Raw genomic sequence first — 57203 nt, forward strand, 5'->3', positions numbered from 1 at the left:
CCTGTTTTTTTTCAGGATCAAAAGCGAGTTGCATCTGGTCAACTACTTTTTCCATTGCTTGTTGGACCGTGCGGATCGTATCATCTTCAAAATAACTTCTAGCAGAGATTGGTTCAAAATAAGGCAATAAGAAAAATTGAGTATTTTGATAGTCGATAGGTTGGAAAGCTTCAGCAAATCGGGTGTGTAAAAAGAATTTTGTTTGGCTGAACCATTCAGTTCCAGCAGATAATCGAACACTGCTATCATGGTTTCCTGAGATAGCGAAAATCGGGAATTTTTCGTTCAGGTTCCAGTCGATCATCAATCGATTGAATATCTCTACGGCTTCTACGGCCGGAATACTTCGATCATAGAGATCACCTGCAATAACGATCGCATCCACTTTTTCCTTTTTCGCAATCGTTAAAATCTCAGATAGTACATGTTCTTGCTCTTTAAGTAAATCGTAGCCCTGCAATTTTTTCCCTATATGCCAATCAGCTGTATGTAAAAAACGCATCTCATCACCTCAAAAAAATATCCTTCTTACTATTATAACACTTCCATCAAGGACATGACAGCTAGAATCAATTACAAAAAGGGGATTTTATAACAAAAAAAGCGATAAAGAAGCGGTGTCTTAGACAATCCGTTTCTTTTATCGCTCATCGAATAAAGAACAATTATTCTGTTTCATTCTTTTTTATGATCTCATATTTAAAATCAGGATTTACTTCCTTGTCTAGTTTATCAAATGCGGCTTGTGTGCGTCGCTCGATTTCTGCCATTCCTTCCTTGTCAGTTTTTTTGATATCTGACAAGTCGATCGGTTCACCAAAGCGAACAATCACTCGTTTGCGTTTGAATAGATCACCTAACGTGAGAGGTCCTTGATACACAGCTGGAACGATTTTTACTTTGGCCATTTTGGCAATTAACGCCATTCCACCTTTCAACTCAGTCGCATGTCTTGTCCCACTTGGAAACATGATCAATCCTAGATCGGTTGATTTTAGAATCTTGACAGGTGTCTTGATCACACTTGGTCCCGGATTGTCTCTTTTGACTGGAAAAGCATTCGAGCGTGTTAAGATAAATCGTAAAACAGGGTTTTTGAACAATTCTTCTTTCGCCATAAAACTAAACGATTTAGGTGATGCAGCAACAGCGAGATACAACGGGTCCCACCAAGTGCGGTGTGGTGCAACAAGTATGTAATTCTCGTCTTTTGGTAAGACTTCTTTATTTTCATAACGGGCATTGCCATTGATGACAGCTAAAATCACTTTAACGAGCCCGCGCATAAATCGATAGAACATATCCTCTTCCTTTCTTTACTTCTCGTTCCTATAGTATGCCTAAAAAAGACCGATTTGACAAGTTCTCTTGGTTCTTTTGAACAAAAATAGTATACTACATACGATTAGTTTTTTCATTTGGAGGGAATTAGATGCTTCACGAACATGAACGTATTGACCAATTATATGCAAAAGATATTAAGATTATCCAAAGTTCCCAAGTTTTTTCCTTTTCTTTAGATGCTGTATTGCTTGCTCATTTTGCTCGTGCGCCAAAAACCGGTCAAATCGTTGACCTTTGTTCAGGGAATGGTGCTGTCGGACTATTTTTAAGCAAACAAACACAGGCAAAGATCGATGCAATCGAACTACAGCCACGCTTAGCTGACATGGCTCGACGGAGCATTTCCTTGAATCATTTAGAACAACAAGTGACCGTGCATACGATTGACTTAAAAGAAAGTTTATCGGTTGTCAGACACAACTCTTGTGACTTAGTCGTCTGTAACCCCCCTTACTTTAAAGGCTTACCTACAAACAAAAAAAATCCAAATGAGCATCTAGCAATTGCCCGACATGAGATCCATACAACGTTGGAAGAAGTGATCCAAATCTCCGGCAAGTTATTAAAAACAAATGGTCGCTTAGCTCTTGTACATCGCCCAGAACGTTTCTTAGAGATTTTGACCCTTATGCAAACCTATCAGATTGCACCGAAACGTGTTCAGTTTGTTTATCCTAAAGTAGGCAAAGAAGCAAATATTTTATTGATTGAAGGAATCAAGCAAGGAAAAGCCGATGGTTTCAAAGTGTCTCCACCTTTGTTCACCTACGATACGCAAGGTGAGTATACCCCTGAACTCCGTGAGATGCTTTATGGAGAATAACCATTACTTTTATGTGTTGCACTGCCAAGATAATACGTTCTATGGAGGATATACCACCGATTTGGCTCGTCGTTTACAAGAACATAATAATGGCACAGGTGCGAAATACACACGTTTGCAAAAAAGACGTCCTGTAAAAATGATCCATGCAGAAGGATACGCTACAAGAAGTGAAGCCACAAAAGCCGAAGCCGCGTTCAAAAAACAAACACGTCGGCAAAAAGAAACCTATTTGAAGACACACCCTTCTCTTTCTTTACCTGATCAAACGGAGTAAAAAAATTTTAGAGAAAAAGAATGCCTCAACGAAAGATCGGAGAACGATTTTCGTTGAGGCACTTTTTTATAAGAGTTATCCTACTGCTCAGGTCAAAACATTGCTGTCACAACCCCAGTTTTTATTCACTTACTTGAGTACTATCAGATAGAGTGTCGCTCGTACTAGTCGAAGCAGTCTCACTCGTTTTACTTGTCTCTGATTCTTTTGTTCCACCTAATAGTGCTTCACTGACTAGATGGATATAATTCAACATACCATCTGGATTTGGATGGACTTGATCGTCATAGAACCATTCACTGTGACCGTTACTATAACCGTACCAATCAATCACTGTCATGTTATCATATTTCTTTTCCATTTCTGTGAGCATGGCGTTGACTTCATTTTGCCAGCGCTTCGTTGGTACGCGAACATTGACCCAGTAAACTTTGCGATCCCCGATCGCGTTCATCAAGCTATCAAATTGCGCCTCAGAAAAAGAGCCATTTGTTCCTAACCCAATTAATACCGTATCTTTCAATAGATCCCTATTTTTCAATTCTTCGATATAAGGAAGGCTTGTGTAGAGTTGACGACCGACATCGCCATCTACGACTACTTGCGGATATAGTTCTTTTAAATCTGCCGCAGCATCTAACATGACTGAATCACCAAATGCAGTCAGCTCTAGTTGTTGGGCTTTTTCCCCTTGCGCTTTGGTCAAATCATATTTATCCAAAATCGCTTGGTCAATAGGTGCTACATTATTGCCTTGATTATTCTGACTTTTTTCAGCTAGTTTTTTACTTTCAGCAATATTCTTTTGTAATTGCTCTTGGTCCGCTGTCACAGCATTTTTAGGTGCAGTGACGAACCCGACTAAGGCAATCGCTACGACTAAGGTTCCAGGGACCACCCATGGCTTTTTCCAACTGAAAATAGGTTTGGTGAACCAGCCTTTGACGACGCGAAACGTTTGGCTATAATCAAAGCGTGCCAATGGACGTTCGATAAAGCGGTACGACAGTTCACTGATCAATAAAATCAATGTGATTTCAATGACCGTGTGTAACAACACATGATCAGCGATACCTGATACTTTCGCTTCGTAAAAAATCATTACCGGAAATTGGTACAAGTAGATCCCATAACTTCGTTTACCGATCCAACTAAAGACCGGATTCGTCAACCAGCGATTCAAGCTCGCACCGGGATGCGCTGTGACTGCCACAAGAACCATACATAAAAGACTGACTAAAAAGAACCCGCCATAATAGATAAAGCTCAAATGGTCATCTAAGAAAAAGAAAAAGAGGATCAAAATGATCAACGAACTAAAACCCGCTAAATTCAATACTTTCTTTGCTTGTTTAGGGATATTTTTCTTCAATCGCGTACTTGGCCAAACAAAAGCCAATGCACTCCCCATCCAAATCGAGAACAAGCGAGTATCTGTCCCATAATACACACGGGTAGGATCGCCATTTGGCGAGTACAACACCATCATCAAAATCGCTGAAGCAATGGCTGTGCCCATAATGACATAAAAAATATTTTTTTTCTTACGGACAAATACCATGAGTAATACAAAAATGATCGGCCAGATCAGATAGTTCTGCGCCTCTACTGCTAAGGACCAAATATGGGTAAATGGCGACTCATTTGCAAAACGATCAAAATAGGATAATCCATTATTGATCTGCCACCAGTTATTGACATAGAATAAACTGCTGAGTACAACGCCCCGAAGATTATTCAACAATCCTCGCTGGAATAGCGTAATATATGCTGATGCAGTAATAAGCAAGAAAACGAGCCCAGGATACAGTCGTTTCATTCGCCGAACGTAAAATTGCCAAATATTGATTTTTCCATTTTGTTCCCACTCTTGTCGTAAGAGATCGGTAATAAGATAACCTGAAACGACAAAAAATATCGGAACTCCGAGGTAACCACCCTTCATACTTGTTGGCAACAAGTGGTATAAAATAACCCCGATGACCGCTAATGAACGAATCCCATCGAAGCCCGTGATATACCGGCTATTTTTTAATCTTTTTTGTTTTTCCATTCAATATTCCAACTTTTCATAAACTTTTTTCATTCGTAATATACGTGCATTACCAAAAAATAGCAAGCAAAAACTTCATAAAAGTTGCCACTTTATACTATAATCCCATAGTTCATCAAAAAAGAACACATTTTTAAGTAACTTTAACAAAATTTCAAATATAACAAGTTGGCTAATTGTTGCTTGGATAGGGTTTCATTATTTTCTATTATTTTTCGTTGATGGGCGAGAAATAATTGAATGATATCTACTCTTAACAAGGATAAACATCTATACTCCTTGGTTGCAAGCACTCTGTCACTCCTTTTCTATGATCACTTTAATAACTCATTCCTAATTATTACAAAAAAACATCACCTGTCCTTTAGCAGACAGATGATCGTTCTCTTTCGTATCATATATTTAATTTTTGAACCAAAGCTTCAGACATTGTTTTTGAAAAATTTATCCCTTCATTTGTTGCGCGCACATTTAACCAATGAGGAATTTTTATTGTCTTTTTATCTAGTTGGACATCTTTTAAGTAATCATTTAGATCCACAGAAATCAAAGTAGCAAATTCACGCTCAGAATCAATCGAAAGATCATTGATATTAGTTGGCTTTGGCAAAGGTTTATTATTCTCAACTAAATCACCGAGCATGATCCCTAAAGCATCCGATGCAACTTCTAACCCCTCGATAATATCTTTTGATTGTGTCACTGCTCCTTCGATATCAGGAAAATAAATTCCATATCCAACAGGATCCTTTTCAAAAATAGCTGGATAAACTTTTTTCATTCATCTCCCCTTCTTTCGTAACAGCACAGCGGGCTTAAATGCCCACTGCTTTTCGAACAGAATCTTCTACTCTTCTAGATAACTCTTTTGAATGGCTAGTAAGGATAACAGGTCTAGGATGATCCTTTTTAGTGAATTTCCTATGTGAGCCCTTCCCACCTTTCACTTCAACAAAGCCAGCATCTTTCAGTAGCTTTTCTGCTTCTCTGATTGTCATGGGCATTGCACATACCTCTTGACTATTATATAATAATACGTACTGGGCGTACTGTAAAGTTGCAAACTATAGCTTCAACGAAAATAAAAATTCTCTTAAATTATTTTTAAAGTGAGCACATCCTATTATGTAATACTAGTCAATATCTATAATTTCAACTTGTTATTTCCCATGTCGTCTTCTTCAAAGTTACGAAAAACGCCAGAAATTTTTTTAATAATAATTCTTATGACATTCTGCATTCCTAATCGCAGCACACGAATAAAAATACTTTGTGTTTAATTGTATATTTAAAATAAGTGGGGTGGGAGAATCAGCAATGTTAAAATGAAAAATAAACTAGATTGCATAGTAGTTTGTTTATGCACTATTCATATTAGCAGATCGAATCACATTTTTTTGGTTTCCAATTAATATGAAAGGCTAGTTATTCATTGAAATTAATATTATTTATGATATAATTTAGCTACAAAGAAGAATTCTCATAGCTATAATCAAAAACCACTAGCGTGCAGGCTAGTGGTTTTCTTTTACGTTTCTATACGAATTAACGGGTAGGCTTACTGTCTTTTTTGGCAATTTTACAATCAAGCCATTGACAGAAGTAGTGTGCAGCTACCTCTGCTATGATTGCAAAAGTAAAATCAAGAAGAAACTTCATAGCTATAACCTCCTCCCCTTGCCAGAATAGGCCGGGGTAGCAGACAGCACAATTATTATACCATAACTGAAAATACAAATTTTAGTGTTGCCACTGATAGTTTTAGTGTCATTATTCTACAAGTGGCTACCGAAGTAAGAGAAAAAAACTACACTTTTTAACTTTTTTCAAAATAAGTGTTGCCATTTCAATTTTATGAACTCCAGGTTGTAGCATTTCCTCTGAAAATCCATCCCTTTCAAATGTAGTACCGGCTTTTGATTAAAAGGCTAGAGAAATTAATTCGAAGATATCCTCTTTAATGATTTGATCAATTTCCAAGTATTTAATAAGTATCTCTCCTTGTTTTGGAGGTTCGTTCGCCGGCTTCAAGACAATTCAATTGCACAGACAGATTGCTAACGGAACTGTCGTTAGATGCGCCGATTCTATTATTATGTGTTGAGACAAAAACAGGAATACGTTTAGAAATATCTTGTAGGACAGTATTTATTCTGTTGTTTAAAAACATATTATCAAAAGAAGACTCAGGCTCATCAATAAGAAGTAGATCCTATTTGAGTGAATCTTCTATTTTTCTGTGAAAATTATATTCTGCTCGTTGCTCCCCAGAAACGGGATTCAGCTCTTTGTTTAATATGTCAATTTGCATTTTAACAAAGTATTTTACAAAGTCAGCATGCTCTAAAATATCTTTATTTTTTAAGCTTGTAGGTAGTCAAATGGTTGATCATAAAATTTAAAGACTTCAATAAAGGAAGTTCGCTTTTTGATTTTCTAATTGTAAAATCGTAAACTTCGGTTTCGTTCAATATCTTATCTTTTTGTAGTTCTTTGGTTATGTTATTGCACTCATTTATCATTTTTGTATCAATCAATTATTGTCACTTGTTTTAAGATATCTTCTTGCATATGTTTAGCAACCAAGCTAGGAGGAATTTTTTCTAACCCGTCTTGAACAGGTACATAGTCAAGGAAATTACCAATCGTCGTTAGGCCTACATCATCACTAGCCAATTCTACTAATCCAATTTGAATTGCATTGTGGCTATCTAAGATCAGGTAAGTGCTTCATATGATCATACTTCATAAATCTTATGAAAGAAGACGCCTTTTGTCTGTTGAAATATCGATAGCATAAATGATTATTTTCAATTCCTTAATCGCAACAATCATTTCTGGTATTCTAGCGACAAGAAGATCAAAAAAACACAGCGATAACCATTCAGTTATCCACTGTGTTTTATCTAACTAGTTTACTAAAATCTAAATCCCATCTTCATAAAAACGTCCGAGAATTTGAACATTTTCCGCAATACTGACAAATGCTTGCGGGTCAGAAGATTTCATTGCTTCACGTAACAAAGGAAGCTCATAGCGAGTAACGATCGTCATTAAGACTGTTTGTTTATCGTGCTTGTACGCACCTTCTGCTTCATTGATGATCGTGATCCCACGACGCATACATTTTTGGATGGCTTCGATCACTGCTTCAGGATGTTTAGTCACGATCATGACTTGCATCTTTTTTTGTTTCGTATAGACGACATCCGTCACTTTACCACTCACAAAAATCGACAAAGCACTATAAAACATATACTGCCAGCCGAAGAGCAAGCCCGCTACGAAAACAATCAGTGCATTGAAATAAATGGAAATCGAACCGATGGATCGACCTGTTTTTTTACGGATCGTAATACTCACGATATCTAATCCGCCAGAAGACAAACCATTTTTTAATGCTAAACCAATACCAACCCCATTGACGGCACCACCGAATATCGCACAAATGATCGGATCAGTCGAAAGAATCGTTTGTGGCAAAAGATGGATACTAAGCGAGGTTAATGTCACAGTGATAAATGTAAAAATCGTAAATTTCTTTCCAAGTTTAAACCAAGCTAAAAAAAATAACGGGATATTCAATAAATATAATGTGGTTGAAACAGGGATTTCAAAACCAATCACTGATTTAGAAAGGGTCGTTAAGATTTGTGCAAGACCGGTTATCCCACTTGAATAGATGTTTCCTGGTTGATAAAAAAAGTTCAATGCAACTGAAGCAATCAGAGCATAGACGATCGACACCGAAAGTTTGGTCGTATAATCATGATACGCCCAATTTTCGAAAGTTTTTTTCATGAAAAAAGCCTCGCTTTATCTGGTATGCCCTTATTATATGATCTTTTAGAATATAATCAAGAGACTTCTTTGAAAAAAAGATTGGAAATTCCAATATAAGAGAAAAAAAGGTTGCTCCAGTGTCACTAGCACGAATCAATCGCGACTTATCAGTGACTCCTTCACAACCTTGGTATTCCTATGAAAATAACTTCTCTTTCTTATTTGTTATTCAACATCTGTAACATCGATGTTCAATTCAAATAATTGAAGATCAGAAACAGTACTTGGCGCATCACTCATGACATCAGCTGCTTTACCATTTTTAGGGAAAGCAATCACTTCACGAATGTTTTCTTCACCTGCAAGCAACATCACAAAGCGATCAAGTCCCAAGGCAATTCCTCCATGTGGTGGGAAGCCATAGTCTAATGCACTTAATAAGAAACCAAATTGCTCTTCCATTTCTTCTTCAGAAAAGCCTAGTGTTTTTAATACTTTTTCTTGTAATTCTCTTGTATGGATACGTAACGATCCCCCACCTAATTCATAGCCGTTCAAGACGATGTCATACGCTTCTGCGTAGACTTTTGCCGGATCAGTTTCCAATAACTCGACATCGGATGCTTTAGGCATCGTAAACGGATGATGCGCGGAAACATAGCGGCCTTCTTCTGCTGAATATTCAAATTGTGGCCATTCTGTCACCCATAAGAAATTGAATTTTGATTCGTCGATCAAGTCTAATTCTTTTCCTAAGCGAGAACGAATCGCTCCAAGAGTGGCTGCAACGATTTCTTCTTTGTCTGCACCAAACAATAAAATATCTCCAACTTCAGCGTTTGTTGCTTGGATCAATGCTTCAGATGCCTCGCCCATAAATTTCGCAATAGGCCCTTTCAAGCCATCTTCTTCTACTTTTAACCAAGCTAGTCCTTTTGCGCCAAACTGAGTGGCATATTGTCCAAGATTATCTAAATCTTTACGTGAATACTTGCTTGCTGCATTTTTCGCATTCAGCGCTTTGACCACTCCGCCATTTTCAAGTGCCATTTGGAAGACTTTAAATTCAACGTCTTTCACAACCGTGCTCAAGTCGATCAATTCCATGTCAAAACGTGTATCAGGTTTGTCACTTCCATAACGGCTCATTGCTTCATCATATGACATACGAGGGAATGGTAAAGTGACTTCGATACCACGCACCTCTTTCATCACTTTAGCAATCAATCCTTCTGTATAGGTTTGGATTTCTTCAGCGGTCAAGAAAGTCGTTTCAATATCGACTTGTGTAAATTCTGGTTGACGGTCGCCACGTAAATCTTCATCACGGAAACAACGAACGATTTGATAGTAACGATCAAATCCAGCATTCATCAATAATTGTTTGAACAACTGTGGTGACTGTGGTAAAGCATAGAAATGCCCTGCATGGATACGAGAAGGTACTAAGTAATCTCTCGCGCCTTCTGGTGTTGATTTGCCCAAATAAGGTGTTTCAATATCCAAGAAATCATGGTCATCCAAGTACTGACGGATTGCTTTCGTTGTGTCGTTGCGCAATTTGATATTGTTCGTCATTTTTGGACGACGTAAATCAAGATAACGATACTTCAAACGAATCTCATCACTGATCGTTTGTTCATCCTCAATCAAGAAAGGTGGTGTTTTGGCTTGATTCAAGATAATGATTTCATCCGCGATGATCTCAAATTCACCCGTTGCCATTTTAGGATTGATTGCCAATTCATCCCGATTTTTTACTGTACCTGTCACTTCAATGACATATTCACTACGGCATTTATCTGCGATTTCCCATGCTTCTTTATTGATTTCTGGATTAAAGACAAGTTGAACGATCCCTTCACGATCACGTAAATCGATAAAGATCACACCACCTAAGTCACGTCTTTTTTGTACCCAACCTTTTAATGTAACTGTTTGTCCTAACTGCTTTTCTGAAACCAGTCCACAGTAAACTGTTCGTTGTGCCATCATTTTTCCTCCTGTTCAGTAGATAATGTCATTTCATCATAGACTTTATCAAAGTGTTCATAAATATCTTCTAGTGCAAAGCTTTTCTCTGTACGATTAGCCATTGATTTGACGTTGATCGTTTGATTTGCTAGTTCATCCGCACCAATCACCAAGACCAACTTCGCATCGGCTTTGTCTGCTGTCTTAAATTGTGCTTTGGCTTTACGTCCCATAAAATCACGATCTGCGGAAAAACCAAAATCACGGATTGCTTGAACGATTTTCAACGCTTCGATATTTGTTTCTTCGCCTAGTGCCACCACATAGGCATCTAATGTATTCATTACAGGGACAGCTACTTCTTCTGCCTCCATCGTTAATAAAATACGTTCGATCCCCATCGCAAAACCAAATCCTGGTGTCGCTGGTCCGCCTAGTTCTTCGACCAAGTTGTCATAACGGCCACCCGCACAAATCGTTGCTTGTGCGCCCATTTTAGGTGCGTCACTCATCACTTCAAAAATCGTATGCGTATAATAATCTAACCCACGAACCATATTGCTGTCGATTTCATAAGGTACATCTAACGCATCCAACATGGCAATCACTGTATCAAAATGTGCTTTTGCTGTTTCACTTAAATAATCTAAGATTGAAGGCGCTTCTGCTACGAATTTTTGATCACGTTTGTCTTTACTATCCAATACACGCAATGGATTTTCATGTAAACGACGTTGTGAATCTTCGCTTAATTCTGCTTCAAACGGTACAAGGTAATCGATCAACGCTTGACGATACGCTTGTCGCGTTTCTTGATCGCCTAAAGAGTTGATCACTAAACGGATTTGACTGATTCCTAATTGTTTGAAGAAGTCTAATGCCATCACCATGCTTTCAACATCCGTCGCAGGATTGTCTGAGCCAAATGCTTCGACACCGATTTGATGGAATTGACGTAAACGACCTTTTTGCGGGCGCTCATAACGAAACATTGGTCCCATATAAAATGTTTTGTAAGGTTTTGTATATTCTGGTCCAAATAATTTATTCTCAACAAATGAACGAACGATTGGTGCAGTTCCTTCTGGACGAAGCGTAACATGACGCTCGCCTTTGTCATAAAAATCATACATTTCTTTTGAAACGATATCAGTCGTATCCCCTACACTACGAGCAATCACTTCATAATGCTCAAAAATCGGCGTGCGGATCTCATTATATTGATAATCTTTAAATAATAAACGGGCAGTTTCTTCAACAAATTGCCATTTTTCAGATTCTCCAGGTAAAATATCATTTGTTCCTTTTGGTCTTTGGAAGCTCATCTTTTTCTCTCCTTTTCTTCACGCTATGTAATCAATGCAAACAAAAAACACCCTTGTTCGCCATGAACAAGGGTGAATGATTATTTCATACACGGTACCACCTATATTTGAAAGATTGCTCTTTCCTCTCACGATTAACGCTCGTTTACGGGACGGCTTTGCACGCGTCCATCTCCAGAGTGTCTTTCAGAAACTACTTGTTTTAGATCGCTCTCAGCCACGACGATCCTCTCTTATAAAGCATTTAGTTACTTACTCGCTCTTTCATCGATATTTAGATATTAATTATAACCTACTAAAAACACAGCGCAAAGTCAAGTAGATTCTTATTGATTTCTTTTTCAAAGTCATTTTGATTTAGCTTTTTTTCTTTTTGATTTAGACTAAATAAAAAAGGAGGTAAAAAAATGTCAGAAGTAAAAATTGGTCATTCTCAAGTATATGCCGAAGCAATCGGCTTAGGTGCAAATGCCGTCGGAGGGCACAATCTTTTTTCAGGATTAGCGGATGAAACTGGAAAAGGAGTCGTCAGAGCTGCCTTAGATAATGGCTTGAACCTTATTGATACTGCTTATATTTATGGCGAAGGTCGTTCGGAACAATTGATTGGAGAAGTCTTGCAAGAACCGGCTTATGATCGTTCCCGTATTATTATTGCCACCAAAGCAGCACATCTTCCAGATCAACCGAAAAAATTTGATAACTCTCCTGAATTTTTGAAGAAATCAGTCGATGAAGCGTTAGAACGTCTGCAAACAGATTATATCGATATTTTTTATATCCATTTTCCAGATGAAGCAACACCTAAAAATGAAGCAGTTGCCGCTTTACACGAACTAAAAGAAGCAGGGAAGATCCGTGCTATCGGTGTGTCTAATTTCACTTTAGAGCAATTGAAAGAAGCCAACCAAGACGGCTATGTCGATATCGTACAAGATCAATTCAGTTTGATCCATCGCACAGCGGAAAAAGAATTATTCCCTTACCTCGAAGCTAACGAGATTGGTTTTGTGCCTTATTTCCCACTTGCTTCAGGTTTATTGACTGGCAAGTATGATCTAGAAAGTCCAAAACATTTTTCTGAAGATGATCCTAGAAAGAACAAACCAAACTTTCAAGGTGAACGATATGAACAAATCATCACAGCGGTCGATCAACTCAAACCGCTTGCTGAAAAGTACCAAGCAACTACTGCTCAATTAGTCTTAGCTTGGTATATCGCGCACCCGCGGATTTCATTTGTCATTCCTGGCGCAAAGAAACCCGAACAAGTCGCAGACAATGCCAAAGCTTTGGATATTCATTTATCTTTAGAAGATGCCCAAACAATCGATCAGTTATTCCGAGAGTTTAAATAATACTCAAAAACAGCCACATCAAGAAAATGATGTAGCTGTTTTTTTATAAATGATACAGTAAGCCTCGACTATTTGAATAGGGCTAAAATTGGTTGAAAGAAGTTAATTTTTGGTTGAATAACTTCCATTCAAATTAATCAAATCTATACATAAAACACTATTTATAGATGTCATTTCGATGACCAATTTGTACGATCAAAATCGTTATCACTTCATCATCTATATCTGCAATGATCCGATAATTCCCCACTCTATAACGCCATTCGCCACTCCTATTCGCTACTAACCCTTTACCATATTGTCTGGGGTTATCTGTATTGATAAGATTTTTTTCTATCCATGATAGTATCAAAGAAGCTTGAAATTTATCCATTTTTTTCAATGCTTTTTGTGCACCTTTTTCATAACGGACAAGATATTGCTTCCTCATAATCCTAGTTCTCTTTTCATTTCTTCATGCGAGATACTTTCATCAAGACTCTTATGATCTTTCATCGCTTTATTATAGATATCCATATCAATCTGATCTTCTAGCGTTTCTAATAAAGTTGTCCTTGCCAATTCTGAAACGGTCATTCCATTCAAATCAGCCATTGCTAACATAAATGCTTTTTCTTCGTCTGATACACGAAACGTAATATTACTCATACCTTGACACCTCCTGTATACATTTGTATTACATATCTATATCGTAATACAAATGTATACAACTGTCAATAAAATACTGTATTGCCCCCACGTTACTCTTTATATAACAATCCTCGACTATTTGGATAAGTCGGAAATTGATTGAATGGAATCGTCCAGTCTTGTTCTGGCACAGAAAAGGTAAAACGATTCACTAATTGATCGGAAAAAACGCGTAAACTATGCAACGTGATCCATTCACCTGCGCATCGGTGCATTTTTCGGAAGTCACCGCCACCTTGTGCAATCATCTCATACTCTTCTTCATAAGAGATTTTTTTCGTTTTACCAATATACCGTTTGATCAAAAATGCCTCTGGTGAATCCACTGTCCGTTCATCATGATTTGTTCCATACAAATCTAAGATCACCCAACTGTCTTTAGGGATGCGATAGCCATCTACTTCTACATCTTGCAAAGCAAAGGCGGGTAACATTGGGAAAAATGGGTAATACCGACGCATCTCCTGAATAAAAGGATCTTGCAGTTCCTTAAAATCGTTTTTTAGTTGTTGATAGAGATCTGGTCGGCTGAAAAGAGCATGCCCCATCAACGCCGCCCATACGGTCAATGCCACGGTCGGCCGAATGATATTCAATAATTCTACCGACGCAATATCCAAAGGCAAAAGATTACCTTTAAGGTCAGTCGCATTCGCAAAAGCATAAAGCGCTACATTTTCTTTTCCGGCTACTGGATTTTCTCGTGCTTCTTCCAACAACTCTTGTGCCCATTTTTCTGATTTTTTCCGATTTTCTACACCTTTAAAATGATCGAGTGGCGAAGTGACTGTCCCACTGATCATAGAGATCTGATAATCTGCCAGTTGGTTGATCTCTTCTTCTGAATAATCCGCTAAGTTGATTCCTGACCATTCACAGATGGCGGTAAAAAGTACTTTTTTACTCAGGTCAAATAACTCAAAAGTACCATGTTGTTGTTCCAATTCATGTGCCAATACTCGATCCAATATTTGATGATAGTCATCCATTCGCTCTGGTGTCATCAAATCCATAAAAATTGCTTTACGGTGATGATGCTCCGCGCCATCTAAAGACTGCACACCGTCCTTTCCAAATAATGTTTTTTGGACCATTTTAGGCATTGCGCCTTCTCGTTTGAAATTTCTTGGATCATAAAAATGTTTCGCTGCCTCTTCTCCATAGATGATCACAGCTTCCTTATTGAATATCTTTGCTTTCACAACAGGTGATTGGGCTTCTTCTCTTAGCTTTCCAAGCATTTTGTAGCCCTCTTTATAGTATTTTTTGATTTCGGTCATTTTGATATCGACCACGGGAATTTCTTGCATATTTTTTGCTCCTCCTAATAAATAACTTTAGATATTATTAGGATACTCCTTGTACAATAAAACTGACAAAAGAAGTGTTTGAGACAAAGCCATACCATTTATTTCTCTTGAGCTGCCTAACCTCGAATAAAAGGCTTCCTCATCACTAATAAGATTTCATTATAACGTTCTGTGACTCTGTCATTCGCCTCATTCCTTCGTCTAGCTTTGTAGTCAACTCGTGAAATGCCTCTTTGAACCGCACGTCTTTTCTAGCATGTTTGTAAAAAGACAAAACATAGACATCATAAAATAAATTATAGCTTCTAAAGGAATATTTTACTTGCAACTAAAAGATATAATGGCATTCTAAAGTAGTGAAAGGGGCTTCTTTGATCAATTTTTTGTCTGGTATTGCCCAGTAATCAAAGCCATTATCATAGCGGTGGGAAAGTATCTCGTCTATCGTTGTCTGATTTCTCTCATCTCAGTAATACTAACGAACAAAAAATAAAAATGGCTGCCAAAATGAGGGAGAATAAAAAAAGTCTGATTTTGAGAAACTTCATCAAAATCAGACTGATCTTTTTTATTCATTTATCATTTATTTTGAGAATCAATAATGATCGTCACTGGGCCATCATTCACAAGAGAAACCGCCATATCTGCACCAAATTCTCCTGTTTCAACTGTGATTCCTCGTTGTCTTAGCCCTTCGTTAAATGCTTCATATAAAGGAATCGCTGTTTCCGGACGTGCTGCTGCGATAAAACTTGGTCGATTGCCTTTTTTTGTGTCTGCAAAAAGAGTGAATTGAGAAATACTCAACAGCGCTCCTTTGACATCTTCAATACTTAAATTCATTTTTCCTTGTTCATCTTCAAAGATACGCATCTGGGCAATTTTTTTGATCAAATAATCGACGTCTTTTTGCGTATCTGTATCATGAACACCTAGCAAAATCAACAAGCCATGATCGATACGCCCCACTTCTCGTTCGTTGATCGACACAGCTGCTTGACTCACTCGTTGGATCACTGCGCGCAAGGTACTACCTCCTAGCCATTCATCCGGCGTACGCTATATACATCCGGTACAGTCTTGATTTTATCGACAATACTTTTCAAGTGTGACAAGTTACGTATCCCTACTGTCAAATGGATCGTCGCCATTTTGTCTTTATTCGTTCGTGCTTCGACACTGTTTAGATTTTTAGTCATCGCATTCACAGTCTGCAAGACGTCATTTAACATGCCCGAACGATTATAGCCATAGATCTCTAAATCAGCATCATACTCTTTGTTCGTATTTGAAGTGTCTTCCCATTCAACGTCAATCAACCGTTCTTCCACGTTTGGTTTATCCGATTGGACATTCGGACAGTCTTTGCGATGGATCGAGATACCACGTCCTTTGGTGATATAGCCCACGATGTCATCCCCTGGTACAGGATTGCAACAACGGCTGATCCGGATCAACAAGTTTTCAACACCTTGGATGACGACGCCACCTTCATGACGAACCTTCATTTTTTCAGGCTCTTTTTTAGGTTGATTCATCAACTCTTCTGCTTCTTGTTTTTGTTGCTCGATTTTTTGTTCTTTCCGCTCTTTTTCAGTCAAGCGATTAGCCATCGTCAATGGACTTACTTCGCCATAACCAATCGCAGCATACATATCTTCTTCTGTTTGAAAATTCAAGCGTTCTAATGCGTCGTGTAATTTATTTTTTGAAAGAATCTCCTTTGGTACAAAACCAAGATCCATAATACACTTCACTAAAGCTTCATGGCCCTTCGTCACATTTTCGTCTCGATCTTGCCCTTTGAAGAAACGCTTGATTTTATTTCTCGCTTTACTTGTGGCTACTAATTTCAGCCAATCACGACTTGGTCCAAATGAATTTGGCGAAGTCAGAATCTCGATGATATCACCATTCTTCAATTTGTAATCTAATTGGACCATTTTCCCATTGATTTTGGCACCAGTCGTTTTGTTCCCGATATCTGTATGGATGCTATAAGCAAAGTCTAACGGTCCTGATCCTTTAGGAAGTTCAGTCACATCGCCTTTAGGAGTGAACACATAGACTTTATCACTAAAGATATCGCCTTTCACACCCTCCATGAATTCAGAAGCATCGTAACTTTCATCTTGCAATTCGATGATCTCATGGAACCAACTTAACTGTTTTGTCATCCCATCGGGTTCAACTTTGTCGCCTTTTCCTTCTTTATATGCCCAGTGAGCAGCTACCCCAAACTCAGCGATTTCGTGCATTTCTTGGGTACGGATCTGAATCTCGACAGGGTTGCCAGCTGGTCCGATAACAGTCGTATGCAACGATTGATACATATTCGCTTTAGGCATCGCGATATAATCTTTGAATCTACCTGGCATAGGTTTCCATTTCGTATGGATCGCTCCTAGTACTGCATAACAATCTTTGATCGAATCCACGATCACTCGGATTGCCAGTAGATCATAGATTTCATTGAATTGCTTCTTTTGGTCTTTCATCTTACGGTAAATCGAATAGATGTGTTTCGGGCGACCATAGATCTCTGCAAAAATCCCCAATTCTTCCGTTGCTAAACGGATATCCTCCACTGTGCCACTGACATAATTTTCACGTTCTTCTCGTTTTGTTTGCATCAAGTGAACGATTCGATAATATTGCTTTGGATTGAGATAACGCAGCGCCGTATCCTCTAATTCCCATTTGATTCGACTGATCCCTAAACGATGAGCAAGCGGTGCGTATATTTCCAATGTTTCTTGCGCAATGCGTCGTTGTTTATCTTCCCGCAAATGCTTTAACGTACGCATGTTATGTAAACGATCGGCTAACTTCACCATGATTACACGTAAATCTTGAGCCATAGCTAATAACATTTTGCGGTGATTTTCCGCTAGTTGTTCTTCGTGGGATTTGTATTTGATTTTCCCTAACTTCGTCACTCCGTCCACCAACATTGCCACGTCGTTCCCGAAGGCTTCTCTTAAATCTTCTAAGGTTACTTCTGTATCTTCTACCACATCATGTAAAAAACCAGTGGCAACCGTATGGGGGTCCATTCGTAGATCTGCAAGAATCCCTGCAACTTGGATCGGATGGATGATATAAGGTTCTCCTGATTTACGAAATTGTCCCTCATGTGCAGTGGTCGCGTAGTCACATGCTTTTTGCACAAAAGCGACATGTTCAGGTCCCATGTATTGGCTAACCATCTTAATGACGTCAGGCCCTGTTAATATTTCTTCTTTTGGCATGGGAAACATCCCCCTTTCTATTCATAATCAAAACAGATATTTTTTGTCGTGAGAAAGCATTTTTTTATAGCTTAGGATTAAATAATTGTTCTTATTATACCGATTGTGTCAATGATTTTCAATTCCGTACAAAAGGCAAAATCCCACTTTCACTTTGAGGGATCAAGAAAATAGGAAAATTCATACATTTGTTTTGTAGAAGATCGTTATCCCTAACGATTAACTCGCCTATTACTTGCTAAGTGCTTGTAATTCAAGTTGGAAACTTGCGGCACTTAACAAATACAATGGCGCAGTTTCTGTTCGTAGGATTCTTGGACCAAGACCACAAAGAATGCCACCTTGTGATTCGAAATGAGCGATTTCTTGAGGTGATAATCCGCCTTCTGGGCCAAACACTGCAAGGATCCGAGTACCTGGTAAAACAGATTGCAGTATTTTGGCTAAATTAGCGGCTTCCCCTTGTTTTGCTGATTCTTCATATGCAACCAGAAGGACATCATACGAACTGAGCGTCTCATAAAATTGCTTTTCTGTCTCCATTAAAGATACTTGCGGTACGACTTGGCGATGCGACTGTTCCGCCGCTTCCTGTGCAATCTTGACCAACCGCTCTTGTCGCTTTTTGCGTTTTTTGGCATCCCATTTAACGACAGAAGCAGCAGCAGGAAATCCCACAAACCCGTGAGCGCCTAGCTCTGTCCCTTTTTGTACGATCCAATCCAACTTATCCCCTTTAGGATATCCGCTAGCAATCGTGATCTTGCAGGGTAATTCTTTTTGAACACTTTCTTTCGCCACTTCGACTAAGAAGACTTCATTCTCCTTCATTTCACTGATTTCTGCAATGATCGCGATCTGGTCGTTAAATGCTAAATAGACCTGATCTTTCACTGCCATTCGCATAACTCTTACCATATGGTGATAGGCTTCACCCTCTATTACAAAACGCTCTTGTGGTCGATAAGGCTCATCTAGAAAATATCGTTGCATTTAATCCACCTCAGGCTTTTTTAGCATAATGGCATACCAATCTTTTTGTTGGAACACTTGATCGACAACAAAACCTTGTTCTTCCATCGCCGTAAGAACCATTTCTTTCTTCTCTTCAATGATTCCAGAAACGATCAACGTCCCAGTTTGTTTTAGTAAACGCCACGCATCAGGAATCATCAACAAAATGATATCTGCCAAAATATTAGCTACGATCACATCGCTCTCGCTCTCGATGCCTTTTAATAGGTCATTGGCTGACACATGCACATCTTTTGCTACTTCATTTAGGTCCATATTTTCTTTTGCTGAACGTACTGCCACTTCATCGAGATCATACGCATAGACTTCTTTTGCCCCTAAATGCTTCGCCGCAATACTCAACACTCCGGAACCAGTACCGACATCTAAAAGCGTTTCTCCACCTCGCAAGGTCGACTCCAGTGCTTGTAATGTCAAAGAAGTCGTTGGATGCGTACCTGTTCCAAACGCCATCCCTGGGTCTAATGTAATGATTTTTTCTAATGGATCAGTCGTTTGATAACTTTCCCAACTTGGTACGACAGTTAGTAGACGTGTGATCCGAACCGGATGATAATATTTTTTCCAAGCCGTTGCCCAATTGCTTTCTTCGACTTCACTCACCGTCACAATGTTCTTACCGATCGCTAATCCAAATTCGGGTAATTTTGTCACACGTTCTTTGATAAAGGGTAAAATTTCCGGTAAAAAGATCGTTTCAGGGAAATAAGCCATCACGATGGCACCCTCTTCAATCGTTGTAAAATCTTCTTTTGTCAGGATTTCTCCATAAGGATCAGATTTAAAATTTTCGACGTCCAATGAATCTTCGATCGCGACACCACTCGCTCCTGCTTCCATTAAAATATTTGCGACTGCTTCAACCGCTTCACTCGCCGTTTCGATTTTGACTTCATTCCATTTCATATACGTTGCTCCTTAATAGCTGGGATAGGGTAGATATACATCTTTTTCATTTTGTTGTTTTTCTTCGACTAAACGTGTGAACACATGGTTATCCCATTTCAATTCAAAGACAGCTGTTTCGTCTTCTGCATCTAAAAAATCTAAAAGATCACTTTGACCTTGTGCTAATACATCATTCAAGTAGTCAATCAGTGCATCGGCTACAGAACTCGCTAACCCTTTCTTTCCTTCATAAGGGATCACTGCCAGATAATCTTGCTCATCAAATATAGATTTTTCTGGGTTGAATAATAAGACACCATCTTCAAATTCAATGATTTCTTCTTCCGAGACAACACCTTGGGCATCATCTAATTCAAAATGTGCCTGATTTTCTGCAAATAAACGTACCACGATCTCAATCGTATGGTTTTTTGTGTCCCAATCTAACGCCACATCATAGTCTGTGATCTTCTTTTCAATGGCTGTATCAAGGTAATCCAATATTGTTGTTTTCTTCATTTTGTTTCCTCCAACCCCAGTCTTCATCGACTTGGTTCTTTTTTTGTAATGAAAGATACGGATTTCCAGCAACGACAAAACGCAATGGTTTTTCCGTCCATTCTCCTTTATTCGGTATACCGATTCTAGGCAACGCCAATATTTTTTTTGGTAGCCGTTTTTTCTCAAAAACCAAACGCAACGAGCTATCACGAATCGACTGTCCATATAAATCTGGTGATAGACCTAAGGCTGCCACTAATTTCCCTGGACCATTACTAATATCAGGACCCGCCTTCCCTTTGCGATTCAGGCTCATTTGCTCAATCCCCTCCACAGGCTCAATGGCACGGATCATCACTCCTTGTGGTACTCCTTCAGGTTGTGTGATGATATTTAAAATCAAGTGGGTGTGCATCGTGTAGAGATAGATCGTTCCTGGTTCTTCATACATTGCACGCACTCGAGGCGTACGCCGCATACCATAACTGTGAGCAGCCAGATCTTCCGGACCTAAGTAAGCTTCTGCATCTACGATATAGCCACCTAAGCGCCCATTTGGTGTTTCATATTCCAGATACATTCCTAGTAAATCTTTTGCCACTTCTGCCGTTGTTTTATTTAATAAAAGTTCATCTAATTGTTTTTGATTTGTCATTTGCTTCACCACCTTTATCATACACAATATTAGGCAAAGAAGCTATGAAAAAAGCGGGTCAACGAGTTGGCGATTACCATTGCTGAACTAGAGAAACCTATTTCTAGCTTCTCGCCCTATTCTGACTATTCCTCCGCCTTTTGCGCCCCTTTATCCTATGAGATATGTTATAATAAACGAACGAATAATCTAAAGGAGGCAGACTGATGCAACAACCATTAGCCTATCGGATGCGTCCGAAAAATATCGATGAAGTCGTTGGCCAACGCCATTTAGTTGGTGAAGGTAAAATCATTCGCCGAATGGTTGATGCAGAAATGTTATCTTCCATGATTTTATATGGACCACCCGGCACAGGAAAGACAAGTATCGCTAGTGCCATTGCTGGCTCAACTAATTTTGCCTTTCGGATGTTGAATGCCGCGACCGATTCTAAAAAAGATCTACAAGTTGTCGCCGAAGAAGCTAGAATGAGCGGTACTGTGATTCTTTTACTTGATGAAGTCCATCGATTAGATAAAACAAAGCAAGATTTTTTACTTCCGCATTTAGAAAACGGTCGTATCATCTTGATTGGGGCAACCACTGAAAATCCTTATATCACGATTAATCCAGCAATCCGTAGTCGGACACAGATCTTTGAGGTAAAACCGTTAGACGAAGAAGATATCCAATTAGCAATTCATCGTGCATTGTCCGATAAAGAAAATGGCTTAGGAGAATCATCGATTAAAATAGATGAAAATGCCTTGCTTCATCTATCTCGTGCCACTAACGGTGATTTGAGAAGCGCACTTAATGGCTTGGAACTTGCTGTACGTTCCACTAAAAAACAAGAAGACGGTACAATTCATCTCACCCTCGCGATTATCGAAGAGTGTATCCAGCGAAAAGCATTGACGCATGATAAAAATGGGGATGCTCACTATGATGTGATCTCCGCATTTCAAAAATCCATTCGTGGGAGCGACGTGGATGCTGCATTACATTACTTGGCGCGTTTAGTCGAAGCTGGGGATTTAGCAAGTATTTGTCGTCGCCTGATGGTGATTGGCTACGAAGATATTGGCTTAGGCAACCCTGCTGCTGCGGCTCGAACAGTCAACGCTGTGCTAGCTGCCGAACGTTTAGGTCTACCAGAAGGTCGTATCCCTTTAGCTGATGCAGTCGTCGATCTTTGCCTTTCACCAAAATCCAATTCTGCCTATACCGCATTAGATACAGCCATTGCAGACATAAGAGCAGGAAAGGCAGGCGAAATTCCTGATCACTTAAAAGATAGCCATTATCAAGGGGCCAAGTCATTGAATCGAGGTGTAGACTATCAATATCCTCATAGCTACGAAAATGCTTGGGTCGATCAACAATATCTACCTGATAAACTGAAACATACACAGTATTATCAACCTAAAAATACTGGGAAGTACGAACAAGCCTTAGGACAGCAATATCAGCGCATTAAAGAATGGCAGAAAAAAACACAATAACCACCGTCATTGAAAGCGTTCAAAATTATTGAGCGCCCACATTGCTCTTTTTAAATCCATGTGCTACTATAGAAGTGGGAAATCTGTGATGTTCGAATTGTCCTCTTTGTGTGTTGACCGAACATTTTTATTGATATCTTGGGACCTGTCTTGTGTCACAGCTGGTAACATGCCTTATCATTTGGTAGTTCGATGCGACGACCATGGGACCCACCTGCTTGAATTCGCGGGATCAATACTACAGGACAAACAACGGCATTAACGGAGATTACCATTTTTTTACCTATTAAGAGGCAGTACCGATTTATCGGTGCTGCCTCTTTTATGGTATGATTGGTTTTAGAAAAAGTAGGAGTGGATACAATGATTCGTTTATTGATGGCGATTGCCGCCTTATTGCTATTATTTGTCAGTTATTACTTATTTAAAAAACAAACGATTTTTTTCGTTCTTATCGAACAGAATAAAAAGAATCAAGATTTTCTAAGTATTTTCGGTTCGATCTACGCATTTTTAGGACTTCTAGGACTCGTTGTCGTAGCAATCAATCATCGTTTTTTTGCATTACTTTATTTAGTCATCGTAATTGCTGTTGCCTCTGTCTTCAGCATCGGTTTTGCCAAAAAAATGACGAAACCTGACAGTAAATAATTCTCATTTCTTTGAATTTGCTTTACAATAGAATTGTAAACCAAGTATCTTTTTTGAAGGAGTGAATGCTGATGTTACAACAATATAGAAAAATCATGGTTGCGGTCGACGGTTCTGAAGAAGCCGAATTAGCGTTTAAAAAAGCAGTAAACGTTGCTTTAAGAAATAACAGCGAGCTTTTATTAGCTCATGTCATTGACACACGATCTTTCCAAACTGTTTCATCCTTTGATGGCATGTTGGCAGAACAAGCAACAGAAATGGCCAAGCAAACACTAGCCGATTATGAGATGAAAGCTAAAAAAGCTGGATTACATCAAGTGACAACTGTGGTAGAATACGGTTCTCCAAAGCATATCATTGCTAAAGAAATCCCTGAAGACCATGAAGTGGACTTGATCCTTTTAGGTGCAACTGGACTCAACGCAGTCGAACGTCTATTTATCGGTTCTGTTTCAGAATACGTTATTCGCAATGCAGCATGTGATGTTCTAGTCGTACGTACAAACTTAGAAAATCAATTACCAAAAAAAGAAGATAAGTAATTATTTCATAAAAAGCATTGAGAAATAAAAATTTCTCAATGCTTTTTATTAGTTAGATTCTGTCTTTGAACGTAGCATGAGCAATCTTTCTTTGCTATCTACTGTGCCTTCTGTAACAAGAGTAATTGATTCATACGATAAAGAATTGGTAATAATCACCATTACCGTATCATCATAGCCGGCTTGCTTGAGCTTTTGCTGATCAAATCTTCCCAACAACTGGCCTTTCTTTACCTTATCTCCTACCTGAAATTCTGTCGAAAACCCTTGACCATTTAATCCAACTGTATCAATACCGATATGGATCAAAATTTCTCCACCAGCATCTGTTTTCAACCCATAGGCATGTTTCGATTCATAAACAACAGTCAGTTCACCATCGGCTGGAGCAAATAAAAGTCCTTCCGTTGGTCTGATTGCTATTCCTTTTCCCATCATTTCTTGAGAAAACACAGGGTCATTTACTGCTTGCAGTGATATCAGTTCACCAGAAACAGGAGCGACGATTACTTCTTCTATCACACGTTCCTCCTCTTCTTTTGCATCACTCGGTACATCTGCTGTTTCCGGTTCTTCACTAGCAAGTAGGTATGCATGTTTTTTCCCATAAAGATATGTTGTAGTGAAACCAACGAGTAAACTGATCAGGATACCTATCATGAAAAAAGGAATCTGATTAGGCGTAATTGAAATAAAGCCGATGACGCTGGCGGGACCTAAAGCAATAGCAAGTACATGGAAAAAACCGATGAACATGGAGGAAATCCCGGCAGCAATCATTCCACAAATAAATGGAAACTTTAATTTTAGATTGACACCAAAAATTGCTGGCTCTGTAATTCCTAGTAAAGCAGAGATGCTAGCAGAAGTTGCTAAACTTTTTTGCTTTGTATTTTTAGTCAATAACATGATGGCAAGTGTTGCTGCCCCCTGTCCAACGTTTGCCATTGAAGCAACTGGGAAAATAAATGTTCCTCCCGTTCGAGCCACATCAGCCAATAAAGATGTTTCAATTGCTGGAAAACTTTGATGAAGACCAGTGATCACGATTGGTGAATAGAACAAACCAAAAATCCCTAAACCGATTGCTCCGGTTGTTTGATACAACCAACTCAATCCTGCTGTTAAGCTGTCTCCGACTGTTTGCATCACTGGACCAACCACAACGAATGTCAAAAAACCTGTAATGATAATTGCTAACATCGGTGTAAATGTATAATCAAATGCATTAAGTAAACGTTTATGGAAAAATTTCTCTAAATTTGCCAAAATCCATGAAACAGCTAAAACTGGTAAGACCGATCCTTGGTAACCTGCTTGAGCAATGTTTAACCCAAAAATATTCCAATAAGGCATTGTTCCTTCTGCCACAGCATTTGCTACGCTGTACCCATTGACCAGCTCCGGCATCACCATCGCCATTGCCATTGCTGCTCCTAGATAAGGATTGCCACCAAATCTTCGCGTTGCTGAAAAACCTACTAGGATCGGGAGAAATGCAAATGGAGCAGAAGCCAGTAAATTAATAATGCTAGTCACATCTTTTAAATTAGGATACATCTCAATCACTGATTGTGGTCCGAATAGATCTTGTGCGGTCAAAACATTATTGATTGCCATCAATAACCCACCTGCGACTAAAGCAGGAACAATTGGTACGAATATATCAGACAGTACTTTGATCAAGGACATAAAAGGATTCTGTTTCTTCCCTGATTGTGCTACCGCTTTCAAATCGTCAGTCGATGCTTCTTTTGTACCGGTCAGCTGGATAAGTTCGTCGTAAACATTATTCACATCACCTGCGCCTATAATGATTTGGAATTGATGATTTGCTTCAAAGGTTCCTTTTACTTCATCAATGGCATCTAGTGCCTTTTGATTCACTTTCGCTTGATCTTTTAATACTAAACGCAAACGAGTTGCACAATGTGCGGCAGCTTGGATATTATTTTCCCCTAGTGCGTCATTGATTTCTTTTGCCACTTTTTTATAATCCACTTTTTGTCCCCCCTATATAATCTAAACATCAATTTTTTGTAACCGTTATCCTAGTTTGAGTATGCCACGACACTCCATAATTGTCAAACGTTTATCAAAAATAAAGCTTATATTTTATAATAAATAACTAGAGAGAATGATAAAACAAACAACAATAATGATATGCGTTTGACATTAATGCTGGTTCGAGCTATTCTATAATAGAATACGTTTACAAGGAGTCGTACTTATGAATAATAATTTTAAATGGACACGTCAACTACGTTATCAAGCTTATCAGGCGTGGCCTCAAGAGTATCAAACACTGTTAAAGGAACAAGTAGCTCATTCTCCTTGGCGTTTGGATTACCACATTCAGCCACCTTCTGGTTTGTTGAACGACCCAAATGGTTTTTCTTTTTTCAACGGCAAATGGCACTTATTTTACCAAGCTTATCCGATGGGCGCTGTTCATGGGTTAAAATCTTGGTACCACTTGACTTCTAAGAATTTAGTCGATTGGCAAGAGGAAGGATTGAAACTTCTACCCAGCACATCATATGATAGTCATGGCGTCTATTCCGGTTCAGCACTTCCGGTTAATGACAAATTATTTTTGGCCTATACAGGCAATGTCCGTGATGAAAATTGGGCACGCACTTCGTATCAGTTGGGTGCATGGATGCAACCTAATGGCGAACTATCCAAATTAACCACCCCACTGATTTCTAAGCCACCTTACGGCTATACACAAGAATTTCGAGATCCTCAAGTGATTTTTTATAAAGACGAATATTTGTTATTGTTGGGTGCACAAAATCAAAATAAACAAGGGGAAATTTTAGTTTACCGTAGTCCCGATCTAGACACTTGGTCTTACGCAGGTCCTTTACAATTTACGCAACAATCGATGGGATTTATGATCGAGTGTCCTAACTTAGTATTCATTGACGGAAAAGCGCTATTGCTCTTTTGTCCACAAGGCTTAGAACAGTCAATTTTGGAGTATCAAAATATATACCCGAATGCTTACATCATCGGAGAAGCCTATGACATCGAAACGAATCAACTTACCCAACCTTCAACCCTTAAAAATCTTGACGAAGGCTTTGATCTTTATGCTACTCAAGCATTCAACGCTCCTGATGGTCGTGCCTTAGCAGTTAGTTGGATCGGGTTGCCTGAAATCAGTTATCCGACTGATCCATTTGGCTGGGCCCATTGTTTAAGTATCGTCAAAGAGTTGACGATTGAAAATGGGACACTCTATCAACGTCCTGTAAAAGAAATGAGTCAATTACGGATTGATCCGCCATGTTCTTTGAATCATTCAGTCTCACAGATAAATACCGAGCAAAATCGCTACGAAATCAACTTAGAGTTTAAAGAAAATCAAAGTGGAAAAATTCATTTATGTAGTGATCCCATGGGAAATAACGGATTGATCCTCTCTTTCGATCGCAGGCATGGTAAAATGAAAATAGATCGTAGCTTATCAGGAGAAGTATTTGCAGAAGATTATGGTGTCACAAGAGAATTTACAATTTCACAAGAACCTTTGTCTTTACAAATCTTTGTTGATATTTCTGTAGTCGAAATCTTTATCAATGACGGTAAACAAACGGCTACTGCCCGAATTTTCCCTTCAAGCGAACAGACCACACTCTTGATCGAATGTGACCATGCCTTCTCAGGAACGCTTTGGAAGTTACGTAAAATGAATGAATAGAGGGTAAGTTAAATGGTTGTTAAATTAACCGATGTAGCCAAAAAGGCTGGAGTCTCACCAACCACTGTATCACGTGTCATCAATAACTACGGCTCATTGAGCCAAAAAACAATCGATAAAGTAAATCAAGCAATGAAAGAATTAAATTATCAACCCAATTCATTGGCTCGTTCTCTTCAAGGAAAAAACACCCAATTGATTGGCTTGATTTTTCCTACAGTTGCCAACCCTTTCTTTGGTGAATTAGTCGAACAATTAGAAAGTAAGCTATTTGATTTAGGATACCGTTCAATATTATGCGATAGTGCAAACAATAAAGAAAAAGAACGAAACTACCTCAACATGTTAGCTGCAAACAAAGTAGATGGTATCCTTGCTGGAGCGCATAATCTGGGTATCCAAGAATACGAAAATATTGAACTACCCATTGTCTCCTTCGACCGCTATTTAGCAGAAGGAATTCCAATTATCAGTAGTGACAATTTACGTGGTGGATACTTAGCTACCGAAAACCTTTATTTAAAAGGTGCCAGAAACATTGCCATCTTAACTGGCTCCCAAGAATCAAATTCACCGACCAATCAACGATTGAATGGATATTTGGCATTTATGGAAGAATTCCAGTTAGAGCCGCACGTGTTTCATTTTCATTCTACTGCCCGCTCAACTGCTTTAAAAAATTTAGAGATCAAACGGATTTTAGAAATGGAAACAATTGATGGTTTATTTTGTACAGACGATTTAACTGCTATTTTAGCCTATAATCTCTGTCAAGAGTTGCATATTAAAATTCCTGAAGAAATAAAAATCATCGGGTATGATGGAACAAAAATAATTCAAAATTATTTCCCACAGCTCTCGACCATCGCACAACCAATTACAGATATTGCTGACATCTTAGTCGACCTAATGCTCCAACGGATCCAAGATCCAGAGAAACCACTTGAATCCAACTATGTGTTGCCAGTGAAATTGATTCAAGGAAGCACGACCTAAAATGATTAGCTATTTGAACACATATGCTTCTTCTATTTCCTTACTACTAGAAGATACATATGTGTTTTTTTGCCAACTATTCTTCGAAAAAATGACTTCTACTTTTATTAGTCTGGTATAAGTTAAGCAAATAACTATATTTTTGATTATTTTATAGTAGTCTTTTGTCATTCCTTTGTTCAAAAAAAAGATGTTGGTATCCATTCCAACATCTTCATTCATTTTGTTATCTTTCTTATTATTCAATTTCCAGGTACGGCACTCAGTTCCCAAGTAAAGGTTGTAGAATACTGAATCGCTTCTGGATTGGAACCTTTTGGAACCGTCAACCCTATACTTTCACTTGCTGTACGTTCATCACCGAAACGATAGATCCAAGTACCTGTTCCTTCATTATTCTGCGCCCATAATAACACACGTTTCACTCCAGGTATCAATTCATGGGGCTCCGTTTGTTGCAAACTAGGGGCTATTCCTCCTTGTGCTGTCATCAAACTTTGATTTCTAAAGTACACGCTTGCTCCATTCAATTCTTTACCTTCTTTGTTTTTAAATTGATCATTCTGTGTGACTGTCAATTGCCAACCATTTCTTTGAGTCGTTGAACGTCGATCACTGATTTGGATAAAGTTAGGGCGTTCTTCCTGATTTTCCGTATCATCAGCCGACAGCAAACGTTGAGGTTGAGCATAATAGGTTTCTTCATCAACCGCTATTCCATTTTTTCCAAAATCAAATTGAGAGACAAAATCGATACTGACAAAACCTTGTTTTTCTGGAATATTGGGTGGATTCTCAGGGGTGATTGGCGTAACACTATCAATTGGATCTAACGGATCAAGATCCTTGATTCCTTCTACGATTGTTTCAGCTAAATCAGATTTTCCGTTTAAAAAAGCATACGCCTTTACTATGTTATTTTTAGTAAAGTACGACCCAAAAGGTAACTGAAACGCATAGTCTCCATTCTCGTCTGCTTGAATATGGTACTTTTCCTCTTCTGCATAATTTGCTGAATCAATGGTTGGTTCTGGTATCGCTGGATCACCATCAAAACGTATGACACTATGAGGAGTCGCTTTTCCTCGGATAATTTTAGAATTTTCCAGCGAAGGATCTTCCGATAGAGTCTCCATGGATACTTCCACATCAGGAATATATTCAAATAAGATACGTTGAGCACGAGTTGTAAAATTTGTTCTAAAACTATCTTCTATATTCTGTGAAATTGAAGAGACATTGTTGATTGTCGGTAGGGTTCCTGCATAATTGATTTTCAAATTAAAGATAGGTGTCCAGCTAAAATCTGGTTCCTCACTTAAATTCCCATGTTGCCATTGTTTGACTGATTGAATATCGACGTCTAAAAGCCCTGTACTTCCTGAGATACTAATCAATCCATTCGTTGGTAGTAGTCCCAGAATCGATCTTGTTCTTTCTAAATTTATTTTTCTAGCATCTGCGAAAGAAAACGTAGATGCTGCGCTTGTAAATGTCATTAAACTATGAGTTGATGCAGTACTATCTGATTTAATGTCTAAGATACCTTCCTTATCAACTGTGAAGGTTGCAGCACCAGCTACATATATAACGCTAGCCGTTGAATTCCCTTGATCGGACGCAGATATTTCTAACTTGCTTTTTTTGCCAACATTTAATGAACTTTGCGCTGCCATAAATATTATATTAGATGAAGAATTATTAGCATTATTAGTTCTTCCGCTTGCATTAATAATAACTTCACTTTCTTCCAATAAATCAACTTGAGAACCTGATCCTGTCAAAGTAATTGCTGGAGAATTGAATCGTGGATTAAGAATAATCTCAGAACGTTTTCCGATAGTCAAGTTACCATTGGCAATCATTATATTCGCACCATTTGCTTCGCCACCTGTACCAGATGCCGTTACTTCCATTTTTACATCGTCTCCAATAGTCATTTTACCAGTGTTATAATATAGCATAATATTTCCCGAACTTATTGTAGAAAGTTCAACAGTCGATCCATCTAAAATCTCAAGTTGGTTGACTTCCATATTAGCTTGGAAAATATTATTGATGTTTTGAACTCTACCAGACCTCGAAGTGTATGTCACTACTTGGTGAGATGTTACATGACCTGATAAGATAACTGGTGTTGACAAAGAATGAATCAACTGATTACCGGCATTTGTCAAATTATGGTATCGCATTCTTGACTGACTCTGAAATGTCCCACTCAAATTGGTGAAATTCATCGCTCCATAGTAATTCCCATGAACAATATCAATATTTTGAAATGTTATATCCCACGGGGTATTAGCATTGAAAGTACTGTTAACATATCCTACAGCTACGGCCCGAAAATCAATCTGATGATCATTTCCTTCAATTACTAATTTACGAGATATTTGAGAGGCATTGATCCATATATATACAGCACCCCCATTTGGATTTGATGTTGCACTGTTCCCTTGTACACCCGTAAGTCCTGCAGTTGGGTTATCTGTAGATTCAAAGTCATTAATCACATTGATATAGTTAATTGTTGGATCAACTAATGCCAACATAAATTCCTGCCAATTCGAAACATCTCGATGATTGATTTCATCTAAAGGTGTGATTGGATCTCTAAGCGTTGTTTCACTTGTGTTCGTTTCATCCTTTTGGCTATCCTCTATTCTATCAGTTTCTGGTATTGTTTCTTCCGCATTTGCAACCTGAGACACATCAATTTCTTCATCTTCAACTATATTCTCTTCAGTTACAGCCTCGTTTTCGTCTGTAGCACTTACTGCCTTCTCTTCTTTGATTATTTCGATTTTTATTCTTTCTGTACCTATCTGAACTTCATAATTTCCCTTATCCTCAAAACGTAAAGGAAGTGCAATCCTAATCCCTGCCACTTCAGATTTGATCATCCACTTATTGGTATCGTGGGCTTTTTCAACTTCCACATCCGCAGGGAGTACTTCTTTTACAATCATTGCTTCTTCAGGCAATATCATTTCAACAGATTGAACAGAATCACTTAAGATAAACGATACGATGACCGTTTCTCCTACATAGCCAGTCTTACTTGTTTCAGCTAATTGAACATATCCTCCTAAATCAGATGATTGAACTTCAGGAATCAACGACCTCCCTAATTCACCTTGATTTCCAATCGATTCTCTATTATCCAAGGCATAGATCGTAGGTAAAAAGAAAGAAGTGATTGTTGGGCAAACAATCTGTAAACCTATCGTCCCTATCATGATAGGGATTAACCATTTTGAAAAAATACGTTTCATTTTGATGCCTCTCTTCTCATCTTATTTTTTCTTACTTTTGATTGCGAGTCTTCCAACGATAATTAGTAATAGCATAAAAAGACAAAGGGTTGTGATCAACCACCAATTAATACTCGTATCAATCGTAACATCTTGTTTATTCAATGCTCTGGCTTCATCCGCATCAATGGTAAACTTCCTTTCCCATTGCCATTCTTCTTCTCCTGAACGTGCTGTCATTTTCAACAAATACTCACCACTGCGAAAACGATCGCCTTCTAAGGAGATTGGAAAGTTGAAATTAGAATTTGGTGCCATTTGCATCTGCTCTTGATGTGCTTGATAAAGTACTTGTTCCTCGCCTTCTCTATGGATCGTCGCTTCAACCTCTAGACGATTCACAAATGATGGGGTGAAATTTTGAAGATTTGCACTAATCACATTTCGATAATTTAATTGGTCAGCAAATACATCTAGTAGTTCTAAATCAGGTTTTACAGACGCACGATCATTACTCACTACTACCCCTACAACATAAGCAAATTCATTTTTAATAGCTACACCTTCTTCCTCGGTTGTTTCCTCTTCAGATTCCTCCTGAATTTCAGTAATCCGCAATCCTCCAGCTAAAAATCCTTCGAATTTTTCTTTTGGCATAATCAGTGGAACAGAAATCGTTTTCGTTTCATTTCCAGCTAATTCAATTGGTTCTTCCGGTACTTCAATCAAATCTGCCAAAGAATAAAACAACGTTGGATCTGCCTCTTCTGCATCTCTTCCATATTCAACCACACCCATCACGTTCGTTAGCGCGGTATGAGCAGTTATCTGGATTTTTTTCGCTTGCTCATTCGCATTTTGTAGTCTTAGAGTTAAGTTTTCCGTACTTCCTGGTTCTATATTTAAATTAAAATAGCTTTCATTTCCCTCAACTTGGCTTTCTGGAAATTCAGGACTCACATAAAAATTTAACGTATCGTCGTTAGCATAGACAAACACATTAGATATGAGAGAAAACAAAAACAACAGTACTAGTCCAGAAAAGCAATAATTTTTCTTTACGGTATATGTATGTATTTTTTTCATCGATAGACACTCCTTTTATTAATACGTAGTGCCACAAAGCGTGGCACTACAAGTTTTTTTATTTAAGCACTTTCACCTGCGTCTTCACCTGGTGTCGTCGTTAATTCCCAAGTCAGTGTCGCTCTATAGGTAGTTGCATCTTTTGCCGTAGATCCAGGGACAGATAACTGAATCGCGTCATTTGTCACTACATTATTTCCTTCAGCTGCAAATTGTGCATTTAAGTCTGCTTGCTCCCCCCAAACTACGGAAGAAGCACCTGCTCCTTGTCCTTCAGCGGCAGTCATTACAGGTACTGCACCTTCATTTGGTATTAATTTCAGGTTGTTTGCATGTGCAGATGGTGCATTTTCTTGATTAATTCCTTCATATTGGATACGTGGAGCAATCAATTCAATTTCAGCACCTGTTAATACATTATTTTGTGTGTTAGATGTAAAATCACTTAAACTCACCTCCAGATCCCAACCTGCATTTGTTCCACGTACATCTTGTACTTGAGCAAAACTTACATAAGGAACTTCTGTTGGACCATCTTCTTCTGGATTCGCTAAAGTCGCCATTTCAGCAACCATGTTATATGTTCTATCCTCATTTGAGATGATTTGTGCTCCAAAGTCCATTGTTACAGCTCGCATGATCGATAATGGTCCTGTCGTACCGGGAATTTCTGGAGAAATTTCAACGTCCGGTTCTGAAACTGGCGGGATAACCACCAATTCTTCCTCTGTATTAGGTTCGAAAGTAATTTGCCCTTCTGTTGTCACTTGTCTGGTTTCCTCTGCAAAAACAGTCATACCTCCAGAGAAAATTGTTGATGATAAAACTGCAATTGTAGCTAATCTAATCATTTTCATTAAAAAAACTCCTCTACTTTCTTTTTTTCTTATATAACCAAAGGATAAATAACAAAAGTACTCCTAGAAGAAACAATAAATGACTCTTGTTTGCATTGGTTTTCGGAAAATTTCTATGGTTATTGGATATATTTGGATCTGGTCTGGCAATTCTAATGGGTGCATTTGGTTCATCGGTGGTAGTATCAGGCGGTGGATCAGGTAAACCTATGGGTACATATACACCGGTAAACCCAATTGAGCCTTCTGTTTCAAATGGGCGAACCTCACGACCGGATACTTCCGTTATGACAAAAAATTGAAACAGTAACATACTGATTAGAAGAATGTAGTTCTTCTTACGATTCATATCCCTCCCCCTCAAGCTTATTACTCACTTTTATTTCAAGAAATATGCATTTTTACGTGTAGAAAATAGAAAACTACACTTGAATCGTAAATCGCACATCTCATTGCTTTAAATTTACTGTAAAAAAAAAATTATTCTAAATCACATCTGGCATTACATCCAGCAAAAATTGACTTAGAATAATTCTTTTTTTGTAGTAAATAATTAGGCAGGATAAGCGGAAATATCGCTTATCTCATTGCGATATTGTATATTAATAGAAATAATCGTATGAAAAGGAGTTTTTTTTTTGAAAGAGTTTCAATTGAATTTCATCATGAATAAGCAAACTGTTCGTATCTTGAGGATACTGAATAAATTTGAACATCACGCTTCAACAACTTTAAATAACCTTTCCGAAGTTCTTAATATCCCTACCCGCACGATCATAAAAGATATTCAAGAAATAAAAAATATTTTCAATGAATCAATTGATCTATCCACCTCTCCAAGTGGCTATCATTTTAACGTTTCTGATGATTATCGTTATAAGGAAATTAAGCAATCTTTATTACAAAATGAACCTTTATTTATCATGATAGAAAATATTTTTTTTGGTCACCTTTACAATGTACCTGAATTATCAGATCAGTTACATTTGTCCGAAAGCACCTTGCTAAGATATATATATAAAGCCCAATCTTTTCTCTCTGAATTTCAAATAAAATTAAAAACTTCACCCGTTGATTTTCACGGAAAAGAAATAAATATACGTCATTTTTTCCATAGTTTTTATTCTGACTCGGATATAACTCCCCATACCGTCTTTCCTACGTTAGAAGTCAAAGAAATAACGGCTAAAATAACCGAGAAAATTACGCTTAAAGAATGTGCACCCATTACTTTTGAAAGTTTCAACTATCATTTATATATCACGTTGACTCGTTCTTTTAATGGAAAAACTATTGATAACCTCCCCGATAACCTCGTTATCTTAAATGAAAAAAAGGTACTATTGTACAATGAAATCTTGAAACAAGTGATTTTAGAATACTTTGATAATGATCTAAGTTTGGAAGAAAAACAATATATTTATCTTCTCACTCTATGTAAGCGTTCAGTCTTTGATGAGGAATCAGAACAGATTTTCCAATCCCTCCAACCACAGCCAAAGGAGATTGAAGAATGGACAAAGCAATTTCTTGAACTAGCCTTTGATACCGAACAAGAGAAGTCCATCTGCTCCCTTTATATTCGTTCATTTTTTTTTAGTACTCATTTGAAATATCGTCTTTCCCCTATTTTATTGCAGAATCTCGATGATATCACTTTGTATTCAAAGCAAAAATTCCCTTGTGAATACCAACGAAATGAAGCTTTTATACAACATACATTAGGTGAAACATACGAGTTAACGTTGAAACAAATAGAAGGCGTTTCTATAAGTTTAACACTCCTGAACTATACATTATCTTTAGTTCATGCAAGACCGAGCAAACAAATCGCCTTTCTGTTAGAAGGAAATTCTTACATTCGTGAACTGATTGAAGCGACTGCTATTAATTATTTAGGTACTACTCATCGAGTATACTTTCCTAATAAACATGATACGGATATTGAGAGAATTAAAAAGATAAAATTTGATGTAATCGTGACAAATTATAGTGAGTATTTAATTTCAACCCTTACTGGTAAAACAACGCTTCTTTTTGATACGATCCCAACAGCAGAGAATTGGAATGAATTATTCACTTTGATCGATCCAAACGCAACGAAGCTTTATTCTCTAAAAGATGCACGAAGATAATCATTTGTTTGGACAGATTTTATATAAAACCTGTTTAGGTAATTTTAATAAGAGGAATCATTTCCAAAAAGAATACAGCCATTGGAAATGATTCGTTTTATATTACACTTATGTTATTTACTACAATGGGTAGAATTGTCATATAATTTTAATTATTACGAACATGAATCAATTGGCCAAATATTCCTCTAAGATCAATCCTTTTTCAGTTATCTCTGTTGCTGGTTCTACACCTACATATCTGACGTGCCAAGGCTCATACATATATCCAGTATCTTGTTCTCTACCTTCTGGATATCTAATGATATAACCAAAACGATGGGCATTTTTTTATAACCATTGGCCTTCCGGTGTTTCACCAAATGTTTGATCTAGCTGTTTCGTTACACTTTCAGAGGTTACATCCATCGCTAAACCTGTTTGATGCTCGCTGTGCCCTGGTTGCGCACTGAATCGATCCGCTTCGATTTGAGATTTGACCATAAGTCTGGACATATTCATTGTACAGTTTAGCTTGTGCTTCGTAGGAGCGGAAACCACTGACAGCTAATAAAGTATACCCCGCTTCGTTGGTAGCTGTTTGGAATAGTTTTTCTAACATCTGAGCCGCTTCTCTTCGCATCAGAATCGCTTCGCTCACTTGATAATCCACATTCAATACTTGTGGTACGACTAAGTCGTCTGGCATGTAAGTGGAGGGTAACCCTTTTTCTTTGTTAACTAATACTAAATAAGAAACTACATCACTTAATAGAGTCACGTCTTCTTCATTTTCTGTAGTGTTTTCTAATAACATACTTTCATTTATTTTGTCTTTATTCGCATCTATACGCTCTGTACCTATCTTCGTACACCCAGTCAAAACAATTAATAAACTAACAAAAAAAATATACTTTTCCATATTCTATCTCCTAACCTCAAATAATAGATTTAATTTTTGAATACTCATTTTAAACATATAGTCACTTAGAAAAAGTGCCAATTTTCTGAAAATTCACACCGAAAGTTTACTTTGTCATCCCTTAATAATGTGAATTGTCGTAAACAGTCTTACTACTCCCCAAAGTAGAATTTGTTTGATCATTAGTCCTCTATTATCTATAGATATCGTCTTAAAATCACCCCTCCTCACTTATTTGTTATAAAAAAATTAACTTTTATTAAAAGAATCAGGGATATACCACCCTTAATCTAGTTTTATTGTAACTTTTCGATTTATATATAACAATCATTCTATGCGTGAACTAGTATAAAAAATGACTTTCAACTGTCATTTCCTAAAATCGGAGTTGTAAAATAAATATTCAACTTCGCTCTCATTTTCGAAGGAACTGTTTCTGGAACACTATCTATACGGTTTTAAGGATTGTGGGGAAAATGAACGACCTATACACTCGTATTCCAATAAAAATCCACACAAAAAAGAATAGAGAAATTTATAAAAAGAAAAAACAAACTATTGAACGAATATTTGCAGATGCAAAAGAAAAGCATGGTATGCGTTGGACGAAATATCGAGGTCTTGAAAAAGTCACCACGCACACGGTGCTTACGTTTGCTGCCATGAATTAAAAAAAACAAGCCACATGGCTATGGAAAGCAAAAAAGCCTATGGCTTTTTATTTTAAATTTCTACAAAGACTAACAAAAAGGAGTTGGCAATTAAGCCACTCCTATTTGTCTACAGTCTGAGAGCTGGACAATGTCCAACTCTCTTTTTATAGAAACTTTATATTAATCTGGTTAATTTATTAGTGTCAGCCAAATCACGCGGATAAAAAACTATTACTTCTTTGTTTGAAGTAACTTAACGCAAGCGTTCTACGTCACGTGCAATCATTAATTCTTCATCTGTTGGGATGACTAATACTTTGACTTTTGAGTCTTTTGTTGAGATGTCTAACTCTTCACCACGTAATTTGTTCAATTCTGGATCGATTTCACAACCAAACCATGTCATACCTTTGATCACTTCGTTACGCACATGACCATCATTTTCTCCGATACCTGCAGTAAATACGATTGCGTCAACGCCGTTCATTGTTGTTACATAGCCACCAATATATTTACGGATACGGTCAACAAACACATCATAAGCCAAACGGATTTCTTCTTTATCGTAATTGTTTTCAAGGTCACGCATATCACTAGATAGATTTGTTAACCCTAAAAGACCAGATTTTTTGTTTAAGATATCAACCATTTCATTGATATCGATCGATAATTTTTCCATTAGATAAGGTAAGATCGCTGGATCGATATCACCAGAACGAGTACCCATCGTTACACCTGCTAATGGCGTGAAGCCCATTGATGTATCAACAGATTTACCACCGTCAACAGCAGTAATTGAAGCACCATTTCCTAAATGACAAGTAATGATTTTTAAGTCTTCGATTGGTTTACCTAACATGTCTGCCGCACGTTCAGAAACATAACGGTGACTTGTTCCGTGGAACCCATATTTTCTCACTTTAAAATCTTCATAGTAAGCGATTGGTAAGCTGTACAAGTAATTGTGTTTTGGCATAGTCGCATGGAAAGACGTGTCAAAGACAGCTACACTTTGGATATCTGGCAAAATTTTCTTAAATGCTTTGATTCCCATTAAGTTGGCAGGATTATGCAATGGCGCAAATTCTGCTAATTCTTGGATGCGTGTCATTACTTCTTCATCGATGACTACAGAGTCACCATAAGTTTCTCCACCATGAACGACACGATGTCCGACACCTGTAATTTCATCATACGCGCCTAAGATATTTAATTCGATCAATTGATCCAATAACATTTTCACAGCAACTTCATGATCATCAATATCTAAGATTTGTTCAAATTTTTGGCCTTCACCATATTTGATTGTAAAAATTGAATCATTTAATCCAATTCTTTCAACGATTCCTTTAGCGACTACAGTTTCTTCTGGCATTTGGTATAACTGCCATTTTAAACTTGAACTTCCAGCATTGATTGCAATTGTTTTTGACATGTTACTCTCCTTTTTGGTAAATAGTTATAAGGAAGCTGATTTCCAGTTTTTAAATTCGTTAAAAAACTTCGTCACCTTCTCTGGTTCTTTTAGTGAATCAAGTTTAACAAGCAGTACTTCCTTGGTTTGTTTTGCTTGTTTGCCTTTTTTCTGTAAAATCAAAATACTTTTTTGTGATTGCTTATTTCGGAACAACTCATCCGGCAATTGGATCATACCTTGAAGATAGCCTTCTTCTTTAAACCATTTTTTAATGTACTCGCTTTGCTCTGTCTCCAAGAAATTGCTTGGCATCAAGAATAAACCGAAACCATCTGGCTTGACGTATTTCATTGCCTGTTCCAATAAAAGATGATGAGCATAACTGTGACCTTCTGTCGCGCTTGTCAAAAAGTCTTGCGCTTTTTGATCATTCGGATAAAAGCCGATTGGCAAGTCACTGATAGCGACATCAACTGGTTCGATCAATAATTCTTGTAATCCATCTTGGTGAAAGTATTGAACACTCGCTTGCGCCAACTCACTTGTAGAAGCCGCGACAGAGAGTAGTGTATCATCGATATCCACACCAAAACCTTCTGTATGGTATCCAGCAATGTTTAGGTTTAAAAGAACTGTTAATAACAAATTGCCCATTCCTGCTGAAATATCCAAGACACCGATTTTTCCTTTATGATCAGGGAATAGTTGTTCGATCAAGAAAACAAACAAGAAACCAATACTATCTGGTGTCAATTGATGGTTTGCTTGTAAGTGCTCGGTTTGACTTCCCTTTAACAAAAGCAACTGCGATAAACGACGCCACTCTTCCGGTTCAAATGATAATTCACTCAGTTTTTGATAAAGTTCTGAGATCTGTTGGGTTGTCTTTTCATTTGGTACACCATCTACTACACGTACTTGATAGTTGTCTCTTAAATTTTCGGCATTTTCAACATAAGCTTCTAAAAAAGAAGTTCCCAATGCGTTTTGTAAAAGCTGAATAGCTTCCAGGTTTTGCTCAAACCCTTGTTCCATTTTTTCTGGTAACATCGTACGCCTCATTTCTAGATATATTATAACAATTATTTTACCTGTTTAATTCTAACGAACAATCACTAAAATTTCAATCGTTTTCATCCTTTTTCTTTGTGAAATAGCGAACATTCAACACCTTCAAAACAGCTGTATTATAGAAAAGAACGGTTATTGCTTTAGAACCTCTTAATCTGTAGTATTTTCTGTATCAATGATTCGCTCTGTAAATTCAAATTGGAAAGGTGAAACAGTTATTACTAGCTCCACTAGGTCCTGTTTGACTGTATACTGGACCGTACCTACATTGTAATCATACTCCCCTTTGCCTTGCTCTTCCAACTGATTGGATTCCATCAGAAACATTTGCTTGATGATCTTTGCTTGGTAATATTTTTTTATGCGTAAATAACTGTCTATTTTTAGACGATAACTTTCAAGTAATCCTTGCATGAAGAATATACATAATAGAAAAAGAGCCAAGCTCGAAAACAACACATTTCCTTTTAACCGCTTATGTTTTTTGCTTTGTCCAAATACCATACTTGTTATCTCCATTCATAAATTCAACATGCAGTAAAATCACTCGATCTTCTTCTTTGAATTGGACATGCTTAACACCTGTCAGCATAGGCTGATGGCCACCAGCAGTTCCACGTTTTCTGATCATTTGCTGATAGCCTTCTATGACGAACGTTTTCTCGTTTTCATAATATAAGCGATTCTCAATGATCGAAATACGTTGACTTGAAGCAAGTTCGTTTTCGAATTGAGCTAAGAAAATTAACCATTCTGTTTGTTCGTCTTTTTGAAAAAATGTATTCAACTTTTCGCTTTGTCGAATAAAGAGACCAAATGATAAAAGAATCGTATTTAGAATAAGTAATGCAATCAGACATTCAATCATTGTAAAAGCAGATACTTTATTTCTTCCGTTCAATGGCGATCACTTCATTTCCATCATTGATTGAAACTTTTCTTATTCTCTGGCTTTGCGTATCGATTACTGTAGTTCCCCGCTCCCACTCTGCTGGTCTTGTCGGCAACTCTCCATATCTACGATAGTTTCTCACGTCTTCATACAATGTCCTCAATAGAAGAATTTCTCGGTCTTTGGTTTGTTCTTGTTGGATCAAGAACAAATTACCAGAACTCATAATATAAATACTCATGGCTGTGATCATTAGCGCGGTTAATGATTCAAGCAGTACAAAGCTAGCTAGATTGGATTCTTTTGATATAACGACCACCTCCTAGTTGGAATTGGTAAATGATTCTTTGTTTCTTTTCTGGCCAATAAAATTCATACGCCTTCAACGAGCTTTCGTTCCCTGTCTTCGCAGCATAAGTAATCAGTGCATGACGTTGGATGGTCAAAGCTTCAGGGATCGGCAACACTTGCCACTCCATTGATGAGTAAGGAGGCACCTCAAATAAAAGACTATGACGCTTTGGATCATAATAAAAACGAGTAACTTGTTGATGGATAATAGCACTTTGTTGTACGAGATCGATCCTTTTTTCTAGCTGATCAAAAAAATGATGGATCGATTGTTCTTTTTCTAAAGAATGGAATGAGAGGACAGGAAAGATAAAGAAAGCAAGGGAGACAATCAAGACAATAATCGTTTCTGCTAAAGTGTAAGCTTCGGTGAGGTATTTATTAGTTCTTGCGATACGCATCGGCATGTTCCTGTTTGATGTATCCTTCTCGTAATAGTTCATCAATACTTGGGATCTTTCCATCATTTTGTAATGCGTAAAGTTCACTTTGAGCATCAATCAGTTGCATAACTGCTTCACGACCTTCCTTATTGACATGATCACGATAACGAGAAATATTGGGGATAAATAGTAAAACTAACGCACTAATGACGAGTAAGACGATCAACATTTCAATCAGTGTAAAACCTTTTAGACGAGCCATTCTTTTTCTATTCTTCATTTTAGAACCTCCTCGATATTTCCATATACTGGCAACAAGATAGCCACATAAATCAGCAAAATCAATACAGCAATCCCTAAAAAAAGGACTGGTTGGACCCAGTGCAACCAACGATGGATTTTTTGAAAAAATTCTTTACGTGTCAAATCACTGTAAAACAATAATTCTTTACCTAAATTTCCTTTGGCTTCTCCTTGTAGTACGATTCGACTAAACTCGGTCGTCAAAAAACCGTATTGCTCAAATTGTTGCGCCAAAGGAATACCTAGTTCGAGCCCTTCCATTAATTGATACGCTAAAGACTGAACCAAACTTCCTTCTTTAGTTTCTTTCAAACAGCGAATAATTTGTTTCAAGTCGAGGCCTTCATAAAATAGTTTGCCTATTTCTAGTGCTAGATAAGCTGATTGATAGGAACGATAGATCTTTCCTATCATCCATTGCTTACTTATCCACTCACTTCTCTTGACAACTTCCAACTTTTTCAAGCGAAAAAAAATCATTGAACCACAAAAAATACTACTACCAACGGTACCTAAGAATAGCCAAGGACTTGTTTGAAGCAATCGAATCCCCCAATGTGTCGTGGTGACCATGTCGGTCTGAAGCAATTGTGGCAAGACGAACTCACTTAGACTGACTAAAATGCCGACTAAAAAGACCAACAATACCAGTGGATAGCTGATGACCTTTTTTAAGTCTCTTCGAAATTGTTCAGCGATGCCCTTTAAAGTTTCGACTAAATTTCCATGGACTTCTGCCAGTTCCACCTGTACGAGTTGCTCTTGCTTAAATCCCAATTGCTGAAGGACAAAATGAAAAGATTCGCCAGCTTGAAGATTTCTTTTAGCGAAATGGACATAAACTTGTGGTATCAGTTGCAGTAATTCCAATAAATCAATTGCTTGCTGTAAACTAAAGCCATTCAAGAGTAACTCACCGATCGTTTGGATAAAACGAGTTTGTTGTTTGTGATCCATCTTTTTAAAATGGATAGGATTGCCAAACATTTTTTTGTGCCTCTTCATAGCTAGCTCTCCATTCTTTTCTTTCGATTTCATTGTCAGAAAAACAATAAGACCACAATGCTGTCAGTTGTTCATTAAAATCAGGCAGCAACTCTTGATAGATAACGCCGGACAAACATTCGTCAAATCCATCGTTTCTCGTTAGTTCTTTCATCCTTGCCACAGTCCCCTTGAGATCTCGTGCATGGACGGTAGCAAATACACGATGGCCCGTCAACGCTGCCCGAATCGCTGCATCTGCTGTCTTCTTATCTCTGATTTCACCGACAATCAATAAATCAGGACGATGACGTAAGGCTAGTTTTAATAGCTGATCATAAGTCTGATCGATTTTTTCATTGACTTGTAACTGTAAAAACAATGGCTCTTCAATTTCTACTGGGTCCTCGATCGTGATCACTTGTTCCTCATTCCTACGAGCAAGGTGATACATCAATGACGTTTTACCAGAACCGACCGGTCCACTAAACAAAAACAATCCACGGTTGTTCGTACTCCGCTCAATAACTTGCAAGTCTTTGGGGACAAAACAGCGAAAACTTTTTTCATTCAATGCATAGAGTATCCGGATGACTAAGCTCTCTCTTTGTAAATAATCACCTACGGACGAGAGTCTTAATCTTATCATTCGTTGATCCACTAAATAAGTCAGTGAGCCTAGTTGTGCTTTTCTTCTTTCACCGATATCCATTTGTCCCAGGTACTTAAAACTAGCGATCAATTGTTGTCCAATCTCAAGGGAGATCGATTTTTGGAATGTTCGTCTTTTACCTGTACGAAAATAAACCTTAAAATCTTCTACATATGGCAAAATATAGATATCTTGCACTTTATTTTTAGCTCCTCCATAAATGATCTCATTTGCTAAATCTTTTATCTTCATTTCTTTGCCCTCCAAGAAAATATACGTCTTTTTAAGATGAATCGTTTATTTTTACAAAATTTAATGAAAATCATAGGTTAAATCCGAATTTATGTTATACTAGTAAAAATTTATTTGGGGAGGTTTCAGAGTGGATTCGCACTTAAACAAACACATTGCAGTTGCAGGAAAAAAACAACCCGCTGATTTAGTTATCAAACATGCAAAAATCGTCAACGTCTTTACGAAAACAATCATGGAGGGTGATGTCGCTGTCTGCGACGGAAGAATCGTAGGTATTGGGGAATACGAAGGTACGACTATCTATGATGCAAAAGGACAGTATTTAGTTCCTGGTCTGATCGATGGTCATGTGCATATCGAAAGTTCTCTATTAGCACCTAAAGAGTTTGCGAAAATCTCTCTATTACATGGTGTGACAACAGTAGTAACTGATCCTCACGAAATCGGTAATGTCGCCGGAAATGTGGGCCTTGAATTTATGCTGGCAGATGCAAGAGAGACACCAATGAATATATTCATCATGCTACCTTCATGTGTGCCTGTCACACCATTTGAAACAAGTGGCGCTGTCTTAGATGCAAAAGCACTTGCTCCTTTTCTTGAGTATCCTGAAGTACTTGGTCTAGCTGAAGTAATGAACTATCAGGCAGTCGCTTCAAATGAGCAAACGATTATCGATAAATTACAGCTGATGCATCAAAAGAACAAAAAAATCGATGGCCACGCCGCAGGAATAAACGGAGACAACTTAAACGTTTATTTAACTGCGGGCATTCGAACAGACCACGAAGCAACGACCGCCCAAGAAGCGGAGGAGCGTTTAGCGCTAGGAATGTATTTGATGGTTCGAGAAGGAACCGTAGCAAAAGATCTCCAGGCACTCTTACCTGCTATCACACCAGACAATTCACGTCGCTGTTTATTCGTGACTGATGACAAATTGATCAATGATCTTGTAACAGAAGGTTCCATCGATCATATCGTCCGTGAAGCCATCTTGGCGGGCATGGACCCACTACAAGCCATCCAAATGGCTTCATTGAATGCGGCAGAATGTTTTGGCTTACAACATTTAGGGGCAGTTGCGCCAGGCTATCAGGCAGACTTTTTCTTAACAGATGACTTGAAAAAGTTGCCGATCAATACCGTGTTCTATCAAGGAGAAACGGTTGTGATAGATGGACAGTTGGTCCCTGAAGTTACAAAATTAAAAATTCAGCCAGCGATTGATGCATTACCAAAAATGACAGTTGCACCATTTGGTCCACACTCTTTAGAACTAGCTTTATCTTCATCAACCGCTCATGTCATAGAAATCATTCCAAATAGTTTGTTGACCAACGATTTATTGGAGCAAGTTCAAGTCGATAATGGTTCTTTCACTCCTTCAGTGGCAGATGATCAACTAAAGATTGCTGTCATCGAACGACATCATGCTACAGGAAATATTGGTCTAGGAATTGTAAAAGGATTCCAACTAAAAAGGGGGGCCTTAGCTACTACGGTGGCTCACGATTCACATAATATCGTCGTTGTAGGAACAAATGATGAAGATATGTGCTACGCTGCTGAACAATTAATCCAAAAAGGCGGCGGGATGATTGTTGTAGATCAACAAACTGAATTAGCTTGTTTACCATTACCTATTGGCGGTTTGATGTCACTCGAATCTTATGAAACAGTTAATCAGCAATTACTGAACTTGACTGACCAAGCACATCATTTAGGCGCAAGTGAAGCATTCGATCCATTCTTGACACTTTCATTTTTAACGTTATCAGTTATTCCTGAATTGAAAATCACTGATATGGGGCTCTTCTCTTTTTCAAAATTTGACTTGATTCCCGTCTGTGATCAACAAGACTAAAAAAATAAAAAAGAAGAGACAAGAACTTACAGTTCCTACTCTCTTCTTTTTTCTATTTGGTTTTGTCCACAAACTGTGCTTCCACACGATAGATCCGTTGTCCTCGAGAAGAAAACTTCTCTTCATATTCTGTCATGATATTGTCTTCAAAATCACTTTGATGTAAATCAAGCCAGACTTTTTTTAGACGCATCCCGTATTGTGAAAAACTAGCCAACGAATATTCAAACAATCCTTGATTATCTGTTTTGAAATGAATTTCGCCATTTGGTTTTAGGATCTCTTCGTCAACAGCTAAAAATGTACGATACGTCAAGCGCCGTTTTTCATGTCTCTTTTTAGGCCATGGATCTGAAAAATTCAAATAAATCTGATCGATCTCATTCTCTGAAAAGTACTCAGTCAAAGCAGAACCGTCCACGTGCAATAATCTTAAATTAGGTAATGGTTCCTCCAATACTTTATCTAAAGCAATAGACACGACACTTACTTGCATTTCGATCCCAATATAATTGATTTCTGGATGAGCTTTGGCCATCCCAGTAATAAACTGTCCTTTTCCCATGCCGATCTCAATATGGATTGGTTGATCATTGCCAAATAATTCTTTCCATTTTCCACGCCATTTTGTTGGCTCACTGATGACGATCTCTGGATGAGCGGCTAGCATTTCTGCTGCATTTGGTCGGTTGCGAACACGCATCTTTTTCTTCCTCTCTATTCCTATAAAAGATTGTTCCTTGTATTTCACTGAATTTATTGTAAACCGCTATTGGTATTACCCCTAAAAATAAAAAAATCAACTGAATATCCGAGCTTAACCACTAAAAATTCGTTTGAGTTGTAAAATCTCTTCATTCATTCGTCGATAATCTTCACGTTTGCAGTAGCGTGTGATTTCTTGTAATAGGTTCATCACCGCATACCAATGTAGTTTTTCTAAAATTTCATCTGTTGGTCGGATACCGTAGCTGATCAACCACTGATTCCAACTAGACAATGGCACGTAATTTCCTAAAATAGTCGCGATATCTACCGCTGGATCAGCGAACATGATTGAATCCCAATCAACTAAATATAAATAATTTTTACAGACTAACCAATTCCGATGATTGACATCTCCATGCACGACCGCTAATTTTTCCTTGTCTACCGAAGGAACTTGTTGGCACAAATAGCGATAAACGAGTTGTAAAAATTGATTGTTTTTTAAGCTATCCGGCAAATCTTGTTCATAATATTGCAGCATTTTCTGGGGTGTCAATACTCTACCACCAATTCGAGAAAGCATGGTTTTTAAAGACGTTGAATGATGTAGATGATAAAGTACATCAATGACATCATTTCTTTGGCCAATCTCACTAGGCGTCAACAAGCGGCCTTCCAGCCATTCTTGTGCGGTCAAGGTATCGCCATCTCCTGTTCGCTTAGTCCACACTAATTTAGGCGTAATGCCTTCACGAGAGAGTGCAGCGAGCATTGGCGTTGTGTTCCTCTTGATAAAAACTTTGTCTTTATCACGCATGCCTATGTATGTTTTTCCTGTGTCACCTTTGATGGGGCGTAACCGCCACTCTTGGTCTAACTGAAACTCCATCGCGCATTCTCCCGTCCTCTACTATATGTTTGCAGTATCTATTATTCTAGTCGCCCAAGTCTTGAACGTCAAGCACATATACGTTCTTTTTCTATGTTTTGCCTTCTAAAAAACCAACTTTTATCAAAATAAAAAAAGTCCCTAGTGATTTCTTCCTATTAATAAGGTTTAATACATCCTTTTTTGACCATGGAAAAAAATAGGAAAGTTCGAAAAAACATAAAGTAATTTCGGACTTCCCCACAATTCTTGTGATCTATTCTCGTAAAATAATAAAATTTTTCTGCTTGATTTCTCAAGGCTACTCCGCAACCTTCTTGAGCCGCGATGGCACGTACCATTTGATCAAGAGTCCGTTGACAACAAGATAGACCAAGATAGGTAGCCATCTCTCATTTCCATCAAGAACAACAGCAGCGATCACTCCAAATAAAACAGCAACAAAAGTCAATAACCACGTCAAAAGACGTTGGAGTGCTCCACTTTTTTGACTCTGTGGGATAGGATACAATTGGACCAAGATCATATAGCGAAACTGACTGTATAACGGTAATAACTGAAAGCCAATCAAATATAGAAATAATGAGCCAATACCTAAAGTAAAGTATAGATCGTTGATTCCGGCGATAATGATCGAGCCAATCACTGTCAAACGTACGTACAAACCAATAAAGTCTGACCCTCTAGCAAAACGTCGAACAAATAAATAAAAATACGTGTTTTTCGTTTCTTTCTTGATTCCTCGTAACACCGGATCAAGATAACGGCGCTTTTTGACTTTCGCGGTGATCTCCGGCACATCTGTAAACAAATTGATGAACTGATAGATTTGGTGCAAACGTTGTTTTTCTAATTGGATCATTTTTTCCCAGTCCAAATGAGCGGACAGTTTTTTCCATAAGAACCCATAATAGATCCCAGCTTGAACAGATGAAAGAATCAAGCCCAACCAAATATTCCCATAAAAAGAAAGAAGTAAGATCCCAAATGACGAGACCCACCAACCATATTTAAACAGGTTTTTACGTGTTTCTTCCATACGATAAAAATCTACTCGCTTCACTTGTAAATGACTAGACTTCAAACTCCATAGTATAAGTAGATAAACAAAAAATAGCGAAAATGGTTGTTGCGTTGAAACCACAACTAACGGCATCGCAAATCCACACACTAATCCTAGAAAAACCATAGGAAAAATACAAGAATAACGAAAAGCTCGTTGCAAATAGCCTTTCATTTCTTTTTCTTTCGGTAAAAGAAAAACTAAATCTGCCGGCTCCGCAAAAGTCGCGATTTTCCCAACGATCAAGCAAATCATCCAAATCAATGAGACGATGATACCTCCCATCGAAAAAGGAGCTTCAAGTGTTTTTAGCCAGTTAGAATAATAAAGGCCTAGACCCCCAATCAAAAATAAACAGACTAATACAAAATGGTCGTTGAATACATAGCGTAAATATTTCATCATTTTTTTATGATGTTTTGCTAGTCTTTTTTGAAAAAAATCATTCATAACCTTGCTCCTTCGTCAATGCGATGTAGATTTCATCTAGGGATGCTTCCGGCATTCGAAAAGCAGTTTGCAACTCTGCTAACGTGCCATCTGCTCTGATTTCTCCTTCATGAAGAACAACAAAACGGTCACAATATTTTTCAGCAGTGGCTAAAATATGCGTAGACATCAAAATACCCGATCCTTCATTTTTCATCTCGACCATTAATTCCAACAAAGCATTGATTGCCAACGGATCTAGCCCTAGAAAAGGTTCGTCAATGATATACAAAGATGGTTCAATCAAAAAAGCACACAAAATCATGACTTTTTGTTTCATCCCTTTTGAAAAATTCGCTGGAAACCACTCTAACCGATTGGACAATCGAAACGTGTGTAACAACTTTTCTGCCCGTTTCATTGCAATATCCATTGGAATGTTATAAGCCATCGCCGTTACTTCAATGTGTTCTTTTAACGTAAGTTCTTCATACAATGAAGGTGTTTCTGGAATATAACCAATTTGTTTACGATAATTTTCTACATCCTTTTTAAGGGATAATTGATTGATCTCGATTTTGCCTTTCGTTGGTTCAAGCAAACCGATAATATGTTTGATCGTTGTACTTTTTCCTGCTCCATTCAAACCAATCAACCCAACCATTTCTCCAGGTTGAACGTTAAAACTGATATCTTTCAAAACAGGTAAATGACCATAGCCACCTGTAACATGTTCGATTTTTAAACTCATATTTCTTCCTCCGTTATTATATTGTCTTCATTATACCACGAAGCAAATCACGTCCAATTATTTTTTACGTGCATTCTCACGAACTTATGTTAAAGTTGAGGTAACGAAATTTGAATAGAAGAAAGGTGTTTTTATATGGACAATTGTATTTTTTGTAAAATCATCAATCAAGAGATCCCTAGCTATAAAATCTATGAAGACGAGAAAATCTATGCGTTCTTAGATATCTCTCAATCAACTAAAGGACACACATTGATCATTCCTAAAGAACACGTAACTGATATCTTTGATTACAACGAGGAATTAGCCAGTGATGTCTTTGCCCGTATCCCAAAAATCGCTCGTTCCATCGAAAAAGCATTTCCCGAAATGGAAGGTTTAAATATTATCAATAATAATCGAGAACTAGCCTATCAAACTGTATTTCATTCCCATATCCATTTAATCCCGCGTTATAGTAAACAAGATGACTTCTCCATTCACTTTGGAAACCATCAAGCAAATTATACAACGGAAGAAATGACTGCTATCCAAGAAAAAATCAAAGAGCAGGTGACGATTCATGGTTAAAAATTTTCTAAAAGGATTAGTATTCGGTGCTGTTACCGGTGCAGCAGCAGGATTATTATTTGCACCACGTAGTGGAAATGAGACCAGAGAGAAATTGATTGCAGAATTAGATGAAGCAACTGAATTAACTAACGAATTAAATAACAGTTTAAATCATTTTAAACACGCGTTATCTGAAACAAAAAGAACAGCTGAAACTGTTATCCCATCTTTTCAAGAATCAATCGAAAAAGACCTTGAAAATTTCAAATTCCAAGCAGAACCACGAGTGACACAAATCCAAGAACAAGTAGAAAAACTTTCGGCACATTTACCTGAAAGCTTGACAGACGTGCAATAATGATCAAAAATCAAGCGCTTTTGATAACTATATGTCTTTTTCATGTACCTAGATGTATGGAATGTGACAAAAATTTGAATTTTGTTTGAAACTATCAGTCAGAACGTTTTTATTCGCTCATAGATATGGTATAGTAATATTTGTGAAAACCAATAATAAATTACAGGAGTGCAAAACTTAAATGAAAAAGAAAAAAATAATTTTAGCTGCGACAAGTGCGTTAGCTATTCTAACACTAGCAGCTTGTTCTGGTGGCGGGGATACAAACAAGGATATCGTAACCATGAAAGGCGGCACAATCACCGTCGCTGATTTTTATGAAAAAGCAAAATCTGAATCTGCTAACCAACAATTACTTCAACAAATGGTGATCTATGATGTATTCAATAGCAAATACAATGATAAAGTTTCAGATAAAGAAGTAGATGCTGAATATAATAAAACAAAAGAAACTTATGGTGACAGCTTCGAGACACAATTAGAATCTGCAGGATATACAGAAGAAAGCTTTAAAGAATTCCTTCGTAATAATCTTGTCTTTAAAGCTGGGATCGAATCTCATGTGAAATTGACAGATGAAGACTTGAAGAAAACGTGGGAAACATTCCACCCAGAAGTAGAAGCACAAATCATCAAAGTTGCTAGTGAAGACGAAGCAAAAGAAGTTAAGAAATCAGCTGATGACGGCAAAGATTTCGAAGAACTAGCGAAAGAAAAATCAACAGATACAACTAAAGACGATGGTGGTAATATCAAGTTTGATTCAGAAACACAAACTGTTCCATCTGAAGTAAAAGAAGCTGCTTTCAAACTTAAAGACGGTGAGATCTCAGATGTGATCACTGCAACAAATCCTTCTACTTATGCAACAGAATACTATGTCGTTAAAATGGTGAAAAACCAAGATAAAGGAAATGACATGGATAAATTCAAAGATCAATTAGAAGAAATTGCGACTCAAGCAAAAGTGAATGACAGCGAATTTCAAACAAAAGTAATCGGTGAAGAACTAAAAGAAGCGAATGTAAAAATCAAAGATGACGCATTCCAAAACATCTTGACACCATTTACTTCAGCTACAACAAGTACATCTTCAACTGAAGACTCAGCAACAGAAAGCTCAGAAACAAAGAGTTCTGAAACAAAATCAACTGATTCTACTGAAGCATCAGAAACAGAGCAAAGCACGACTGAATCAACAAACGAATAAATACTATACGCTTCTAGACATTAAAAATAAATGCTAGAAAGTATTTAAAAAATGGTTTAGGAAGAGAAAATTCTTCCTAAACCACTTTTTTGAATACGATAAGTTCTCATTATCCATCTCTGCTAACGGAAAGTAAAACATTCTTTGGGTTCATAAAAAAATGTTTAGGAACATAGTTCTCTTTGAACCAACTAAAAGCGAATAAATGGTGGGAACAAAAGTTCCCTCTTCGGAAATAAAGCGACATCCACAAAAGTTTGAAAAACAATTTTCGTGGATGTCGTCTTATTTATCGAGGCTAAATACTTCCGTCTTGCCCTCTTTAAAACTAGTGAGATGCTATCAATAAATTGTTACGTATCTTTCATTGTCTATCGAACAATTACCATCATTTCTGTTTAGGTACATAAAAACTACGATTATCTAACCCAAATATTCGATCTGTATATTTCCCTGGCTCTGTTTGACGAATCGCAGTAGTCATCATTTGCATTGAAGCATCGATCGTGTCGATTTGGTGTAAGACTTCAGCTTCCATGATTCGAGGTCGAACAGGCGAACCATATTCTAATAATCCATGATGTGATAGAACCATATGACGTAAGATCAGCACATCTTCTTCTTCCTCACTGATTTTCAACGCTAAACAAGCTTTTGTTATTTCTTCATCAATTAAAACTAAATGCCCTACTAAATTACCTGCTAATGTGTATTCTGTTGCCATTGAGCCAGACAACTCGATTACTTTCCCTAAATCATGTAAGATAATTCCCGCATAAAGTAGCGGGCGATTCAATTCGGGATATTCATCAGCAATCGCTTTACCTAAGTGTAACATCGATACTGTGTGATAAGCCAATCCACTAGCAAATGCGTGATGATTTCGTTTTGCTGCTGGATATTCAAAAAATTGTTTTTGGTATTTATTGAGTAAATAACGTACGATTCGATTCCAATGTGCATTGGTGATCTCAAATAGCAATTGGTTGATTTCTTCTTCCATTTCTTCTTTTCTCAATGGTGCTCTTTCCATGTACAAACTGGGATCACTCGGTTCATCAACTTTTGTTAAACGCATATGCAAGATTTTAACTTGAGGGTTTCCTTGATAGACCTCGCGTTTACCATTTAAAAAGACAACTGTTCCCGGTGTAAATTTTTTGATCTCGTCCTCTGATGCATCCCAATATTTGCCATCAATTGTTCCTGATGTATCTTGAAATGTAAAAGCGATAAATTTCTTACCGTTCTTAGCGATTCTTACATCTGCATTTTTGATCAAAACGAATTGTTCGAATTGTTCATCAACGACTAATTCACGTATTTTTTTCACTATTTGCACCTTCTAACTTTCTCACAGATTGTTCTAGCTCATGATAATAGCTTACCATTTCTTGATCAGAAGACAAGCAAATTACTTGATAGGTTTTGCTAAATTCAGCTAGTAGTTTAGCTAAACGGTATTTTCTCTTATGGTCGTAGTGTAGCCAGCCATCATCAATGATCACTGGACAGATCGAACGTTTCGCTTCCAAAGCAAGATATGCAAAACGCATCGCCATAATCATCTGATCCTTTGTCCCTGTCGATAGTTCATAAATTGGAAACTCATCTGCACCATTTGTTAATGTCAGTGTATCGTTTTTCAATTGTATTTCTTGGTACTGTCGATCAGTTAGGATACTTAGATAGTCTCCAGCTAATTTGAGTAACTGTGGTAATTGCCGTTCACTTAATTCTGTCGAAAGATCACCTAAAAATGTCCCAGCAATCACTAAGCCTCCCCACTCTTCAAATAAAGTTTGTAGTTGTGCTTTTTGTAGACTTTCCTGTTGATATAATTCATCTAATGTCCCGTCTTGTTGTAATCCCTCAATTTGCAACTGCAAACGTTGACGTTGCTCACTCTTCCTACTTTCTTCCCTCTTTAGTTCTTGCAATCGTTCGGATTCATGAGCAATCTGAGTCTGCAACTGGCTATAAGTAATGACAGTTTTAAAAATTGGGGAAAGAATATGCGTCAATTCTTCAAAACGCGCTTGTTGTTGCTTCGTTTGCTCCGCCTTTTGTAAAAAAATCGGTACTTCTGATGGGTAAGAAAGTTCTGCTCTAATAAATTGTTCTTTGTATTCCTCCAACCACATTTTTTGTTTCTTTTTCAATGCGTTGATTTCTTGCTTCAATAAAGTATTCTGTTGATAACTTCTAGCATATTTCATTTGTTCCATCTCTTGGATGAACGTGGTTAATAGCGCCATTTTTTCCGAGAGAGATTTATGTTGGAGCGGTAGCCATTCTTTTGCTAGGTCAAGTTCCCCATCTATCTGTAAGAGTTGTTCCTGTATCTCACGTTCTCGTTGTTGCTTTTTTTGGAAAACAGCATAAAGCTTTTGATAATCTGTTACTTCTTGGCCCTCATTTTTCATCGTTTCAAGCGTGTTCATTATTCCTAATGAGTGATGATAGGCAAAATCAGCCACTGATTGTTCCATTTTTTGTTGCTTTCGTTTATTCTCATTGATTGTTTGAGTAATCTCTTCTAATTGTGCCAATACAATATCCAGTTGTCCTAGTTTCTCTTGCCATTTCCCTTTGATTTCTGGCAAATTTTGGTCTGTAGTGTTCTTAGGTTTTCTACGAGTCAACGTATAGCCAACCACTCCCAAAGCAAGCAATGGCCCCAATATTTTTCCAGGCATAGGTAAGATTAAACCAATCACAGCTAACACTAACGCACTAACGTAAAATTTGAAAAAGGATTGTTTTTCTGGAACATCCTGGGTCGGTCTTGTTTGGATCAGCGTTGGATGGGCTAGTTCTAATTCATTGATCTCTGCTTCTAGTGTTTGTTGCTGTTCCTTCACAATATCAAAACGAATCGCTAACTGACTGTGTTCATCATTTAATTGTTGCGCCATCGTATACAAAGAACGCCACTCTGGATCATCAATAAATTCCTGTGGTCGTTGCAATCGATCCCAGCGCCAACGTTGTTCTAAGATTTTCAATTCTGACGCTGTTTCCCTTGTCTCTACTTGCAGTCTTTGCCACTCATCCATTAATTGCTCAGTTGAAAATTGCTTTTGCTGTAGTGCTTTCAACTCTTGTTCTTGTTCTAAATAAAAATAATAACGTGCAGACTGTTGATCCATCCCACTATGTCGCTCTAACGAAGCCTCAAGTTCTTCCAGACGTTCGTTCATTTGTTGATAACGTTTGGTAAATACTTCTAAATCTTGTATTAGTGATTCATCCGGTACTTCAGCTAGCATATTTTTTTTCAGTGATTGCCACTCTTCATATAAAGAGAAATTCAATTCTTGTTGATGATACAGCGTAAGTTTTTGATTGATTTGTTCGATATCATGCAATAAGAGCTGTTGTTGTTCTGCTAGTCGTTGTTCCTCCATGATCCATTCACTATAGATCGCCTCTTGCCCTTGCTTTTGATGAATCTTTTCTTGTAGTTGTTTCCATTCATTTAGTCGCTGATTAATCACTAATTTTTGACCTTTTCTTTTAAACAACTTATCAGCTGATTGATAATATTCTTGTCTTTTTTGAAAGACATGAGAACTTCCAGTGATTCCTAATGAAATCAGCGCATCATGTAATTCTTTTTCTGTTAAATGAGCAAGTTCACTCAGTTGTTCTTGTTGAAATGTAAAAACCTGCTGGAATAACTCTTTCGTCAAAGGTGAAAGTAGTTTTTCTAAGAGTTCATCACTTCCACTTTGGCCATTACATGTAACCTTCGATTTACCTCTATTTTGTTGTTTATATCTCTCAACATAAATTTCTCCATGTACAGGATGATTCAGCCATAATTTCCCACCATATGCAGAACCGTCTCTCGGTGTGTAATCTTTCTTTTTCTTCCCTTTTGATGGAAAACCAAAAAGGATTGCTTGAATAAATTGATAAATTGTTGACTTTCCCGCTTCATTTTCACCGTAAATCAACTGATTGCCAGAGGTAAAATCAAAGGTTTGCTGACGCCACTTTCCAAAAGCTGCTATTTCGATTTTTAAAATATTCATTCAGTACCCCCCTCAAACAAAAAGTCTTGCCGAATGATTTCTTGGGCCTTTTGTATCGTAGATTCTTGAAAGTCCGGTAGCAGATCCAACACTTTGATTGCCTCTTGATTTGTGTAGGCTTCTTGTAATATATGCTGAAAATCTTCTTTTGTTTGGTAATTTTCGAATAGTTGTTCAAACATCAATGTGGAAGCAGACAAAGAAATTTTTACCTTGTTATCTCTTTCTAAAGTAGAGATACGCCAAATAACTAAATTCGAAAATTTCCTGTTTGTTTCTTCCTTCAAATAATCTAATAATTCTCCAGAATAAATACGATCCAACACTTCCTGATCTAAGTGTTCATAATCAATGATCTCAAATTCAATGAGAGTCATCTTATTGGGTTCAACTAATTCTTGTTGGATTTTCTTCAATACATCCGTCGTTTGTTTCACTTCTCTGAGAGAAATTTGCTGACGTTTCCAACAAACTTCTGCAACTTTTATAGGTGTTGTTCGACAAGATGCTCCTTGAAGTTCAACTAAAACTATTGAAGTCGCAGGCTCTTCTTTTTTTGTATGTCCTTGTGGTGCACCAGGATAAAGAATGGTCCCTTTTTCATTTAATTTAGTTGGAACATGGATGTGGCCTAATGCCCAGTAGTCATAGCCTTTTGCTTCCATTTGATTTGCTTGAAATGGTGCATAATTCCCATGAGTTGACCCAATTTCACCATGATAGAGTCCAATATGGTAGTCGACAGCAAAACGTTGGGGAAATTCAGGTACTTTTTCCTCAGTGATCCATTGTTTTGTGTAACTAAAACCACTGAGTGCAATCGTTTCGCCAGCATCCGTCGTCATTTGCAGTGTCTCTACAGTTTCCGAAGTAAACAAAGAAAGATTCTCGGGAAATTCAAACCAATATCTCTCTTTTTGATAAAAATCATGATTACCAAATGTTAAAAAAACTGAGATATTGTGTTCTCCTAAGCGCTTGATTTGTTCCGAAAAATGCTTTTGGATCTTTAGCGAAGGACGATTCTGGTGGAAGCTATCCCCTACCAGTAAAACAAAATCAACCTGATGTTTGATTGCCTGTTCCACAATATTCTCAAGTACGGTCAAATTAGCCCGTAATAATTTCTTTTGAACTTTTCCATCGATTCCCACTAATCCTTCAAATGAACGATCCATATGCAAATCTGCCGCATGAATAAATTTGACCATTAAGCTACTACCTCCCTATATATAAGATAATAAAATATAAGTTTGTCTGTAACGCTTTACTAAAACAGATCGATATCTGTTGACATTTTTTGTTTATACATGATTTATCATAACATTTCCATTGCTTTTTTTCAGCAAAAACCGAAAATTTGTTCGCATCCAGACAAAAAAAAACAGCTGAACTTTCGTTCAACTGTTTTCATTTGCGTGGCGGCGTCCTACTCTCACAAGGGGCAACCCCTCACTACAATCGGCGCTAAGAAGCTTAACTTCTGTGTT

At 37.7% G+C, this 57203-nt stretch carries 53 protein-coding genes, 1 rRNA gene, 1 other RNA gene, 2 pseudogenes and 1 other annotated feature (1 of these 58 only partly in view); of the genes and pseudogenes, 15 read left to right on the top strand and 42 right to left on the bottom strand.

Annotated features, from left to right (window positions below):
• Both ACH0AK_RS12085 and ACH0AK_RS12090 read right to left on the bottom strand, forming a co-directional pair.
• Positions 1-502: the start of an exonuclease SbcCD subunit D gene (locus ACH0AK_RS12085; RefSeq protein WP_019723019.1), read on the bottom strand. The gene continues 617 nt to the left of window position 1, outside the view; only the first 502 of its 1119 coding nucleotides appear in the window; the start codon lies at positions 500-502; its stop codon lies beyond the left edge, outside the window.
• Between the two features lie 163 nt (positions 503-665).
• Positions 666-1301 (bottom strand): lysophospholipid acyltransferase family protein, encoded by a 636-nt coding sequence (locus tag ACH0AK_RS12090; RefSeq protein ID WP_010734236.1) that lies wholly within the window; start codon positions 1299-1301, stop codon positions 666-668.
• Between the two features lie 131 nt (positions 1302-1432).
• Here ACH0AK_RS12090 and ACH0AK_RS12095 point away from each other — a divergent pair, with 131 nt between their 5' ends.
• Together ACH0AK_RS12095 and ACH0AK_RS12100 are read left to right on the top strand one after the other, a co-directional pair.
• Positions 1433-2167: a tRNA1(Val) (adenine(37)-N6)-methyltransferase gene (locus tag ACH0AK_RS12095; RefSeq protein WP_438846702.1), complete on the top strand. Its 735-nt coding sequence runs from the start codon at positions 1433-1435 to the stop codon at positions 2165-2167.
• Positions 2157-2444 (top strand): GIY-YIG nuclease family protein, encoded by a 288-nt coding sequence (locus ACH0AK_RS12100; protein WP_010734234.1) that lies wholly within the window; start codon positions 2157-2159, stop codon positions 2442-2444. Before ACH0AK_RS12095 ends, ACH0AK_RS12100 begins: the two co-directional genes overlap by 11 nt.
• 121 nt (positions 2445-2565) lie before the next feature.
• Here ACH0AK_RS12100 and ACH0AK_RS12105 read toward each other — a convergent pair whose 3' ends face one another.
• The 7 genes from ACH0AK_RS12105 to hisS all read right to left on the bottom strand — a co-directional run bounded on the left by ACH0AK_RS12105 (position 2566) and on the right by hisS (position 11579).
• Positions 2566-4497 (bottom strand): acyltransferase family protein, encoded by a 1932-nt coding sequence (locus tag ACH0AK_RS12105; RefSeq protein WP_010734233.1) that lies wholly within the window; start codon positions 4495-4497, stop codon positions 2566-2568.
• A gap of 394 nt (positions 4498-4891) precedes the next feature.
• Positions 4892-5278, bottom strand: coding sequence for a type II toxin-antitoxin system HicB family antitoxin (locus ACH0AK_RS12110; protein WP_010734232.1), 387 nt, complete (start codon positions 5276-5278; stop codon positions 4892-4894).
• A 34-nt stretch (positions 5279-5312) separates the two neighbouring features.
• Entirely contained in the window at positions 5313-5501 is a 189-nt protein-coding gene (locus ACH0AK_RS12115) for a type II toxin-antitoxin system HicA family toxin (RefSeq protein WP_010734231.1), read from the bottom strand.
• Positions 5502-7026: 1525 nt separating this feature from the next.
• Positions 7027-7173, bottom strand: coding sequence for a hypothetical protein (locus ACH0AK_RS12120; protein WP_155237725.1), 147 nt, complete (start codon positions 7171-7173; stop codon positions 7027-7029).
• Positions 7174-7422: 249 nt separating this feature from the next.
• The gene (locus ACH0AK_RS12125; RefSeq protein WP_010734230.1) at positions 7423-8298 is read right to left on the bottom strand and encodes a YitT family protein; all 876 of its coding nucleotides are present in this window, start codon (positions 8296-8298) and stop codon (positions 7423-7425) included.
• A 207-nt stretch (positions 8299-8505) separates the two neighbouring features.
• The gene (gene aspS, locus ACH0AK_RS12130; RefSeq protein WP_499796932.1) at positions 8506-10272 is read right to left on the bottom strand and encodes an aspartate--tRNA ligase; all 1767 of its coding nucleotides are present in this window, start codon (positions 10270-10272) and stop codon (positions 8506-8508) included.
• Positions 10272-11579 carry a histidine--tRNA ligase gene (hisS, locus tag ACH0AK_RS12135; RefSeq protein WP_023520426.1) on the bottom strand — a complete coding sequence of 436 codons (1308 nt, stop codon included), beginning with the start codon at positions 11577-11579 and terminating at the stop codon, positions 10272-10274. Before hisS ends, aspS begins: the two co-directional genes overlap by 1 nt.
• A 65-nt stretch (positions 11580-11644) precedes the next feature.
• Positions 11645-11856: a binding site (T-box leader), on the bottom strand.
• 130 nt (positions 11857-11986) lie between these two features.
• Between hisS and ACH0AK_RS12140 the strand changes: the two genes are divergently transcribed.
• Positions 11987-12937, top strand: a complete 951-nt coding sequence (locus ACH0AK_RS12140; protein WP_137072868.1) for an aldo/keto reductase — start codon at positions 11987-11989, stop codon at positions 12935-12937.
• A gap of 157 nt (positions 12938-13094) precedes the next feature.
• On the opposite strand, the gene ACH0AK_RS12145 is transcribed toward ACH0AK_RS12140, so the two are convergent.
• From ACH0AK_RS12145 to ACH0AK_RS12185, 9 genes are all read right to left on the bottom strand, one after another.
• Complete coding sequence (locus ACH0AK_RS12145) at positions 13095-13367, bottom strand: type II toxin-antitoxin system RelE family toxin (protein WP_010734226.1); 273 nt, start codon at positions 13365-13367, stop codon at positions 13095-13097.
• The gene (gene relB / locus ACH0AK_RS12150; protein WP_010734225.1) at positions 13364-13585 is read right to left on the bottom strand and encodes a type II toxin-antitoxin system RelB family antitoxin; all 222 of its coding nucleotides are present in this window, start codon (positions 13583-13585) and stop codon (positions 13364-13366) included. The genes ACH0AK_RS12145 and relB overlap by 4 nt, the downstream gene beginning before the upstream one ends.
• A gap of 92 nt (positions 13586-13677) precedes the next feature.
• Complete coding sequence (locus tag ACH0AK_RS12155) at positions 13678-14937, bottom strand: cytochrome P450 (protein WP_499796933.1); 1260 nt, start codon at positions 14935-14937, stop codon at positions 13678-13680.
• A 579-nt stretch (positions 14938-15516) separates the two neighbouring features.
• Entirely contained in the window at positions 15517-15963 is a 447-nt protein-coding gene (gene dtd, locus ACH0AK_RS12160; protein ID WP_010734223.1) for a D-aminoacyl-tRNA deacylase, read from the bottom strand.
• Positions 15964-15974: 11 nt separating this feature from the next.
• Entirely contained in the window at positions 15975-18188 is a 2214-nt protein-coding gene (locus ACH0AK_RS12165) for a RelA/SpoT family protein (protein ID WP_153830539.1), read from the bottom strand.
• A gap of 231 nt (positions 18189-18419) precedes the next feature.
• Positions 18420-19181, bottom strand: coding sequence for a 16S rRNA (uracil(1498)-N(3))-methyltransferase (locus ACH0AK_RS12170; RefSeq protein WP_010734221.1), 762 nt, complete (start codon positions 19179-19181; stop codon positions 18420-18422).
• On the bottom strand, positions 19182-20129 hold the full coding sequence (prmA, locus tag ACH0AK_RS12175; protein WP_010734220.1) for a 50S ribosomal protein L11 methyltransferase: 948 nt from the start codon (positions 20127-20129) through the stop codon (positions 19182-19184).
• A 12-nt stretch (positions 20130-20141) separates the two neighbouring features.
• Positions 20142-20630 carry a DUF3013 family protein gene (locus ACH0AK_RS12180; RefSeq protein WP_010734219.1) on the bottom strand — a complete coding sequence of 163 codons (489 nt, stop codon included), beginning with the start codon at positions 20628-20630 and terminating at the stop codon, positions 20142-20144.
• Positions 20599-21267 (bottom strand): DNA-3-methyladenine glycosylase, encoded by a 669-nt coding sequence (locus ACH0AK_RS12185; protein ID WP_023520430.1) that lies wholly within the window; start codon positions 21265-21267, stop codon positions 20599-20601. The genes ACH0AK_RS12180 and ACH0AK_RS12185 overlap by 32 nt, the downstream gene beginning before the upstream one ends.
• A 206-nt stretch (positions 21268-21473) precedes the next feature.
• Here ACH0AK_RS12185 and ACH0AK_RS12190 point away from each other — a divergent pair, with 206 nt between their 5' ends.
• From ACH0AK_RS12190 to ACH0AK_RS12205, 4 genes are all read left to right on the top strand, one after another.
• A complete protein-coding gene (locus tag ACH0AK_RS12190) occupies positions 21474-22754 on the top strand; it encodes a replication-associated recombination protein A (RefSeq protein ID WP_153830542.1) in 1281 nt (426 codons plus the stop codon).
• A gap of 77 nt (positions 22755-22831) precedes the next feature.
• A non-coding RNA gene (gene ssrS / locus ACH0AK_RS12195) (6S RNA) lies at positions 22832-23026 on the top strand.
• A gap of 91 nt (positions 23027-23117) precedes the next feature.
• Positions 23118-23405, top strand: a complete 288-nt coding sequence (locus ACH0AK_RS12200) for a hypothetical protein (RefSeq protein ID WP_010734216.1) — start codon at positions 23118-23120, stop codon at positions 23403-23405.
• A 71-nt stretch (positions 23406-23476) separates the two neighbouring features.
• Complete coding sequence (locus tag ACH0AK_RS12205) at positions 23477-23950, top strand: universal stress protein (protein WP_010734215.1); 474 nt, start codon at positions 23477-23479, stop codon at positions 23948-23950.
• Between the two features lie 48 nt (positions 23951-23998).
• Here the strand turns inward: ACH0AK_RS12205 and ACH0AK_RS12210 are convergent, their stop codons facing one another.
• Positions 23999-25951, bottom strand: a complete 1953-nt coding sequence (locus tag ACH0AK_RS12210; protein WP_499796935.1) for a sucrose-specific PTS transporter subunit IIBC — start codon at positions 25949-25951, stop codon at positions 23999-24001.
• A gap of 229 nt (positions 25952-26180) precedes the next feature.
• On the opposite strand from ACH0AK_RS12210, the gene ACH0AK_RS12215 reads away from it, so the two are divergent.
• Together ACH0AK_RS12215 and ACH0AK_RS12220 are read left to right on the top strand one after the other, a co-directional pair.
• Positions 26181-27659, top strand: a complete 1479-nt coding sequence (locus tag ACH0AK_RS12215; protein WP_499796936.1) for a sucrose-6-phosphate hydrolase — start codon at positions 26181-26183, stop codon at positions 27657-27659.
• Between the two features lie 12 nt (positions 27660-27671).
• Positions 27672-28655: a LacI family DNA-binding transcriptional regulator gene (locus ACH0AK_RS12220; protein WP_023520433.1), complete on the top strand. Its 984-nt coding sequence runs from the start codon at positions 27672-27674 to the stop codon at positions 28653-28655.
• Positions 28656-28897: 242 nt separating this feature from the next.
• On the opposite strand, the gene ACH0AK_RS12225 is transcribed toward ACH0AK_RS12220, so the two are convergent.
• The 4 genes from ACH0AK_RS12225 to ACH0AK_RS12240 form a co-directional block, all read right to left on the bottom strand.
• The gene (locus ACH0AK_RS12225) at positions 28898-31927 is read right to left on the bottom strand and encodes a WxL domain-containing protein (RefSeq protein ID WP_499796937.1); all 3030 of its coding nucleotides are present in this window, start codon (positions 31925-31927) and stop codon (positions 28898-28900) included.
• A gap of 21 nt (positions 31928-31948) precedes the next feature.
• Entirely contained in the window at positions 31949-32992 is a 1044-nt protein-coding gene (locus tag ACH0AK_RS12230; RefSeq protein ID WP_438846706.1) for a WxLIP family cell surface protein, read from the bottom strand.
• Between the two features lie 62 nt (positions 32993-33054).
• Positions 33055-33849 (bottom strand): WxL domain-containing protein, encoded by a 795-nt coding sequence (locus ACH0AK_RS12235; protein WP_023520436.1) that lies wholly within the window; start codon positions 33847-33849, stop codon positions 33055-33057.
• A 13-nt stretch (positions 33850-33862) separates the two neighbouring features.
• On the bottom strand, positions 33863-34198 hold the full coding sequence (locus ACH0AK_RS12240) for an EF2685/EF0750 family sortase-dependent surface protein (RefSeq protein WP_137072877.1): 336 nt from the start codon (positions 34196-34198) through the stop codon (positions 33863-33865).
• Positions 34199-34487: 289 nt separating this feature from the next.
• On the opposite strand from ACH0AK_RS12240, the gene ACH0AK_RS12245 reads away from it, so the two are divergent.
• Positions 34488-35984 (top strand): AcpB/EbpR/MafR family transcriptional regulator, encoded by a 1497-nt coding sequence (locus ACH0AK_RS12245; protein WP_010734207.1) that lies wholly within the window; start codon positions 34488-34490, stop codon positions 35982-35984.
• 168 nt (positions 35985-36152) lie between these two features.
• Here the strand turns inward: ACH0AK_RS12245 and ACH0AK_RS12250 are convergent.
• Both ACH0AK_RS12250 and ACH0AK_RS12255 read right to left on the bottom strand, forming a co-directional pair.
• Positions 36153-36485: pseudogene (locus ACH0AK_RS12250) on the bottom strand (M15 family metallopeptidase).
• Positions 36376-36885, bottom strand: a complete 510-nt coding sequence (locus tag ACH0AK_RS12255; RefSeq protein WP_499796938.1) for a D-alanyl-D-alanine carboxypeptidase family protein — start codon at positions 36883-36885, stop codon at positions 36376-36378. Before ACH0AK_RS12255 ends, ACH0AK_RS12250 begins: the two are co-directional and overlap by 110 nt.
• 401 nt (positions 36886-37286) lie before the next feature.
• Between ACH0AK_RS12255 and ACH0AK_RS12260 the strand changes: the two are divergent.
• Positions 37287-37553, top strand: a pseudogene (locus ACH0AK_RS12260) (transposase); the annotation flags it as partial.
• Between the two features lie 238 nt (positions 37554-37791).
• Here the strand turns inward: ACH0AK_RS12260 and ACH0AK_RS12265 are convergent.
• The 9 genes from ACH0AK_RS12265 to comGA form a co-directional block, all read right to left on the bottom strand.
• Positions 37792-38973: an acetate/propionate family kinase gene (locus ACH0AK_RS12265; protein WP_023520440.1), complete on the bottom strand. Its 1182-nt coding sequence runs from the start codon at positions 38971-38973 to the stop codon at positions 37792-37794.
• A gap of 24 nt (positions 38974-38997) precedes the next feature.
• A complete protein-coding gene (locus ACH0AK_RS12270; RefSeq protein WP_023520441.1) occupies positions 38998-40005 on the bottom strand; it encodes a class I SAM-dependent methyltransferase in 1008 nt (335 codons plus the stop codon).
• 171 nt (positions 40006-40176) lie between these two features.
• Positions 40177-40530 (bottom strand): competence type IV pilus minor pilin ComGG, encoded by a 354-nt coding sequence (comGG, locus tag ACH0AK_RS12275; protein WP_010734202.1) that lies wholly within the window; start codon positions 40528-40530, stop codon positions 40177-40179.
• The gene (gene comGF / locus ACH0AK_RS12280) at positions 40502-40927 is read right to left on the bottom strand and encodes a competence type IV pilus minor pilin ComGF (protein WP_023520442.1); all 426 of its coding nucleotides are present in this window, start codon (positions 40925-40927) and stop codon (positions 40502-40504) included. The genes comGG and comGF overlap by 29 nt, the downstream gene beginning before the upstream one ends.
• Positions 40911-41144: a hypothetical protein gene (locus ACH0AK_RS12285; protein ID WP_016250009.1), complete on the bottom strand. Its 234-nt coding sequence runs from the start codon at positions 41142-41144 to the stop codon at positions 40911-40913. The genes comGF and ACH0AK_RS12285 overlap by 17 nt, the downstream gene beginning before the upstream one ends.
• 58 nt (positions 41145-41202) lie before the next feature.
• Positions 41203-41670 (bottom strand): competence type IV pilus minor pilin ComGD, encoded by a 468-nt coding sequence (gene comGD, locus ACH0AK_RS12290; RefSeq protein ID WP_438846708.1) that lies wholly within the window; start codon positions 41668-41670, stop codon positions 41203-41205.
• Positions 41651-41932, bottom strand: coding sequence for a competence type IV pilus major pilin ComGC (gene comGC / locus ACH0AK_RS12295; RefSeq protein ID WP_010734198.1), 282 nt, complete (start codon positions 41930-41932; stop codon positions 41651-41653). Before comGC ends, comGD begins: the two co-directional genes overlap by 20 nt.
• On the bottom strand, positions 41929-42960 hold the full coding sequence (gene comGB, locus ACH0AK_RS12300) for a competence type IV pilus assembly protein ComGB (RefSeq protein ID WP_499796940.1): 1032 nt from the start codon (positions 42958-42960) through the stop codon (positions 41929-41931). The genes comGC and comGB overlap by 4 nt, the downstream gene beginning before the upstream one ends.
• Positions 42917-43843, bottom strand: coding sequence for a competence type IV pilus ATPase ComGA (gene comGA, locus ACH0AK_RS12305; protein WP_062806102.1), 927 nt, complete (start codon positions 43841-43843; stop codon positions 42917-42919). The genes comGB and comGA overlap by 44 nt, the downstream gene beginning before the upstream one ends.
• Positions 43844-43973: 130 nt before the next feature.
• Between comGA and ade the strand changes: the two genes are divergently transcribed.
• Positions 43974-45713, top strand: coding sequence for an adenine deaminase (gene ade / locus ACH0AK_RS12310; protein ID WP_499796941.1), 1740 nt, complete (start codon positions 43974-43976; stop codon positions 45711-45713).
• Positions 45714-45765: 52 nt separating this feature from the next.
• On the opposite strand, the gene trmB is transcribed toward ade, so the two are convergent.
• From trmB to ACH0AK_RS12330, 4 genes are all read right to left on the bottom strand, one after another.
• Entirely contained in the window at positions 45766-46416 is a 651-nt protein-coding gene (trmB, locus tag ACH0AK_RS12315; protein ID WP_010734194.1) for a tRNA (guanosine(46)-N7)-methyltransferase TrmB, read from the bottom strand.
• Between the two features lie 114 nt (positions 46417-46530).
• Positions 46531-47310 (bottom strand): phosphotransferase family protein, encoded by a 780-nt coding sequence (locus ACH0AK_RS12320; protein WP_010734193.1) that lies wholly within the window; start codon positions 47308-47310, stop codon positions 46531-46533.
• 301 nt (positions 47311-47611) lie between these two features.
• Positions 47612-48823 (bottom strand): ABC transporter permease, encoded by a 1212-nt coding sequence (locus ACH0AK_RS12325; RefSeq protein ID WP_438846710.1) that lies wholly within the window; start codon positions 48821-48823, stop codon positions 47612-47614.
• The gene (locus ACH0AK_RS12330; RefSeq protein ID WP_010734191.1) at positions 48816-49553 is read right to left on the bottom strand and encodes an ABC transporter ATP-binding protein; all 738 of its coding nucleotides are present in this window, start codon (positions 49551-49553) and stop codon (positions 48816-48818) included. Before ACH0AK_RS12330 ends, ACH0AK_RS12325 begins: the two co-directional genes overlap by 8 nt.
• Before the next feature lie 135 nt (positions 49554-49688).
• On the opposite strand from ACH0AK_RS12330, the gene ACH0AK_RS12335 reads away from it, so the two are divergent.
• From ACH0AK_RS12335 to ACH0AK_RS12345, 3 genes are all read left to right on the top strand, one after another.
• A complete protein-coding gene (locus ACH0AK_RS12335; protein ID WP_023520449.1) occupies positions 49689-50123 on the top strand; it encodes an HIT family protein in 435 nt (144 codons plus the stop codon).
• Positions 50116-50463 carry a YtxH domain-containing protein gene (locus tag ACH0AK_RS12340; protein WP_023520450.1) on the top strand — a complete coding sequence of 116 codons (348 nt, stop codon included), beginning with the start codon at positions 50116-50118 and terminating at the stop codon, positions 50461-50463. Before ACH0AK_RS12335 ends, ACH0AK_RS12340 begins: the two co-directional genes overlap by 8 nt.
• Before the next feature lie 181 nt (positions 50464-50644).
• Positions 50645-51673, top strand: a complete 1029-nt coding sequence (locus ACH0AK_RS12345; protein WP_023520451.1) for a peptidylprolyl isomerase — start codon at positions 50645-50647, stop codon at positions 51671-51673.
• A 388-nt stretch (positions 51674-52061) separates the two neighbouring features.
• On the opposite strand, the gene ACH0AK_RS12350 is transcribed toward ACH0AK_RS12345, so the two are convergent.
• From ACH0AK_RS12350 to rrf, 4 genes are all read right to left on the bottom strand, one after another.
• Positions 52062-53006 carry a 3'-5' exoribonuclease YhaM family protein gene (locus ACH0AK_RS12350; RefSeq protein ID WP_010734187.1) on the bottom strand — a complete coding sequence of 315 codons (945 nt, stop codon included), beginning with the start codon at positions 53004-53006 and terminating at the stop codon, positions 52062-52064.
• Complete coding sequence (locus tag ACH0AK_RS12355) at positions 52990-55713, bottom strand: ATP-binding protein (protein WP_438846711.1); 2724 nt, start codon at positions 55711-55713, stop codon at positions 52990-52992. The genes ACH0AK_RS12350 and ACH0AK_RS12355 overlap by 17 nt, the downstream gene beginning before the upstream one ends.
• The gene (locus tag ACH0AK_RS12360; protein WP_438846712.1) at positions 55710-56924 is read right to left on the bottom strand and encodes a metallophosphoesterase family protein; all 1215 of its coding nucleotides are present in this window, start codon (positions 56922-56924) and stop codon (positions 55710-55712) included. Before ACH0AK_RS12360 ends, ACH0AK_RS12355 begins: the two co-directional genes overlap by 4 nt.
• 205 nt (positions 56925-57129) lie before the next feature.
• Positions 57130-57203 (bottom strand): 5S ribosomal RNA (rrf, locus tag ACH0AK_RS12365); the annotation flags it as partial.

Source organism: Enterococcus pernyi, assembly GCF_045371165.1.
In the GTDB taxonomy this organism is placed as follows: domain Bacteria; phylum Bacillota; class Bacilli; order Lactobacillales; family Enterococcaceae; genus Enterococcus_B; species Enterococcus_B pernyi.

Coding starts and splice junctions, on each gene's coding strand:
- ACH0AK_RS12115 (WP_010734231.1), bottom strand. CDS start 5,501: ATGCCCATGACAATCAGAGAAGCAGAAAAGCTACTGAAAGATGCTGGC.
- ACH0AK_RS12255 (WP_499796938.1), bottom strand. CDS start 36,885: ATGGAAAAGTATATTTTTTTTGTTAGTTTATTAATTGTTTTGACTGGG.
- ACH0AK_RS12285 (WP_016250009.1), bottom strand. CDS start 41,144: ATGAGTTCTGGTAATTTGTTCTTGATCCAACAAGAACAAACCAAAGAC.
- ACH0AK_RS12185 (WP_023520430.1), bottom strand. CDS start 21,267: ATGACAAATCAAAAACAATTAGATGAACTTTTATTAAATAAAACAACG.
- ACH0AK_RS12225 (WP_499796937.1), bottom strand. CDS start 31,927: ATGAAACGTATTTTTTCAAAATGGTTAATCCCTATCATGATAGGGACG.
- ACH0AK_RS12205 (WP_010734215.1), top strand. CDS start 23,477: ATGTTACAACAATATAGAAAAATCATGGTTGCGGTCGACGGTTCTGAA.
- ACH0AK_RS12265 (WP_023520440.1), bottom strand. CDS start 38,973: ATGTCAAAAACAATTGCAATCAATGCTGGAAGTTCAAGTTTAAAATGG.
- hisS (WP_023520426.1), bottom strand. CDS start 11,579: ATGAGCTTCCAAAGACCAAAAGGAACAAATGATATTTTACCTGGAGAA.
- prmA (WP_010734220.1), bottom strand. CDS start 20,129: ATGAAATGGAATGAAGTCAAAATCGAAACGGCGAGTGAAGCGGTTGAA.
- ACH0AK_RS12330 (WP_010734191.1), bottom strand. CDS start 49,553: ATGAGTTTAAAAATCGAACATGTTACAGGTGGCTATGGTCATTTACCT.
- ACH0AK_RS12200 (WP_010734216.1), top strand. CDS start 23,118: ATGATTCGTTTATTGATGGCGATTGCCGCCTTATTGCTATTATTTGTC.
- comGD (WP_438846708.1), bottom strand. CDS start 41,670: ATGCGTATCGCAAGAACTAATAAATACCTCACCGAAGCTTACACTTTA.
- ACH0AK_RS12140 (WP_137072868.1), top strand. CDS start 11,987: ATGTCAGAAGTAAAAATTGGTCATTCTCAAGTATATGCCGAAGCAATC.
- ACH0AK_RS12155 (WP_499796933.1), bottom strand. CDS start 14,937: ATGCAAGAAATTCCCGTGGTCGATATCAAAATGACCGAAATCAAAAAA.
- ACH0AK_RS12215 (WP_499796936.1), top strand. CDS start 26,181: ATGAATAATAATTTTAAATGGACACGTCAACTACGTTATCAAGCTTAT.
- comGB (WP_499796940.1), bottom strand. CDS start 42,960: ATGAAGAGGCACAAAAAAATGTTTGGCAATCCTATCCATTTTAAAAAG.
- ACH0AK_RS12190 (WP_153830542.1), top strand. CDS start 21,474: ATGCAACAACCATTAGCCTATCGGATGCGTCCGAAAAATATCGATGAA.
- ACH0AK_RS12345 (WP_023520451.1), top strand. CDS start 50,645: ATGAAAAAGAAAAAAATAATTTTAGCTGCGACAAGTGCGTTAGCTATT.
- ACH0AK_RS12105 (WP_010734233.1), bottom strand. CDS start 4,497: ATGGAAAAACAAAAAAGATTAAAAAATAGCCGGTATATCACGGGCTTC.
- ACH0AK_RS12235 (WP_023520436.1), bottom strand. CDS start 33,849: ATGAAAATGATTAGATTAGCTACAATTGCAGTTTTATCATCAACAATT.
- ACH0AK_RS12230 (WP_438846706.1), bottom strand. CDS start 32,992: ATGAAAAAAATACATACATATACCGTAAAGAAAAATTATTGCTTTTCT.
- ACH0AK_RS12145 (WP_010734226.1), bottom strand. CDS start 13,367: ATGAGGAAGCAATATCTTGTCCGTTATGAAAAAGGTGCACAAAAAGCA.
- ACH0AK_RS12320 (WP_010734193.1), bottom strand. CDS start 47,310: ATGGAGTTTCAGTTAGACCAAGAGTGGCGGTTACGCCCCATCAAAGGT.
- ACH0AK_RS12110 (WP_010734232.1), bottom strand. CDS start 5,278: ATGAAAAAAGTTTATCCAGCTATTTTTGAAAAGGATCCTGTTGGATAT.
- ACH0AK_RS12355 (WP_438846711.1), bottom strand. CDS start 55,713: ATGAATATTTTAAAAATCGAAATAGCAGCTTTTGGAAAGTGGCGTCAG.
- ACH0AK_RS12125 (WP_010734230.1), bottom strand. CDS start 8,298: ATGAAAAAAACTTTCGAAAATTGGGCGTATCATGATTATACGACCAAA.
- aspS (WP_499796932.1), bottom strand. CDS start 10,272: ATGGCACAACGAACAGTTTACTGTGGACTGGTTTCAGAAAAGCAGTTA.
- ACH0AK_RS12180 (WP_010734219.1), bottom strand. CDS start 20,630: ATGAAGAAAACAACAATATTGGATTACCTTGATACAGCCATTGAAAAG.
- ACH0AK_RS12090 (WP_010734236.1), bottom strand. CDS start 1,301: ATGTTCTATCGATTTATGCGCGGGCTCGTTAAAGTGATTTTAGCTGTC.
- ACH0AK_RS12270 (WP_023520441.1), bottom strand. CDS start 40,005: ATGTTACCAGAAAAAATGGAACAAGGGTTTGAGCAAAACCTGGAAGCT.
- ACH0AK_RS12165 (WP_153830539.1), bottom strand. CDS start 18,188: ATGCCAAAAGAAGAAATATTAACAGGGCCTGACGTCATTAAGATGGTT.
- comGG (WP_010734202.1), bottom strand. CDS start 40,530: ATGGTATTTGGACAAAGCAAAAAACATAAGCGGTTAAAAGGAAATGTG.
- ACH0AK_RS12095 (WP_438846702.1), top strand. CDS start 1,433: ATGCTTCACGAACATGAACGTATTGACCAATTATATGCAAAAGATATT.
- relB (WP_010734225.1), bottom strand. CDS start 13,585: ATGAGTAATATTACGTTTCGTGTATCAGACGAAGAAAAAGCATTTATG.
- ACH0AK_RS12335 (WP_023520449.1), top strand. CDS start 49,689: ATGGACAATTGTATTTTTTGTAAAATCATCAATCAAGAGATCCCTAGC.
- ACH0AK_RS12100 (WP_010734234.1), top strand. CDS start 2,157: ATGGAGAATAACCATTACTTTTATGTGTTGCACTGCCAAGATAATACG.
- ACH0AK_RS12170 (WP_010734221.1), bottom strand. CDS start 19,181: ATGCAACGATATTTTCTAGATGAGCCTTATCGACCACAAGAGCGTTTT.
- ACH0AK_RS12220 (WP_023520433.1), top strand. CDS start 27,672: ATGGTTGTTAAATTAACCGATGTAGCCAAAAAGGCTGGAGTCTCACCA.
- ACH0AK_RS12240 (WP_137072877.1), bottom strand. CDS start 34,198: ATGAATCGTAAGAAGAACTACATTCTTCTAATCAGTATGTTACTGTTT.
- comGC (WP_010734198.1), bottom strand. CDS start 41,932: ATGAAGAATAGAAAAAGAATGGCTCGTCTAAAAGGTTTTACACTGATT.
- comGA (WP_062806102.1), bottom strand. CDS start 43,843: ATGAAGATAAAAGATTTAGCAAATGAGATCATTTATGGAGGAGCTAAA.
- ACH0AK_RS12360 (WP_438846712.1), bottom strand. CDS start 56,924: ATGGTCAAATTTATTCATGCGGCAGATTTGCATATGGATCGTTCATTT.
- ACH0AK_RS12340 (WP_023520450.1), top strand. CDS start 50,116: ATGGTTAAAAATTTTCTAAAAGGATTAGTATTCGGTGCTGTTACCGGT.
- trmB (WP_010734194.1), bottom strand. CDS start 46,416: ATGCGTGTTCGCAACCGACCAAATGCAGCAGAAATGCTAGCCGCTCAT.
- ACH0AK_RS12325 (WP_438846710.1), bottom strand. CDS start 48,823: ATGAATGATTTTTTTCAAAAAAGACTAGCAAAACATCATAAAAAAATG.